The 57,671-nt window shown below is 41.1% G+C and carries 52 protein-coding genes and 1 pseudogene (1 of these 53 cut by a window edge); 30 read left to right on the top strand and 23 right to left on the bottom strand.

Annotated features, from left to right (window positions below):
* The 3 genes from B4G94_RS06610 to B4G94_RS06600 all read right to left on the bottom strand — a co-directional run.
* Positions 1–52 carry the start of a TonB-dependent receptor gene (locus B4G94_RS06610; protein WP_286857862.1) on the bottom strand. The gene continues 3,383 nt to the left of window position 1, outside the view, so 52 of the gene's 3,435 nt are visible here — the first part of the coding sequence; the start codon lies at positions 50–52; the stop codon falls past the left edge of the window.
* 100 nt (positions 53–152) lie between these two features.
* The gene (locus tag B4G94_RS06605) at positions 153–1,298 is read right to left on the bottom strand and encodes a FecR family protein (RefSeq protein ID WP_286857861.1); all 1,146 of its coding nucleotides are present in this window, start codon (positions 1,296–1,298) and stop codon (positions 153–155) included.
* 141 nt (positions 1,299–1,439) lie between these two features.
* Complete coding sequence (locus B4G94_RS06600; RefSeq protein WP_286857860.1) at positions 1,440–2,009, bottom strand: RNA polymerase sigma factor; 570 nt, start codon at positions 2,007–2,009, stop codon at positions 1,440–1,442.
* 320 nt (positions 2,010–2,329) lie between these two features.
* Between B4G94_RS06600 and B4G94_RS06595 the strand changes: the two genes are divergently transcribed.
* Positions 2,330–2,479 carry a hypothetical protein gene (locus B4G94_RS06595; protein ID WP_219929288.1) on the top strand — a complete coding sequence of 50 codons (150 nt, stop codon included), beginning with the start codon at positions 2,330–2,332 and terminating at the stop codon, positions 2,477–2,479.
* Between the two features lie 61 nt (positions 2,480–2,540).
* On the opposite strand, the gene B4G94_RS06590 is transcribed toward B4G94_RS06595, so the two are convergent.
* Genes B4G94_RS06590 through B4G94_RS06570 form a run of 5 tightly spaced genes read right to left on the bottom strand, consistent with a single transcriptional unit; the run spans position 2,541 to position 5,786 of the window.
* On the bottom strand, positions 2,541–3,827 hold the full coding sequence (locus tag B4G94_RS06590; RefSeq protein WP_286857857.1) for a retropepsin-like aspartic protease: 1,287 nt from the start codon (positions 3,825–3,827) through the stop codon (positions 2,541–2,543).
* A 12-nt stretch (positions 3,828–3,839) separates the two neighbouring features.
* A complete protein-coding gene (locus B4G94_RS06585; RefSeq protein WP_108632112.1) occupies positions 3,840–4,253 on the bottom strand; it encodes a hypothetical protein in 414 nt (137 codons plus the stop codon).
* Complete coding sequence (locus B4G94_RS06580; protein ID WP_108632111.1) at positions 4,250–4,690, bottom strand: hypothetical protein; 441 nt, start codon at positions 4,688–4,690, stop codon at positions 4,250–4,252. Before B4G94_RS06580 ends, B4G94_RS06585 begins: the two co-directional genes overlap by 4 nt.
* 20 nt (positions 4,691–4,710) lie before the next feature.
* A complete protein-coding gene (locus B4G94_RS06575) occupies positions 4,711–5,187 on the bottom strand; it encodes a hypothetical protein (RefSeq protein WP_286857855.1) in 477 nt (158 codons plus the stop codon).
* Positions 5,184–5,786: an RNA polymerase sigma factor gene (locus B4G94_RS06570; RefSeq protein WP_219929287.1), complete on the bottom strand. Its 603-nt coding sequence runs from the start codon at positions 5,784–5,786 to the stop codon at positions 5,184–5,186. The genes B4G94_RS06575 and B4G94_RS06570 overlap by 4 nt, the downstream gene beginning before the upstream one ends.
* Before the next feature lie 241 nt (positions 5,787–6,027).
* On the opposite strand from B4G94_RS06570, the gene B4G94_RS06565 reads away from it, so the two are divergent.
* The 3 genes from B4G94_RS06565 (at position 6,028) to B4G94_RS06555 (ending at position 8,067) form a co-directional block, all read left to right on the top strand.
* Positions 6,028–6,945: a DUF4421 family protein gene (locus B4G94_RS06565; RefSeq protein ID WP_286857853.1), complete on the top strand. Its 918-nt coding sequence runs from the start codon at positions 6,028–6,030 to the stop codon at positions 6,943–6,945.
* Between the two features lie 76 nt (positions 6,946–7,021).
* Positions 7,022–7,585 (top strand): Crp/Fnr family transcriptional regulator, encoded by a 564-nt coding sequence (locus B4G94_RS06560; protein ID WP_286857851.1) that lies wholly within the window; start codon positions 7,022–7,024, stop codon positions 7,583–7,585.
* A 92-nt stretch (positions 7,586–7,677) separates the two neighbouring features.
* On the top strand, positions 7,678–8,067 hold the full coding sequence (locus B4G94_RS06555; protein WP_165306391.1) for a RidA family protein: 390 nt from the start codon (positions 7,678–7,680) through the stop codon (positions 8,065–8,067).
* A 56-nt stretch (positions 8,068–8,123) separates the two neighbouring features.
* Here the strand turns inward: B4G94_RS06555 and B4G94_RS06550 are convergent, their stop codons facing one another.
* Complete coding sequence (locus B4G94_RS06550) at positions 8,124–9,179, bottom strand: SDR family oxidoreductase (RefSeq protein WP_286857850.1); 1,056 nt, start codon at positions 9,177–9,179, stop codon at positions 8,124–8,126.
* An 82-nt stretch (positions 9,180–9,261) separates the two neighbouring features.
* On the opposite strand from B4G94_RS06550, the gene B4G94_RS06545 reads away from it, so the two are divergent.
* Positions 9,262–10,059: an AraC family transcriptional regulator gene (locus tag B4G94_RS06545; protein ID WP_286857848.1), complete on the top strand. Its 798-nt coding sequence runs from the start codon at positions 9,262–9,264 to the stop codon at positions 10,057–10,059.
* A gap of 61 nt (positions 10,060–10,120) precedes the next feature.
* Here the strand turns inward: B4G94_RS06545 and B4G94_RS06540 are convergent, their stop codons facing one another.
* Positions 10,121–11,740: a hypothetical protein gene (locus B4G94_RS06540; protein ID WP_286857846.1), complete on the bottom strand. Its 1,620-nt coding sequence runs from the start codon at positions 11,738–11,740 to the stop codon at positions 10,121–10,123.
* A 535-nt stretch (positions 11,741–12,275) separates the two neighbouring features.
* On the opposite strand from B4G94_RS06540, the gene B4G94_RS06535 reads away from it, so the two are divergent.
* From B4G94_RS06535 to B4G94_RS06525, 3 genes are all read left to right on the top strand, one after another.
* The gene (locus B4G94_RS06535; RefSeq protein WP_206531920.1) at positions 12,276–12,683 is read left to right on the top strand and encodes a cytidine deaminase family protein; all 408 of its coding nucleotides are present in this window, start codon (positions 12,276–12,278) and stop codon (positions 12,681–12,683) included.
* Positions 12,684–12,732: 49 nt separating this feature from the next.
* A complete protein-coding gene (gene catA / locus B4G94_RS06530; RefSeq protein ID WP_286857845.1) occupies positions 12,733–13,404 on the top strand; it encodes a type A chloramphenicol O-acetyltransferase in 672 nt (223 codons plus the stop codon).
* A gap of 249 nt (positions 13,405–13,653) precedes the next feature.
* On the top strand, positions 13,654–14,217 hold the full coding sequence (locus B4G94_RS06525; protein WP_165306397.1) for a DUF6624 domain-containing protein: 564 nt from the start codon (positions 13,654–13,656) through the stop codon (positions 14,215–14,217).
* Here the strand turns inward: B4G94_RS06525 and B4G94_RS06520 are convergent.
* Positions 14,181–14,714, bottom strand: a complete 534-nt coding sequence (locus B4G94_RS06520; RefSeq protein WP_286857844.1) for a GNAT family N-acetyltransferase — start codon at positions 14,712–14,714, stop codon at positions 14,181–14,183. The genes B4G94_RS06525 and B4G94_RS06520 overlap by 37 nt on opposite strands.
* Positions 14,715–14,838: 124 nt before the next feature.
* On the opposite strand from B4G94_RS06520, the gene B4G94_RS06515 reads away from it, so the two are divergent.
* From B4G94_RS06515 to B4G94_RS06495, 5 genes are all read left to right on the top strand, one after another.
* Complete coding sequence (locus B4G94_RS06515) at positions 14,839–15,426, top strand: TetR/AcrR family transcriptional regulator (protein ID WP_349681860.1); 588 nt, start codon at positions 14,839–14,841, stop codon at positions 15,424–15,426.
* Positions 15,427–15,563: 137 nt separating this feature from the next.
* The gene (locus tag B4G94_RS06510) at positions 15,564–15,857 is read left to right on the top strand and encodes a hypothetical protein (RefSeq protein WP_108632098.1); all 294 of its coding nucleotides are present in this window, start codon (positions 15,564–15,566) and stop codon (positions 15,855–15,857) included.
* A gap of 26 nt (positions 15,858–15,883) precedes the next feature.
* The gene (locus B4G94_RS06505; RefSeq protein WP_286857843.1) at positions 15,884–16,114 is read left to right on the top strand and encodes a hypothetical protein; all 231 of its coding nucleotides are present in this window, start codon (positions 15,884–15,886) and stop codon (positions 16,112–16,114) included.
* Positions 16,115–16,394: 280 nt separating this feature from the next.
* Positions 16,395–17,450, top strand: a complete 1,056-nt coding sequence (locus B4G94_RS06500) for an NAD(P)-dependent alcohol dehydrogenase (protein WP_286857842.1) — start codon at positions 16,395–16,397, stop codon at positions 17,448–17,450.
* 156 nt (positions 17,451–17,606) lie between these two features.
* Positions 17,607–18,911: a cryptochrome/photolyase family protein gene (locus B4G94_RS06495; protein WP_286857841.1), complete on the top strand. Its 1,305-nt coding sequence runs from the start codon at positions 17,607–17,609 to the stop codon at positions 18,909–18,911.
* A 67-nt stretch (positions 18,912–18,978) separates the two neighbouring features.
* Here the strand turns inward: B4G94_RS06495 and B4G94_RS06490 are convergent, their stop codons facing one another.
* On the bottom strand, positions 18,979–19,758 hold the full coding sequence (locus B4G94_RS06490; RefSeq protein WP_219929284.1) for an alpha/beta fold hydrolase: 780 nt from the start codon (positions 19,756–19,758) through the stop codon (positions 18,979–18,981).
* A gap of 174 nt (positions 19,759–19,932) precedes the next feature.
* Here B4G94_RS06490 and B4G94_RS06485 point away from each other — a divergent pair, with 174 nt between their 5' ends.
* Positions 19,933–20,487 carry a cysteine hydrolase family protein gene (locus B4G94_RS06485; protein ID WP_286857838.1) on the top strand — a complete coding sequence of 185 codons (555 nt, stop codon included), beginning with the start codon at positions 19,933–19,935 and terminating at the stop codon, positions 20,485–20,487.
* A gap of 96 nt (positions 20,488–20,583) precedes the next feature.
* Here the strand turns inward: B4G94_RS06485 and B4G94_RS06480 are convergent, their stop codons facing one another.
* A complete protein-coding gene (locus B4G94_RS06480) occupies positions 20,584–21,435 on the bottom strand; it encodes a helix-turn-helix domain-containing protein (protein ID WP_108632093.1) in 852 nt (283 codons plus the stop codon).
* 663 nt (positions 21,436–22,098) lie between these two features.
* Here B4G94_RS06480 and B4G94_RS06475 point away from each other — a divergent pair.
* The 6 genes from B4G94_RS06475 (at position 22,099) to B4G94_RS06450 (ending at position 29,437) form a co-directional block, all read left to right on the top strand.
* Complete coding sequence (locus B4G94_RS06475) at positions 22,099–22,914, top strand: helix-turn-helix transcriptional regulator (protein WP_286857837.1); 816 nt, start codon at positions 22,099–22,101, stop codon at positions 22,912–22,914.
* Positions 22,915–23,108: 194 nt separating this feature from the next.
* A complete protein-coding gene (locus tag B4G94_RS06470; RefSeq protein ID WP_108632091.1) occupies positions 23,109–24,254 on the top strand; it encodes an efflux RND transporter periplasmic adaptor subunit in 1,146 nt (381 codons plus the stop codon).
* 12 nt (positions 24,255–24,266) lie between these two features.
* Complete coding sequence (locus B4G94_RS06465) at positions 24,267–27,413, top strand: efflux RND transporter permease subunit (protein WP_286857836.1); 3,147 nt, start codon at positions 24,267–24,269, stop codon at positions 27,411–27,413.
* A gap of 16 nt (positions 27,414–27,429) precedes the next feature.
* On the top strand, positions 27,430–28,860 hold the full coding sequence (locus B4G94_RS06460) for a TolC family protein (protein WP_286857835.1): 1,431 nt from the start codon (positions 27,430–27,432) through the stop codon (positions 28,858–28,860).
* A gap of 26 nt (positions 28,861–28,886) precedes the next feature.
* A complete protein-coding gene (locus B4G94_RS06455; RefSeq protein WP_108632088.1) occupies positions 28,887–29,156 on the top strand; it encodes a hypothetical protein in 270 nt (89 codons plus the stop codon).
* 26 nt (positions 29,157–29,182) lie between these two features.
* Complete coding sequence (locus B4G94_RS06450; protein ID WP_146190955.1) at positions 29,183–29,437, top strand: hypothetical protein; 255 nt, start codon at positions 29,183–29,185, stop codon at positions 29,435–29,437.
* Between the two features lie 64 nt (positions 29,438–29,501).
* Here B4G94_RS06450 and map read toward each other — a convergent pair whose 3' ends face one another.
* On the bottom strand, positions 29,502–30,266 hold the full coding sequence (map, locus tag B4G94_RS06445) for a type I methionyl aminopeptidase (protein ID WP_286857834.1): 765 nt from the start codon (positions 30,264–30,266) through the stop codon (positions 29,502–29,504).
* A 250-nt stretch (positions 30,267–30,516) separates the two neighbouring features.
* Here map and B4G94_RS06440 point away from each other — a divergent pair, with 250 nt between their 5' ends.
* On the top strand, positions 30,517–30,756 hold the full coding sequence (locus B4G94_RS06440; protein WP_104382394.1) for a hypothetical protein: 240 nt from the start codon (positions 30,517–30,519) through the stop codon (positions 30,754–30,756).
* A gap of 29 nt (positions 30,757–30,785) precedes the next feature.
* On the opposite strand, the gene B4G94_RS06435 is transcribed toward B4G94_RS06440, so the two are convergent.
* Positions 30,786–31,499 (bottom strand): LytR/AlgR family response regulator transcription factor, encoded by a 714-nt coding sequence (locus tag B4G94_RS06435; RefSeq protein WP_286857833.1) that lies wholly within the window; start codon positions 31,497–31,499, stop codon positions 30,786–30,788.
* Complete coding sequence (locus B4G94_RS06430; protein WP_108632084.1) at positions 31,496–32,557, bottom strand: sensor histidine kinase; 1,062 nt, start codon at positions 32,555–32,557, stop codon at positions 31,496–31,498. The genes B4G94_RS06435 and B4G94_RS06430 overlap by 4 nt, the downstream gene beginning before the upstream one ends.
* 306 nt (positions 32,558–32,863) lie before the next feature.
* Here B4G94_RS06430 and B4G94_RS06425 point away from each other — a divergent pair, with 306 nt between their 5' ends.
* On the top strand, positions 32,864–33,841 hold the full coding sequence (locus B4G94_RS06425; RefSeq protein WP_286857832.1) for a DUF6268 family outer membrane beta-barrel protein: 978 nt from the start codon (positions 32,864–32,866) through the stop codon (positions 33,839–33,841).
* A gap of 250 nt (positions 33,842–34,091) precedes the next feature.
* The gene (locus B4G94_RS06420) at positions 34,092–34,727 is read left to right on the top strand and encodes a nitroreductase family protein (RefSeq protein ID WP_286857830.1); all 636 of its coding nucleotides are present in this window, start codon (positions 34,092–34,094) and stop codon (positions 34,725–34,727) included.
* 120 nt (positions 34,728–34,847) lie between these two features.
* Here the strand turns inward: B4G94_RS06420 and B4G94_RS06415 are convergent, their stop codons facing one another.
* The 3 genes from B4G94_RS06415 to B4G94_RS06405 form a co-directional block, all read right to left on the bottom strand.
* Positions 34,848–37,259, bottom strand: a complete 2,412-nt coding sequence (locus B4G94_RS06415) for a TonB-dependent receptor (RefSeq protein ID WP_286857828.1) — start codon at positions 37,257–37,259, stop codon at positions 34,848–34,850.
* A gap of 205 nt (positions 37,260–37,464) precedes the next feature.
* Complete coding sequence (locus B4G94_RS06410) at positions 37,465–38,466, bottom strand: metallophosphoesterase family protein (RefSeq protein ID WP_286857827.1); 1,002 nt, start codon at positions 38,464–38,466, stop codon at positions 37,465–37,467.
* A 24-nt stretch (positions 38,467–38,490) separates the two neighbouring features.
* Entirely contained in the window at positions 38,491–40,728 is a 2,238-nt protein-coding gene (locus B4G94_RS06405; protein ID WP_286857825.1) for a glycosyl hydrolase family 95 catalytic domain-containing protein, read from the bottom strand.
* Between the two features lie 526 nt (positions 40,729–41,254).
* Between B4G94_RS06405 and B4G94_RS06400 the strand changes: the two are divergent.
* The 4 genes and pseudogenes from B4G94_RS06400 to B4G94_RS06385 all read left to right on the top strand — a co-directional run bounded on the left by B4G94_RS06400 (position 41,255) and on the right by B4G94_RS06385 (position 47,941).
* A pseudogene (locus B4G94_RS06400) lies at positions 41,255–44,009 on the top strand (DUF1553 domain-containing protein).
* 114 nt (positions 44,010–44,123) lie between these two features.
* Positions 44,124–45,623 carry a DUF1501 domain-containing protein gene (locus B4G94_RS06395; RefSeq protein ID WP_286857824.1) on the top strand — a complete coding sequence of 500 codons (1,500 nt, stop codon included), beginning with the start codon at positions 44,124–44,126 and terminating at the stop codon, positions 45,621–45,623.
* 3 nt (positions 45,624–45,626) lie between these two features.
* Positions 45,627–46,508, top strand: coding sequence for a sugar phosphate isomerase/epimerase family protein (locus tag B4G94_RS06390; RefSeq protein WP_165306420.1), 882 nt, complete (start codon positions 45,627–45,629; stop codon positions 46,506–46,508).
* Positions 46,505–47,941, top strand: a complete 1,437-nt coding sequence (locus B4G94_RS06385; protein WP_286857823.1) for a c-type cytochrome domain-containing protein — start codon at positions 46,505–46,507, stop codon at positions 47,939–47,941. The genes B4G94_RS06390 and B4G94_RS06385 overlap by 4 nt, the downstream gene beginning before the upstream one ends.
* Positions 47,942–48,150: 209 nt before the next feature.
* Here the strand turns inward: B4G94_RS06385 and B4G94_RS06380 are convergent, their stop codons facing one another.
* The 3 genes from B4G94_RS06380 to B4G94_RS06370 all read right to left on the bottom strand — a co-directional run bounded on the left by B4G94_RS06380 (position 48,151) and on the right by B4G94_RS06370 (position 52,629).
* The gene (locus B4G94_RS06380) at positions 48,151–49,446 is read right to left on the bottom strand and encodes an amylo-alpha-1,6-glucosidase (protein WP_286857821.1); all 1,296 of its coding nucleotides are present in this window, start codon (positions 49,444–49,446) and stop codon (positions 48,151–48,153) included.
* Between the two features lie 34 nt (positions 49,447–49,480).
* Positions 49,481–51,229 (bottom strand): class I mannose-6-phosphate isomerase, encoded by a 1,749-nt coding sequence (locus tag B4G94_RS06375; RefSeq protein ID WP_286857820.1) that lies wholly within the window; start codon positions 51,227–51,229, stop codon positions 49,481–49,483.
* 62 nt (positions 51,230–51,291) lie between these two features.
* Positions 51,292–52,629 carry a sugar porter family MFS transporter gene (locus B4G94_RS06370; RefSeq protein WP_108632073.1) on the bottom strand — a complete coding sequence of 446 codons (1,338 nt, stop codon included), beginning with the start codon at positions 52,627–52,629 and terminating at the stop codon, positions 51,292–51,294.
* Positions 52,630–52,731: 102 nt separating this feature from the next.
* On the opposite strand from B4G94_RS06370, the gene B4G94_RS06365 reads away from it, so the two are divergent.
* Complete coding sequence (locus B4G94_RS06365) at positions 52,732–53,466, top strand: GntR family transcriptional regulator (protein ID WP_108632072.1); 735 nt, start codon at positions 52,732–52,734, stop codon at positions 53,464–53,466.
* A gap of 60 nt (positions 53,467–53,526) precedes the next feature.
* Here B4G94_RS06365 and B4G94_RS06360 read toward each other — a convergent pair whose 3' ends face one another.
* Entirely contained in the window at positions 53,527–54,849 is a 1,323-nt protein-coding gene (locus B4G94_RS06360; RefSeq protein WP_286857817.1) for a hypothetical protein, read from the bottom strand.
* A 324-nt stretch (positions 54,850–55,173) separates the two neighbouring features.
* On the opposite strand from B4G94_RS06360, the gene B4G94_RS06355 reads away from it, so the two are divergent.
* On the top strand, positions 55,174–55,548 hold the full coding sequence (locus tag B4G94_RS06355; protein ID WP_286857815.1) for a hypothetical protein: 375 nt from the start codon (positions 55,174–55,176) through the stop codon (positions 55,546–55,548).
* Positions 55,484–57,517, top strand: coding sequence for a GH92 family glycosyl hydrolase (locus tag B4G94_RS06350; protein WP_286857814.1), 2,034 nt, complete (start codon positions 55,484–55,486; stop codon positions 57,515–57,517). Before B4G94_RS06355 ends, B4G94_RS06350 begins: the two co-directional genes overlap by 65 nt.
* Positions 57,518–57,671 lie beyond the last annotated feature (154 nt).

Below are 57,671 nucleotides of genomic sequence, written 5' to 3'. Positions count from 1 at the left end.
ATAGGGTCTTAATTAAGAACATATGCTGTTCTTTTCCCAGTATTATTTTCATAATTTTGTTTAGAATTAAAAGGTTAATTAATTTTTGACAGAAAATTTTTAAACTCTATTCGTAGCCAGGATGTGACAGCATCCTGGCTTAAGTTTTCGATTTATCTTTTTGTGACGTAGATCCTCCTTTCCACAATTTTAAATTTGATTGATTTTGTTAGTTCGAGAAGTGATAAGATCTCTTCAATATTTTCTCTTCGGGAGACTTTCATTTTGAGGTTTACATCATCCCAGTCATTTCCCTGAAATATGACTTCGGCGTCATACCATTGCGCAACATCCGCCATAATGGTTTTGATATTTTCATCTTTGTAAATAAAATAGTTGTTCTTCCAGGCGATTTCGGATTCCGCGTCAAATTGATCTATTTGAACACCTGAGGTAGATATCTTTGCACGTTCACCGGGTTTGAGCATGGTCTGGCCTGTTTTTGAAGTCAAACGTACTGATCCCTGTAACAGAGCGACTTTTGCAACATGGAGGTTATCCCTATCGGATACATTAAATTTGGTCCCCAGTACCCGGATTCCAAATCCATTACCCGCTACAATGAAAGGTTTGTGTTTTGATTCAGCAACTTCGAAGTAAGCTTCTCCCTTGACCTGAACGAGACGACGGTCAGCAGCAAAATGCTCGGGGAAAATTAGGCTACTCTCGGCGTTGAGCCATACTTTGGTACCATCTTCTAAATTGATCTGATATTTACCGCCTTTTGGGGTTGCTAAGGTGACAAGTTGAGCTTCCATGTCTTTTTTTCCGGTCTTTGCCTGATAACTAATAATGCCTTCTTGATCAATTTTGAACAACAGCTTTCCGAAAGGAACAGTGTCTCCAACCTGCTGTTGCTGCAGATCCAGGCTGCTGCCGTCTGAATTTTTCAAAGAAGCTTTTTCGGTCCCCGGATTCAGGTATGCCTGTTGATTGGTGGCTTGTAAGTCGGCATTCCGACCCTTAAAAAAATAATATCCGGCAATGCTGGAAACAGCCAATAACAAAGAGGCGGCATATGGGAGGTAACGAAGGAAAATACTTGTTTTTTTTGTATTGCCCGCTTCTGCTTGAATAAGTTGTTCTACGTTGAGCTTAATCTGTGTTTCTATATTTTCTGCAGGGCCGAATTTATCTTCGTCCCAAGTAGCATCATGATAAGCATCCAAGAGCCTGTCGTCTACTTCACGCAGTTCATCTTCGGAGGATTGCTTGCGCAAAATTTTCTTGATTAAGTCTATAATTTCAGGTTTTTTCATGAAATCTATAATTGATTCGTTCTTATAGAGTTCATTTTTTCAATTAGCCCCCAAAAGGAATTGCATTTTTTTTAAAAGAAAATATAAAAGAGCCTTTTATTAGACTGTTGCGGTTGTAATATATTGTATTTCAGCTTCTTGTTAGAAAAAGAAAATTTGAAAAAAGATATGCATATTCTGCATCCCTTGTTTTAATCGTTTCAGTGCAATAGAAATTTGGTTTTCTACTGTTTTTACGGAAATATTCAGCTTCTCAGCAATCTCCTTATGGCTGAGTTGCTCCATCCTGCTGAGGTAAAAGATCTCCTTACATTTGTCAGGAAGCTGGTTGATCATTTGATCCAGATAATCCAGCAGTTCGCTGTACTCCAATTTTAACAACGGATTGAATGAGTCAACATAGTTCTCATCTAAATCTTTAAGTTCGACATAATCCATCTTTTTTTTGACATTTCGGAATACTTCATAACGAATACAGCCAAATAGATAGGTTTTGATGGAATATTTGAGATTTATTTTCTCCCTGTTTCGCCAGATATTGATAAATACGTTTTGGACAAGTTCCTGACATACTTCGGGATCCTGCATCGTGACAGATGCCGTTTTGAACAGTGGTTGCCAAAAGCGATGCATCAGGTGTTGTAACGCCCGTTCCTCACCTTGACAAACTGATTCAAAAATTTGCTGATCCGAACAGGCGGAGAAATTCATAGTTTAATTCTGTTTACAATAGGTATCCCACAAAAACCTTATCAAAGTAAGTATAAAATAACAATAAAACAAAATCTATTCCACTGATGCCAAAATCCGTAACTGGAGTCGATATGTCGGGACAAATTAGTATAAGGACCATACTTCACATCTTGTCAAATTTATTAAGAAAGAATGAGTAGTCCGCTTTATAAAAAGAGACTGAAAAATGAATCATGTAATGGAAATACAATGCGTTCTTAGATCAAATAATTTTCTGATTTGCTAAAGGAAATGATTGTTTTCAACGGAGGTAATTATGACGAACCTTCTATTGTCGAATGGAAATTTCAGGCAATAAAGGAGGAACATTTGTATCGGTAACTAATGAAATCGAACATGATACGCCCCAAAAGCTGATTGTCGGCGTAAGGGACAGTACCGAGGGATTTACACTCGTTTTAGCAAATCTAAAAGCATTTGGAATTTAATATTTTGCTTAACTTGGTCGGAGACCGGTTTCCAGAAATGTAGACCGGCTGAAAATAATATTTATAGGGTAGACTTTTTTCGAAGATATGATTTTTTGAAGCGGTACCCGATAAAGATCAGCATTCCGATGATGAAAATTGCAATAAACACCAATGCCAGCTTAAACTCATTGTATGTACTGTAGTTATCATTTTGGAGTTTATTCGCTTTCAGATACAGTTTACCGTTACGGTTATCTAGGATGAAATTAAATTGATTCAGTATTTTATTACCCAATAAGCTTTGTTTGGGATTCGGATAGTTAGGATTATTGGCGTTTGTTACAATGTTTTTAAAAACCTGATTTCCGATGTGGAGCTCCTGAATGACAATGATCTTTTTTCTTCCAAAAGAAAATAGCGAGTGATATTTGTTCCAAAGACGATAACGATTTGTAAAATCATCCCCAATGAGCATACTGCCATCCCTACCGGTATCAAATAGAAAATGGAAGGGATAATCCCGTTCTCCAACTTTAATAATGACTTCAAATCTAGGTCGATATTGAACATAGTCAACATCGTGAATCTGATACCCTTGTAGATCTTTGTTTAACTGATCAGTTAGGATCATGAGTTTTTTTTCATAATCAACTTCAACAATTTTGTCACGGAACAGTGAATTTCCGATGATCATATCTTCACCATCCGCTAGATTTCGAATTTGTACCAATGGAACGTTATCCCAGCGTAATCCAGCAATTTCTAAACTATTCATCCTGGCACTGGGTTCGTTGTTTGTTCCATCCGTGTTCTGGACACTGATGTGACCATCAAATTTGACCGCTGCTTTTGCTGGCGATTTTTCGCTCAGGCAGCTCATACCTGCCCCTAGATCAAACATGATCGTCAAATCTTTATAACCATTCAGACTTCCTTTAAAGTAAATACGACTATTTTTCATAAAAAAGGGAATGGTATCCACCGATTGTTTGGCCGGTTTAGATTGTGCTGCTGGATTTAAAAGTTGCTCATAATTAGCCGATATTCGGGTGAGAATACGATCCTGTTCATTCAATAATATAATGAAATCATAAGTTTTACCATAAACCGTAGTAAAAGAAATGGAATCTTTATCCGTAATAAATGTTATTTTACGTTTTGCTCTTGGCACTTGTGTGTAGTAAATATCAGGTGCCGTTGTCGGGGTTAATTTCCAAACGTCTTTAGCGAATAACTTTCCGTCACGTATGCTAACCATAGATTTGCTAGCCCGAATCACCGGCAAATTTTGTTGGTCTTGGGCTTTGGTGGCCATAAACGCGGCAAAGATCAACGTAAAAGTGAGAAGCTGTGTTGCTAATTTCATTTGTTTTATTTTTTAATTACGTTGCTCGCTTCCTTTCGTGATAAAATCTGTGATCAACTTGTAATCATTTTTCATTAAGGCATATGCAGTCCAGTCAGACTGATTGCGACTTGCGATGACTGTTAGGTTTGTCTCATCCATATAGAGCTTGTAACAGGGGCCGTTTAGGGATGACAATAGTGCTGTGTCTCCCGACAGAACTAGAGATTTACCATTTTTTTGACTCCAGTTTTTAATGTATTGGCCAATTGATGTAGACTTTGCTTTTGGAAAGGTTGCCGTTAAGGTGCAGAGCGGACCGATCTCATTGTAAACAACAGTTGTTTTGGAACGAGTATAAGCGAATTGATCGAATAGTTTTTTTCCGGAAGCGAATAACCCGATACATAGAATAGCTATTGCCATAAGCGTGTAATTTGTTTTCATGACTTGTTGGTATGTTTATGTATAAAATAATAGATAAGTAAACCGAATGCTAAGCTTATACTTAAGATAATGACAGAATGCAAGCCAAATGGCTGGGTATAATAACATAGCGTGAGTCCGGCAGAACCGGCAAATAATATACAGCACCAATTTAGTGCGCGCTCCGCAAGATTGTTTTCTTTGGGGAGGATTTCAGTAATTATCGCTAAAGGGGCATTGCGCTGAATAAGGGTCCTTCGCAAGCGATCGTTTAAGAACAGTTTGATGAGACTGAGCAAAAAAGATGAAGCAATCCAAATGGATAGCAAAACAGCAATCGCATTGAGCGAAAAAAAGATAACTTCTTTATCTTCCATCACTGAAGTGCTTTGTTGTAAAGCCATGGTCGGAACGGTGATGACTGTGAGCAGCAATGTTATGTTCAAAATGCGTTTCATACAATTGATTTTATAGTATATCAGATCCAGAGATCCGATTTAGGTTGCAAAATAATCTGTTTTTTTATGATCATGTTCAATTTTTGTCGATACCGTATTAGGTATAGTATGCTCTGCATACAAATAAAAGAAAGCGGCAAGATGGCAAATAAATAACGCATTATGGTGGGAAGCTGAATAAATAGGACTACAAATTGTTTACCATAGATAACAGCGCTGACCGTAACCAATATACCGCCCAGGGTAGCCGCCACCAGGGCTGCCCAGTGAATCGGAATCTTTTGGGGGATCAGCATGTTGACAATATCATCCGGTAAATCCGGATCAAAGGTGGTTATGGGTAATTCTTGGATAGCCAAGTTGATTGACTGATAATTTTCAAATTTAATTCTACATATTGCACAGGTGGAAATATGATCCATTTCCAAACTTGCTGTGCCGTCAGTGGAATCAGCAAGAGTCTGCAGCTGTTCTTCTGTTAAATGTGCGATGTTCATAATTCCTCCCTTTTTTGTGATTTTAATAGAATGTCTTTTAATTGCTTGCGTGCACGAAACAAATAAGACTTTATGGTACCCTCCGGTAATTGTGTGATTTCTGAAATCTCCTGTAAACTAAGTTCCTGTTGGTAATGTAATCCGATCAGTGTTTGATATAATGCCGGGAGCTGTTTCACCGCTTGTGCTATCGTTTCTGTGAGCTCACGTGCATACAGTCCTTCTTCCGTCGCATTGGCGGATGCATGTGCTATTTTATAATCAACATAGGATAGGTCACTTTCTTCGAAAAAGCTCGCTAACAACAGTGGACGCTTTTTCCGTAGATAATGCAAACAGGTATTATAGGTAATTTGTCCGATCCAGGTGGATAATTTGCTCTGAAAGCGAAAATGTCCCAGATTATTGTACACCTTGATATAGACATCCTGTATGATATCCCGTCGGTCAGCGGCGACTGGGATCATTTTATAAACGAAATGAGCAACAAGTTTCTCGTGATCGACGATGAGCTTTTTGAAAGCATGCGGATCCCGTTTCAGGATCTTAGAGATTAGTTCCCGGTCAGCCTCAGGTTGTATCGTTGTTGTTGTGCTCACGGATAATTAAGACCCATAAATTATTTTTAGGTTGCATTAAATTTAAAAATAAGTATTTAAAATTGTTTATCTGATTGATTTTTAGTTTGTTTTGTTTTTGTCTTTTTGCCGAATTTCTTTGCGGAGAAGAAGATTGTAATAAAGCCTCGCATGGAAAGTTATCGTTTTTATCCTATAAGCTGTATATTCACCACATAGATTTATACTGCTTATTTTATTGAAAACTTTATGTCCGTTTTTAATGCTTAAGAACATTGTGCTATTTATTACGATGTGTTTATTATCGTTCTGTTCAAAAGGACAGGAAATTGACACGACATTTATTTATACCTATCCCAATGCTTCCTGGTTAACGAGTTATCTATCAACAAGCGCGGTCAACATGACCACCGAGGACAAGACTTTCGAACCGAATTATCCGATGAAAGTGGGCGTGGGGCTGGGGATCAGAAACACTATGATTAATTTTTTAGTAGGCACAAAGATCGTTTCATTAAAAAATAAAACATACGGTAAAACCAGTTCGACAGACTTCCAGATCCATCGGTATGGACGAAAGTTTGTGACGGACATCTATTTTCAACGTTATAAAGGTTTCTTTGCCATGGATGGAAGGGACATCAATCTTTTTCCGGAAATGAAAATCAATCAGATGGGACTCGAACAGACCTACCTGTTTAATCACACACAATTTTCATTGAAGGCAGCTTTTGAGCGAAGCGAACGACAGCTTCAGAGCGCTGGCAGCTTTCTGCTAGGAACCAACCTATATTGGCATCGACTGCGGAACTTTGAAGGGGCTGAAGGAAATCTTGTACAGAATCTCGATAATCTACAGATCGGTGCACAGGGAGGATATGTATATTCTTGGGTTTTAGATCAGCATTGGTTGATTACGGCATATACAACAATTGGTTTTAACATCGGAAATGACCTCGAAAATTTTAAGAAGTTTCATTTTAAAATTTACCCAACTGTATTGGCAAGAACAGTGGCCAGCTACACCAAGGATGATTGGTCTTTCAGCTACGGGATGATGATCAATAACAAAATGAACTTTTTTGAAACAAAAAAAGACTATACCGTAACCAATATCACTCTGCAGCTGTCAGTAACCAAACAAATTAACTTTTCTTTTAGCAAACTTGGATCAGGTTGAGCGGAATAGCAGTTTGTCCAAGAAACCGGCAAAATGATGTAAGAAAATTGTATTTTTAGCAACCAAATTTTATACAATGATGAATCAATTAAGAGATCACATAGAACGTATTGTACCTCTTGACGATACTGAATTTGAAACGATTTCTTCTTTTTTTAGCTATAAAAAATACAAAAAACATCAATTTTTGATTCAGGAAGGAGAGCTGGTACCATGCAACTTTTTTGTACTCAAAGGACTTTTAAAACTCGTTTATTCTGACGATACCGGAAAGGAACATATTGTCGGTTTTGCACAGGAAGAATGGTGGGAGACTGACTTTGCCGCTTTTTATACGGAATCGAGGGCCACGATGTCACTTGAATGTGTTGAAGATACGGAGGTACTTTGTCTCCGTTTGACTGACTATAGGAAACTATGCGCTGCAATGCCCCAATTAGAACATTTTTTTCTAGAGAAGGCTTATCAAGGCTTTATCGCTGCGCAGCAACGCATTATTTCAACAATGACAGTAGGGATTAAAGAACGCTATGAACAACTCCTGAAAAAATACCCCACGCTGGTACAGCGTGTTCCGAAATCATTACTTGCAGCCTATTTGGGCGTTTCTCGGGAGGCTCTAAGCCGGCTGCCGCGGTGATGTGACTTCTGTCACGCAAAAATTGTGCGTTTTATCAAGGGTATTTACATCTGCCATTTCACAATTTTGTTGTACATCAAAATGTTGTGAAAATGAATAAAAGATCGATTAACCCATGGACGTGGCAACGGCAACGGAGTTACGTGCAGGCTGTTGAAGTAAAAAATGTAGCGGGGACCTTGTATTGTTCGGGACAGGCGGCAATAGCTGATGACGGAATTTCCAGTGATAAAGACATGGAGTCCCAACTGAGACAGGCTATTGCCAATCTAGAAAACGTTATTCAGACGGCTGGCTATTTGTGTAGCGGAATTGTGCGCTTAAACCTATATACCACTTCCATGCGAGAACTTTGGCCACATTTCCCGATACTTCAGGAATGGATTGCCAAACACCAAATTGAACAGGCATTAACAGCGCTGGAAGTTGTAGGATTATTTGAGACGCTGAAGGTCGAATTGGAAGCTACAGTGGTCAAATAACAAGTTGATTTTTCTCTTCATGGCGATCATCAAAATCACCATGAAGAGAAATGCTATTAAGGGATAATTTGTTTATTCCGCATTTCGTCGAATAGACGAAAAAACATCTGCTCGGTATCAACGAACTCATGAAATCCCATTCTTCGTGCTTTACTGCCATCCGCAAAAAAGTCATAATCCCAAGAGAAAACAAAATCGCCAAAAGCCCAGGCAGATACTTCTGTATAAGTATAATTCAATCTATGTTGGGTCCTTATATCTTCCCATATATCCGCTTTGTCGGACATCATCGTCTGTAGAGGTATGGGTAAGGGGGCGTCGACTTCCATCTTGAAATATTTCGCAATCTTGGGCCAGAGATCTTTCCAACGGAATAAGTCACCATTATTAATATTGAAGGCCTGATTGGCTGCAAGCGGTTCCGTAGCCGCCCATACAGTCGCCTTTGCCAATAAGTTGGCATCGGTCATCTCCAACAGTTTGCCATAGGCACCGGGTTTCCCCGGAAAACGAAGTGGAATATTTAATTTTTTGGAAATAGTAGCATATACAGCTATCAACAGTGCAAGGTTCATCGGGTTGCCGGGCGCTGTTCCACCCACAACCGATGGCCGGATCGCGGACCAGGTCCACTGTTTGCCAATCTGTTGCTGTTGCAGGTACTGTAGCTGGCTGGTATTAAATTCAGGAGGCATATGACCAGCATCCGATTCTTTGGCTGGCGTTTTAAATGGGCCAAGATGCGCACCATATACTTTATAACCCTGCATAAGACTCACATGTTGTAGGGATTTGGCTACTGGTTCAATAGCCGTTATGACATTGACCAACATCCTCAAATTAGGTTCGACCAATGCAGCCCAACTTTCCCGGTCCTGATAAGCTGCGTAAAAAATGTGGGTTACGGTTGTTAATGAGTTTAGTTTGTTGACAGCGTCCTCTAAATCCAATAAATCTACTGCAATATAACGCACGTGGCCGTGATCGGTTCCGCCGCGACGGGATAATGCAATGATGTCCCAATTTCCAAGGCTGCTAAGATAGTCAATGAGGTTTGTGCTGATGACACCATTTGCCCCGACGATTAATGCCGTGTTGTTTGTTGTTTCCATATGGATTTCTTTTTTAACAAAATTAGTGTTGATTAGATTGGGCGGGATGTAAAAATCGGCTATAATTTTGTACATTTCTTAAATGAAACGCTATCGACAATTTGAGCCTGTTCTGGTGTCAGAATTTAAAGCCGCTGAATGGACACATCCTGAACATAATCATAATCACTACGAATTTATTTTTATTGTGCGTGGAAGGGGTGTACATGTGATCAATGGTCATACTGTCCCTTACCAAAGCGGGGCTGTTTTCTTTATTGGGCCAGAAGAGTACCACTATTTTGAGATTGAAGAAGAGACGCATTTTATTTATTTAAAATTTACAGATGCATATAGCCATCGGTATGCTGCCGATTCGGGTGTGTTAACCCGACAATTGGAGTATTTGGTAAAAAGCAGGGAGACCCATCAGCATGGATTTCCGCTACTTGCTGCTGATCTCTTGACTGTTCACCTACTGTTTCAGGTCGTTGCTTCATTAAAACACGATGCCTTTGCCAATCAAGACTTGATCTGGTATCAGTTGCTTGGCATAACTACGATTCTGGTGAGAAATATGCCCGAATTACAGACAGATGGAAGTAGAAGCCGCGACCTACAGGCGATGTTTTGCTATATCCATAAAAATATCTATACGCCCAATTTATTGAAGTCGCAGGTTATGGCCCCTCATTTTAATATTTCGCCTGATTATTTAGGTACCTATTTCAAACGTCAGGTTGGGATGACCATAAGGGCATATATTCTGCGTTACCGGAATACGCTTATTCGACAACGTATCGCAGCAGGACGGATGATTTTAAAGGAAATTGCAGATGAGTTTGGACTGACAGACGTAAGTCACCTCAGCAAAATCTTACAGAAAGATCATGGAGCTTAAAAAGAGAGCCCCCTTAAAACTTCATGTTTAAGGGGGCTCTCTTTTATTTATACCTAGATTATTAATTACATGGTATTTTCTTTTTTCCGGCTCCAATACCTTTGATTACGGTTCTGCCATCAACAAGTTGAGTGACTTTTACCGCATTGCTTTGTACGCCGTTCCAAGGGAATGTATTGAAAGCATTGCCATTGGTTAAGACAAGTGGATACAACTCACCACCGGAAGTTTTACTTCCAAACATCGTAACCTCACCAGTTCTACTAATTACAAGCTTAATTAATGGTTTTGATGCCGTGCCTTTCATGTCATAGATGTTACCAATTCTTTTATTGGTTTGTACATCCGTACCCTCGTATTTGCTTCCATCAGCAAATTGAATATTTTGTTTTGAAGAAGCACCCGCATTCTGAAATTGGATTTCCTGTTTGGCCAATCTGATACCGTTTACTTCCATATTGAAAGCATTGTCAAGCTCAGTGATATCGAAGACAAAACCATAGTTCGCTACCGGTGCTGTAAAAATACGTTCGATTGTGCTACCATTGGCATAGAATGTTTCATCTTTCATGATTCCTTTTTTACCGCGAAAAGTTGTTTCAGGATAGCTCCAATTTAAACCGTCACTTGTTACATCTTGTGTACAGGTTTTGAAATTAAGTTTGAGGTCATATTTTTGTCCCGGATTGATTTTTACATTTGGAATGCTGACGTTTGATTTTGTTTCACCGTCAATTGTCAACGTTCCTAATTTAAGTGTTCCATTGCTCGTTGCCGGATGGATCAATAAAGAAGGAGTACTAACGACTGTACGGAGACCATTTCCTAAACTTGGAAACTGTGCAGGCACACCAGCATCATTCAAGGCATTGTATGAAAGCGCTTCATCCGATAATTTGAAGTTTGCCGTAGAATAGCTTGGTTTGAACACTGCATTTTCAAGTTTTGTAATCGCACCGGTCATATTTGGATCCATTGTCAAAGTCGTGATGATCTGACTGAAGCGATGTTTTAAAACAACATTTAAGTTGTTTACACCAGTGTTCAATTTTAAAGAACCTGAGTAAACCATTAAATCGCCACTGATATTGTCGAGACTTGCCGCAGACAATGTGCTTTGGTTGTTGATATTGGGAACAGTGCTAGTGCTGTTGATTGAATACGCGATGAAGGTATAGGTTTTGCCAGCATCCAGCGCAATTCCCGCTGCTGTTGATTCACTACCATAGCTATAGGTTTTTTCTGTTACATAGCTGCCTTGGTTGTCATATACCACAACTTTGTATTTGATATCTTTGTCCAATGGTTTCTCGCTTACCTGAGCAGCGGTGGTTTTTGGACTTGATGCGGCAACTAATCCCTTTTTTACAGCTGCTGCAGAACTGTTTGTCAGGACAACATCGATGGAACATCCGTTACCGAAAGGGACGGTCATTTCCTGAACATCCGATGTGCTGCCAGAAGCTAACGATCCTTTAGCGGAGCCCTGCTTTTGACCTACAGGGTTACTGCCATCTTCACCAAAGGCTTCAACGCCTTGTAGATTGATTTTAACCACTGTTTCTCCAGTTAATGCTGCAGTTTCACCACTTTTTTGACAAGAGTAAAGGCCTGAGCCCGTCAGTACAATGCAGGTTAGCATTAAAATGTTTTTCAGATTAAGGTAAGGCATTAAATTCATGTAATTAAATATTTATGTAAGGGAATTCTTTGTTTTAATGTATTTTTATATGATACAAAGCGTTTAGTTGCATCCTTATTCGGAAATATTTAAATAAAAGCTGTGTATTTTTAGTGTGTCAGTAATATGATATCTGTTGTGGTAAATGTTTTTCGACGCAAAATTAAATGGATTTTTTGTTTAAGAAGTGTTGTTTGATTGGTGTATTTTTTTCTTGTAGAGAAACACCTACATTGCTAAAATTCCTGTAAGGACTTACATTATTGCAGAATTGGTTTTACGCCCCAATATGGGTTTGAGATTTAATTTATCATTTGGATAAATTGAATTGTGCTGCTGTGGTAAAAAGGGAAAACAATGTTTTGTACCTGATTGAATTTTTTGCAACAAACGAAGTTGATTTGTATATGGTAGTGTATACTGATCATGATTTTTCTTTTACAGAGGTTGTTTTAGGCTTTATACCAAAACATAGCGAAGGTCTTGAGTGGCGAATATGGAAAGATGAAGTGAACGTATGAAACATACATAGGACATGAGTAAAGATATGACGAATAAATTGAAACAGGCAGCAATCGGGTTGGCCGGTACAAATAGACTAAATGACTTTGTTGAATATGCCGGTGTCGCCGCAGCGATAGAAACGGTATCAGGCAATATTTATACCGGAATCAGTATCGATACAGCCTGCTCAATGGGCTTTTGTGCTGAACATAGTGCTGTTGCGGAAATGTTGAAACATAAGGAGTTTCGGGTCAGGGCATTTGTTGCGGTAGATGCCGCGGGAAATGCCGTTCCCCCTTGCGGGCGTTGCCGGGAATTGATCAGTCAGCTTGCCAAAGACAACCTCGAAGCAATCGTCGAAGTAAAAAATGGAGTGTTCAAATCCTTAAAAGAATTGTTACCTTTTGACTGGAAAGAAAATCTGGATAGAAATTGGTGATTTTAGGATACAGTCAATAGATTCAGACAAGATGATCAATATAAAAATAATGGAGAAGATAAAATCAGCATATAAGAAGATTAATTTAGCGGACTGGAAGCGGAAGGAGCACTTTGCGGTATATCGCAGCCAGATGAAATGCGGCTTTAGCCTGACAACAAAAATCAATATCGCCAAAGTACTTCCTTTTATTAAGGAAAATGGCTATAAATTTTATCCTGTCATGATATACCTCATCGCACGCGCTGTAAATAAGCATGATGCGTTTAAGATGGCAATGAAGGAGGGTGAGCTCATTGTATGGGATTATGTAGATCCGATATATACCGTATTGCATTCGGAAACGGAGACTTTTTCTGCACTGACTGCCATATACGATAAAGATTTTACGAGGTTTATGGCTAATTATAATGATGTAGGAGAAAGACACGAAGATAATCTGCATTTTTTTCCGGAGCAGCCACCGGAAAATCATTTTAATATTTCAGCGATTCCTTGGATTAATTTTGATAGTTTTAATCTGCATATTGCTGACTTTACAGATTATTTTGCGCCTTCTTTTACCATTGGAAAGTATAAAAAACAAGCTGATGAAATCTTGATGCCTATTGCGATCCAGGTGCATCATGCCGTCTGTGATGGGATTCATGTCGCACAATTGATCGCAACATTGGAAAAGTACTGTGAAAACATTGAAACAATCATTAAATCTCAAGTATAAAAAACGAATCGTGGTCATCGATAAAATCCTTTGTACTATTCGACTTGATTAATTCCAGTTCAATAACATTGATGCAAAAGCGGAGGAATTGAAATTATTTCTGGAGAAGCAAAGCTTGGTAAATGGGATGATCCAGCTTGAAATGACAAAAGTGTTATAAATCCAATATCCTATACGACTGTTGGTCAATTCTTCTTCTTGACCAACAGTCGTATAAAGATGTTCGTTTATAAGCGATAAACTGTACTTATGGTAGACGAGAAGCTTGCGAAGGAATTGATTCAATTAGCAAATGGCGATAGACTTTTGAGGGAAGAATTAGCCAAAGAAGGTGCACTTGGAAAGGGCTATCATCCGAAAATGGAAGCTGTCCATCGTGCTAACGCGAAACGATTACGTGAAATAATTGACAAGATAGGATATCCCGGTATTTCAAAAGTTGGCGAAGAGGCTAGCGAAGCTGCTTGGTTGATTGTACAGCATGCGGTATCAGAGCCTGTGTTCATGCAAACCTGTTATCAATTGATGAACATGAATAAAGAGGATATTAACTTGGCACACATAGCCTATTTATACGATAGAATACAGTATTTCAAGGGCGAGCCACAGCGTTTTGGAACACAGTTAACTGCGGATGGCGGAATCTATCCTGTGGAAAATAAGGAAGATCTGAACACGTTGCGCCTGCGAATGAATCTGCCCCGGCTCACCAATAGGAAACTCGATACGATCTATCATGTAGAGGAGCTTGCAATTTTAAATCAGCGGGATCCCGACTATACAATCTGGCGAAAGAAAGTAGGCTGGATATAATTCTTTTTAAGTAATGCAAAAATTTCGCCATCCACAAAGCGTCCTTTCTCAAAGAAATAGTCATGCAGGATTCCTTCTGAAACAAGGTTCATTTTTTCAAGCAACTTACGGGAAGCCAAGTTGTCAGGGTCGATAAATGCCTCTATTCGGTTGAGCTTATATTCCTCAAATCCGTAAGAAATAATGGTAGAAATTGCTTCTGTCATAATCCCCTGTTGCCAGAAGTCAGGATGAAGTTCATAGCCGATTTCTGCACGAAAGTGTTCGGAGGAGAAGTTATGGAAACCACAAGAGCCAATCAGCTGATCCGGATTGCCCTTCAGACAGATTGCCCAACGAATTGCTTTCTTTTGTTGAAAATTTTCCTTCCAATTTTTTACGAGCTCATAGGCCTCGTCCATGTGCTGAAAAGTTGGTAGATCAAAATATAGCGTTACCTCATCTTTTGAAAAATAAGAGAATAAAGCCTGAGCATCCGAATGTTGAATCTCACGCAAATAAAGACGTTTAGTCGATAAAATTGGGAATATATCCGATATCATGGACGTAAAAATAATAAAATATGTTTAATTGAAGAATGATGATGTGAATTTTCGACATTTTTTGTATGTTTGTCGAGCGATGACAATGCAACAGGAAAATATTAGGGAAGAAATTATCCTTTCGTCAATGAAAGTATTTGAAACATATGGTTTTACACGAGTTTCAATGCAGGATATTTCTAAAGCTTGTGGTAAAGGTCGTAGTACATTGTATTACTATTTTACGAGCAAAATGGATGTTTTTGATGCGATAGCCGAATGTTTATGTGAACAGGTATTCACAAAAGCAAAGGAAAGCTATAGTCGCGAAGCTTCTTTGGAGGAGAATTTGGTTGGCTTTTTGAGAGCGAAACTGCACCAGATTAATCTGATTACGAAACGTTTTCACCTTGCTTTCGAGGATATGAAATCAGATCCGGCTTTGATGGTGTCCAAGACACGTTATATGTTGGATGATGAAATTAAATTGATTCGTGATATGATCGGGATCGCTATTACCAAAGGGGAGATTCAGTTTTTAGAAGAAAAAGATATCCTCTTCCTCTCGGAAATGCTAGTAACGACTTCCCGTTGTTTTGAACAGGAAGTGTTGCTATTTGACCGGTTTCCTGATTTCGAAGCGCGGCTTGGTTGGTTAATCAGCATTTGTGTAAAAGGGCTAAGGTAGCTGTTTGATATCCAGGCATTAAAAATTGATGAGCATTTGCTCTTTTTTTAGCGTAGAGTTTCGACAAAAATACAAAATATGTCTATTTTGTAGTTGACTCAAAAAATAAGAATGCCTAATAAAAAATATGGTATAACATGATTTTAAATGCAAAAATAGGAAAGGTGACCAGAAAATTAACGGCACAAAAATACCTGCTCGTATTAGTAGAAACGGATGAAAAGATTCAGCCCGAGTCTACTGGTTTATTGGATGCAGCGTTTGATTGCTATGTATTGATACACCGTGAAATCGAACGTTTGGATGAATTGGCGCTTGCATTGGAAGGTATAAATAAAGAAGTGCGACTGGCGCGCAATTTTAATGAGCTGAAAGATAAAGGAATTGTGATCGGTGACTTGAATCAGCTCGCAGTTAAGATATTGAAATAAACTGTTTTATTGAAACAAATCTAAATATGTACAAAATTGTTTACTCCCTATCCCGCAAATTGAAATGGAAGGCCAGCGAGATCTATCAATTCTTATATCAGCGTTTTCCGGAGATCAAAAATATCGATTTATTGCTGGATGATCAGCAATTTTTACTTGTTGTCAAGATTAATAGCCGTTTAGAATTTTCAATTCTAAATATTTGCCAGCAACAAGGCCTTAAGATGCAGTTTGTCCAGGTAGAGGATGTCGATTAAAGATTTGTGAAAATCCAGTTCAGCGCATTGTTATAATGCATAAATTTACATGTCATATTTTTTGATTCAGGCTAGGAAACACTATAAATATAAGGTGTTCACTTCCAAGATCGAGGAAAGCATCGAAAATGGAATATATTGTGTTTTAAACCAAACTTTTTTTAGTACTAAGGGTTATTCTTAACTTATACGGGAGATAATTGGTCTTCCGGATTAGTTAACTAGGGTAGATTTTTATAACAGGTATAAATAATAATTAATTATAGATCATTATATTAATATGGGTACATTTTTAATAAAAGCTTTCGGAACTGAAGCGCCGACAACAGATTTAAAACAGCTGGAAATTCAGCGCCGTGAAGTAACAGCGGGAGATGTGGAGATTGATATTCTCTATTGTGGTGTTTGCCATTCCGATTTACATACTGCACGTAACGAATGGGGCGGGACAGTTTATCCAAATGTTCCCGGTCATGAGATCGTCGGACGGATCACTAAAGTGGGATCTGGCGTGACTAAATTTAAAATTGGCGATCTTGCCGGTGTTGGATGTATGGTGGACAGTTGCCGTGAATGTGAGAGTTGCAAAGAAGGATTGGAGCAATATTGTGAGAATGGAAATATCCAAACATACAATGGTCATGATAAACATCTGAACAAACAGACTTTTGGCGGATACTCAGAGCGGGTTGTAGTGGATCAGGATTTTGTTTTACGGATTCCTGAAAATTTGGACCTGGCAGCAACAGCGCCTTTGCTTTGCGCCGGTATTACAACTTATTCACCTTTACGGCATTGGAAAGTTGGTCCCGGACAGAAGGTAGGTATTGTGGGCATTGGCGGTTTGGGGCACATGGGAGTGAAAATTGCTAAAGCGATGGGGGCACATGTCGTAGTGATAACAACCTCTGAACGTAAAGTGGAAGACGCCAAACGTTTAGGTGCTGACGAAGTCATTCTGTCAACAGATCAGGAACAGATGAAAAAGAATGCCGGCACTTTACATTTTATTTTGGATTGTGTCTCTGCACAACACGATATCAACGCTTACCTGAGCCTATTGAAACGCGATGGATCACTCACGCTTGTGGGAGCTCCGGAACATCCGCTTCCTGTAGCCCCATTTAGCTTGATTCCTGCCCGCAAAAGTTTCTCAGGATCAATGATCGGTGGAATTGCCGAAACGCAAGAAATGCTGGATTTCTGTGGAAAGCATAACATCACTTCGGATATAGAACTCATACGGATGCAGGACATTAACCAAGCCTATGATAGGTTGCTTAAGAGTGATGTAAAATATCGATTTGTGATCGATATGGAAAGCTTAAAGAACTAGGGTGCAAACCGGACAGTGTTAAATTAAAGCAGCTCTAGGTTAATGCTAGGTTTAACACTGTCCAATTAATTTGTTTATCGTTTTGTGAATTTTTTGGTATCATGATATTGAATTAATTAGACGTGTAGCTATTTTGATGGCCTTGTCTCTATTTTTATGGAAGAAAGTAAAGTCGTAGTTTTTTGGTTCCGCAGGGATCTTCGTCTGGAAGACAATGCCGGATTATCCCGGGCATTGGCAACAGGACTCCCTGTGTTGCCGATTTTTATATTTGATGAAGATATTTTACAGCAATTGGAGGATAAATCGGATCGACGTGTAGACTATATCCATCAGGCACTGGAAGCGATAAACCAACAATTAAAGGATTTTGGAGCCACATTGAATACTTTCTATGGGAGTCCTTTCGCAATTTTTAAAACACTACATGAGAAATACAGAATTCATGAAATCTATTGCAATAGAGATTATGAACCTAAAGCAATCAAACGGGATCGCACAATATTTGAATTTTTTAAAGCAGCTGGTATTCCGTTTAAAGCAGTAAAAGATCAAGTTATTTTCGATAAAAATGAGTTGTTGAAAAACGATGGTAGCCCTTATACCATTTATACCCCGTATGCGAAAAAGTGGCGGGAAAAATTAACGACAAAAGATCTTCAACCGCTGGATCATAAAGGAGGACTTTTTGTACAGCAGGCTTATACGCCAATAATTTCGCTGGAAAAAATTGGATTTAAAAAGACAGATTTGACTTTCCATCCGCCACAATTGCGTGCACATATTATTAATAATTACGATAAATACCGAGATTACCCTGCCTTAGCGGGGACAACGAATCTTGGTATAGCGCTACGTTTTGGTACGATCAGTATTCGTCAGTGTGTGACCTTTGCCGGGCAACATAATGCGGTATGGCTGTCAGAGCTCATCTGGCGTGAATTTTTTATGCAAATCTTGTATCATTTTCCAAATGTTGTCAGCGAATCATTTAAAAAGAAATATGATGGTATTCAGTGGCGCAATAATGAAGAGGAATTTGAACGTTGGTGTAAGGGCCAAACGGGCTATCCTTTGGTCGATGCTGGAATGCGGCAATTAAATAGTACGGGTTATATGCATAATCGTGTACGCATGGTAGCGGCTAGTTTTTTATGTAAACATTTATTAATTGATTGGCGATGGGGCGAAGCTTATTTTGCACAAAAGCTCAATGATTATGATCTGTCTGCGAATAACGGCAATTGGCAATGGGCAGCGGGTTGTGGTTGTGATGCGGCACCGTATTTCAGGGTATTTAACCCAATCATTCAGGCTGAAAAATTTGATAAAAAGCAAGAATATAGTAGACAATGGATCCCTGAACTTGGGAGCGAAGCTTATCCCGAACCGATGATAGCACACTCTTTTGCTCGAGAACGTGCGCTAAAGACCTATGCGGCAGCATTGGATAAACGATGACTTAGGATAATCCAATCCCAACTTAACGATCGGTTCAGCTGGGATCGGGCTCCTTAGGACTAGATTTTTATTGCTCCAAAAAATCGGCAACAAATTTGTCGAATGCCTGTGGGTTTTCCGCCTGAACCCAGTGTCCGGCGTTTGGTATCGTTTCAAAGCTGACATTTGGAAATTGCTCTTTGATTTTGACTTTATCTTCAGGAAGAATGTAGCGCGATTTTTCGCCCGCCAGAAATAGCGTAGGACCGGTGTAAATACCAGCTTTTACACTTATTGTGATAAAATCCGCATATTTTTGCTGTAGAACATCTAGATTGAAGCGCCAACCCAGTTTGCGGTCTTCTTTAATATAAACGTTTTTTAACAGAAATTGAACCACTCCCGGATCATCAAGATAAGTTTCAAGTTTTGTCTGTACATCTTTCCTGTTGTCCATACTATTGATATCAACAGCACAGAGCGCATTGAAGATATCTTCGTGATGTGGTGGATAAGCTTTGGGGGCAATATCCGCAATAATCAACTTTTCAACCTGTTCGGGATGGTCAATGGCAAATTGCATGGCAACCTTTCCACCCAGAGAATGGCCCAATAAGAGAATTTTCTTCGACCCGATCGAAGCAATATAGTCGGCTAGATCCTCGACCATATCCTCAATGGACATGCCATCGCTGTGGAAACTTCGACCGTGATTGCGCAGGTCAAGCAAATGTATCTGTCTTTTTTCGCCAAAGCTACGGCCAAAAGATCCCCAGTTGTCTGCCATACCAAAAAGGCCATGCAGAACAACAAGTGGTGTTCCACCATTTTCTGCTCCGTATATTTTGCTGTGTAGTAATTCTTTCACGATATTTCTTTCTTTTAATCGAATTAATGTTGCCTCCAAAAGGCTATTCCTGGGGCTAAGATAACTAAAACATCTTTCCTTATCAAAATGGTAGTGTCGAGGATATATTTGGTAGTGGCCTCTGTTGTTGACCCGCTAATTTTGTCGTAACGAAAACATAATACTATATAAAAGATGAATACTACAGCGTTAATTGTGATAGACATTCAAAATGAATATTTTGAAAATGGCGGAATGGAACTTGTAAACCCTATCGCCGCAAGTGTAAATGCCGGAAAAATAATTAATCATTTTAGAGAAAGAGATGCACCGATTATCCATATTCAGCATATCTCTCCCGATCCTGCAAAAATGCCATTTTTTATAGCAGATACAGTTGCTGCTGATATCCACTCCAGCGTTAAACCGCTAGTGGGAGAGAAAGTGATCCAAAAACACTTTCCAAATAGTTTTAGGGAAACTGAACTCTTAGATTATCTGAAAAACAATCAAATTACTGAACTCGTTATTGTAGGTATGATGACGCACATGTGTATTGATGCCACAACGCGGGCAGCGGTTGATTTTGGTTTTGCATGTACAGTAATAGGGGATGCCTGTGCAACACGCGACCTGGAAATTAATGATGTTACGGTGAAAGCTGAGGATGTACAGCATGCCTTTCTCGCAGCATTAGAATTCTTCTATGCGCAGATTCAGACGACAGAAACATACCTGGCGCACAATTAAATGATCTCAGCTGACAGTTTATAGCAATGTTGCTTACTGTCAGCTTTTTTATAATTCGTAGAGATTATCGGCTCGGGACAACCGGTCATAAATCTTTTACCGAAGTTCCTTGATAAATGCACTGATGGTTTTGCCTGTCTGAGCCTTAAAAAAACGCATCAGGTGATTAGGCTCAGAAAAATTCAGATCAAAGGCAATTTCACTGATTGACTTGCCTGAATGTATCAGCAACTCCTGCACTTCAAATAATAATCGTTGTTTGAGTAATTGTGTCGCCGTGGTATTGAATTGTGCCTTAACAGCATGATTCAATGTGATCCGGCTAACGCCCATCAGTGCGGTATAGTCTTTAATCCGCTGTTTCTGTTGAATATGCTGTTCGAGTAACATCCTGAACTGATACGCAAAATTATTCTCAGGCTTTTGTATAGAAAGTCCATTCAATCGGGCATATTTTCGATTCAAGGTCTGGAGTAAATAATAAAGCAAAGAGCGTATAATATGTGCACTGTCTGCTTGTGTTTGAACAAGCTCTGATTTTATTTCCGCCAGCAGCGTATAGAATTTAGATAGATGTACATCATCAGCTGCTATTTTTACAGTATGGTGTGACTGATAGAAATACAGTAGGCGATACGTAAAAAGCTTATCTGCGAAAAATTCATTGAGAAAATCTTCCTGAAAAATCAATGTGGTAAATTCCAGATGCGTAGGATCCAGTTCGAAGGTATGTTTCTGAAAGGCGGAAATAAAAATAATGTTGTTGTCCGTTAATTCGATGACTTCCTGATTCAATCGCAAACGTCCCTTAGCCTTTTTGAAAAACAAAATTTCAAAAAAGTCTTTATGATAGGTCTCGCGATGTGTATAGTCCGTCTCCTGTTGATTTAGTACGTTTAATAGAAATTCAACACCGCATTCGCCCTTATGGAATTTTATTGTTTTCAATAGCAGTAAACTTTAAACATCAAAAGTACTAATCTTAAAGCTAAATTAAATAACGATTTATATGCACAATCTTACACCAATATAATTGAGCGAATGAACTTTATATAATTCATTTAACAGTGGGGATAAAAATACTTTTTGAAATAATTTCAGAATTTAGGTGAAAAGTGACGATAGTCACTTTTTTATTGAAAGAATTCATCGACCTTTATTATCGTAATCAAATACAAACTTAAATATAGATGTTCATCCCACTTGAATCGTTAGAACGTCCGCATCACACATTTTTTAAGCAAACTATTGCGTACTTATTGGAATAATCTAGTTAGTCCTACAAAAATATATTATTTGGGGGTTTTCTCGTCACGAGAGGCCCCTTATATTTTTTAAAGGATTCGGCGGCGGTATTTGTGCTTTTGTTCATGATCCATCCTTCCAGCTCTGATATCGTCGAATATATTTTATTTCTTTTTTGTCAAATTCCAAATCAAGACCATGATATGATTTTTTACACTGTTTAATCGGCTATTTTTGATTGCTTCAATAGAAGTTATTTTAAGGCCAACTCAACATAATGAAAAAAAAAGAGTACGTCATTTCTCTTAAAATGGAGGATTTGACGCGTGAGCTGCTGTTTCCGCAACGCAGCAAGGAATATANNTTATGGTGCTAGAGTCTACAAGTGACAATATGCATATTCAGCGCAATTGCCATTATCGTGCTTCTTTTTTTGGAGTATTGTTGGCTGAGGAGGGTATTTCCTATTATCGGGTGGGAGACTATGAATATGAGCTTCAAAAAGGCGACATTCTTTTTTGTGTCCCACAGGAGGTTTTCAAAGTCATTTACTTTTCCGCGGATGTCAGGCAAAAGCAAATTTTCTTTTCCATAGATATGCTATCGGATGCCGGCTTTAATTATCGGTCAAATGATATGTTAAAGAATTTCTCCAACAACCCCTCCTATATCATTCGTGGCGAGCAACACCTCTACAGAAGATTGGCATTTTATATTAAGGAACTTGCTTATCTCAATGATTTTAAGAATACGGTCTATTATAGTAATGAGATGATCTGGCATTATTTTTCTTTATTGATGTACGATATTGAGAACTATTCCAAAAACTTTCGGCAACAGGCAAGTTTTTCTTCCCGGGAAGAAGAGATTACGAGTGCTTTTTTTGCACTTGTCCGGGAATATTATGTCGAACATCACGACGTTCAGTTTTACGCGGATCGTTTATTTGTCAGTCGAAAGTATCTCACGAAAGTTGTCAAGAAAGCCATGTCGCGCACCCCAAAAGAAATTATTAACCAGGTACTCCTTATCGAGGCAAAAATTCTCTTAAAAAACTCGACAAATAACATCAGTCAGGTGGCCTGTTTACTTAATTTTTCAGATCAAACGGTTTTCAGCAAATTTTTCAAAAAACATACCGAAAGAAATCCCAGTGACTACAAAATGGACGACCTTTTTTAAGTAATTCTTGCTGTTCCAATAGCAATCCGAACAAAGGTGCTTTTACTGCGTACGATAGTAAAAGCACCTTTGTTTTTAGGGCCTGAGCTATCCTGTTTGGCGTCTTTTAAACAAATTTTGGCGTCTTTGCGCCGAATTTAGACTTCGGTTTTTTTGGACTTTTGCTACACATATAATTAAAAGCAAAATCCATTATGAAGCAAAACGTCGTTAAAAAACGCACCACGAACTTGTTTATTGCGCTGGTATTATTATCCAGCTGTACGGGTAAACGGCAGGGGGACGGATATCAGCAGGGACCTGCGGAGGTACTTTTTGATACTGTGACAACGGGCGATGCAACGATTCGAAATGAATATGCTAGTGCCATTGAAGGCCTTTCCAATATAGAAATACGGCCCCAGGTGAACGGTTATCTCCAGAAAATATTCGTAGATGAAGGGGACTATGTTCGCGCCGGACAGACGCTATTCAAAATTGAAGATCGGATCTTCCGCGAACAGTTGACCAATGCAAAGGCTGCATTGGCTGTTGCTGAATCAAATCTACTGACTGCTAAAATTGAATTAGATCGAAAAACGGAGCTGACCAAAAGCCGTATTGTTTCGGATATTCAGATGCAAGAGGCTCAGGCGAGCTATGCCGCCGCAAATGCGTCTGTGGCACAGGCCAGATCAGCGATAGCTTCGGCACAGATCAATCTGGATTTTTCGGTGATCAAATCGCCTGTGAATGGCTATATCGGTCGCTTCAACTATCGTTTGGGGAGTTTGCTGTCTACGACAAATCAGGAAGCCATTACAGTCGTTTCGGATAATCATCAGGTATATGCCTATTTTAGCTTGAGCGAACGTGATTTCGTGCGATTTCAACGTGAGCATACCGGAAGTACTGTGGCCGAGAAACTGCAAAATGCGGCGCCCGTTGCACTATTATTATCGGACGGACAAGAGTATGCTACAAAAGGGCGAATAGATGCCGTTGAAGGTCAGTTCAATAAGAATACGGGTTCGATTACCTTCCGTGCCAAATTTGATAATCCCAATGCTGCGCTGCGCAGTGGTAACACCGGAAAAATTGTGATGGTTCAACAATTGAAGGAAATGCCATTATTACCTATCGCGTCGACAGTGACCTACCAAGATAAGGTCTTTGCCTATACCGTCGATAAGGAAAATAAAGTCGTACAGATACCCGTGGCTATTTCAGGAAAATCTGAAGATAATTTTATCATTCGCGAAGGATTAAAACAGGGCGACCGTTATATCGCACAAGGATTCGAACGTCTGCAGCCCGGAATGCCGGTTACAGCACAAAAGCAAACTCAAAACAAAAAATAAAGCAGCAATTTCATGTTAAAAAAAATAATTAAACGACCGGTATTGGCCACCGTGATTTCTGTTTTATTGGTCATTCTCGGTGTTGTCGGTATGCTCAGCCTGCCCATTACCAAATTTCCCGATATTGCCCCACCTACTGTTATGGTGACCGCTGTGTATCCCGGTGCAAATGCCGAAACAATCGCACGTTCCGTCGCCCCACCCATTGAAAACGCTATTAATGGGGTTGAAAATATGGATTACATTTCATCAACGGCAAGCAATGACGGTACATTAAATATTACGGTAATCTTCAAATTAGGTACCGATCCGGATCAGGCTGCTATCAATGTTCAGAACCGTGTCGCGCAGGTGACCAACCAGCTGCCGGCAGAAGTGATCCAAAGTGGAATCACCACCTTAAAACGTCAAAATAGCATGATTGCGATGGTCACGCTGACAAGTAAAGATGGTACCATGGATGATCTCTTTCTCGAAAACTACAGCAAAATAAATGTAGTACCCGAGCTTAAGCGTATCAAAGGAGTAGGCGACGCAATGGTATATGGAAATAAGGACTACGCCATGCGCGTATGGTTAGATCCAAATAAACTGAATAGCTACAACCTGACACCAAGTGATGTGTCGCGCGCCATCCAGTCCCAAAATCTGGAAGCAGCTCCAGGTAGGTTTGGTGAGCAGAGCACAGAGGTGAAAGAGTACGTGATGCGCTATAAGGGGAAATTCACCGAACCTCGGCAATATGAAGATATTGTTATTCGGGCGCAGAACGATGGTTCGGTATTGCGTCTGAAAGATGTTGCCAAAGTTGAATTTGCAGCTTATAGCTATACCGTGGCATCCAACTATAACAAGAAACCTGCCGTCACCATGGCAATTTTCCAGATGAGCGGATCAAATGCCAATGAGGTACAAATTGCATTACAAAAGCGCATGGAAGAACTGCAGAAATCTTTTCCGGGAACGATGGAGTACAAAATACCATATGCAACCAAAGAATCACTGGATCAGTCGATTGACCAGGTCATTAAAACCTTGATCGAAGCCTTTATTTTGGTATTTATTGTGGTATTTATATTCTTACAAGATTTTCGTTCGACTTTGATTCCGGCCATCGCCGTTCCGGTTTCCATTGTAGGGACATTTTTCTTTATGAAAATATTTGGGTTTTCAATTAATATACTGACGCTTTTCGCCTTGGTACTCGCAATCGGAATTGTTGTCGATGATGCCATTGTTGTTGTCGAAGCCGTACATGCCAAAATGGAACGGCGAAAACTAAATGCCAAAGCCGCTACGATGTCTGCCATGGGGGAAATTTCGGGTGCTATTGTTTCGATTACGCTGGTGATGTCCGCAGTATTTGTCCCAGTAGCATTTATGGACGGTTCCACAGGTTTGTTTTATCAGCAATTCGCGTTGACATTGGCGATCGCAATTGTCATTTCAGCCGTAAATGCCCTGACACTGAGTCCGGCCTTATGTGCAATCTTATTGAAAACCCATGTGGATCATTCGCATGAAAATCATAAGGTTACATTCAAACAACGTTTTTTTGCCGGATTTAATGCGGGTTTTGATAAACTTACTTTTCGTTATGGAAAAGCAATTCTAACGATGATCAAACGCAAGTGGATCGCATTTTTACTTTTGGCTGTGTTTGGTGGCTTGTTTGCCTGGTACTCCATGAATACTCCAAAAGGTTTTATCCCGGATGAAGATCAGTCGTTTATCATTGTGACGGCCAACCTGGCTGCCGGAACGTCTAAAGACCGGACCACCGTGCTGATGTCCGATACCGAAAACAAGTTGATGGCGCATCCCGCAGTTCGTGAGGTAATCTCCGTGAATGGCTTAAGTCTATTTACCGGAGCAATGTCTTCCGCTGCCGGTACTTTCTTTATTCGCCTGAAAGCTGAAAAAGAACGTGGCGAAGTGCAGAATCTCGGAGCGATTATGGGCGAGCTGCAGGGGATGCTTGCGCAGGATAAACGAGCGAACTTTCTTGTATTAAACACACCTACGGTAGACGGATTTGGTAATTCGAGTGGTATGGAGCTGGTTTTACAGGACAGAACAAATGCGGAATTGCAAAAACTTGGCAACATATCCTATGGCATGATGGGCGCATTGATGCAAAGACCGGAGATTGCCATGGCCTTTACTACTTTTGATGTTTCCTACCCACAATACGAAGTTGCTGTGGACGAAGCGAAAGCCGCACAGCTCGGTGTGGCTGTTAGTGATGTACTTGGCGTTATGCAAGGATATTACGGCAGCATACAGGCTTCGGACTTTAATCGCTTCGGTAAATATTATCGTGTACTGGTACAGGCAACTCCGGAATCCCGGACAGATGAAAAATCATTGCAGGGGGTGTTTGTGAAAAATAACCGGCAGGACATGATCCCGATCAGTACGCTGGTGAGGATCCAACCCGTTACCGGCCCAGAGGTGGTGGAGCGTTTTAACTTATTCAATGCATCAAACCTTACGGTAATGCCGGCTCCGGGATATAGTACGGGGCAGGCGATGTCAGCTATCCAGGAGGTAGCCAAGCAGCTGCTCCCACCAGGTTATACCTTCGATTACAAAGGCATGAGCCGCGAAGAAAACATGGCGACATCACAGACTACAATAATTTTTGTGCTCTGTATTGTATTTGTTTATTTCTTGTTATCTGCACAATATGAAAGCTACATATTACCTTTTTCCGTACTGCTCTCCATTCCTGTGGGATTATCAGGCGTGTTTATCGGAATTGGTATGGCCGGAATTGCAAATAATATCTATGTACAGATTGCTATGGTGATGCTCATTGGGCTACTGGCAAAGAATGGAATTCTGATTGTCGAGTTTTCAAGCCAGCGCCGAAAAGCCGGAAAGAGCTTGATTGCGGCAGCGGTAGAAGGTGCAAAAGCGCGGCTAAGACCTATCTTAATGACGTCATTGGCTTTTATTACGGGAATTGTGCCGCTCGTTTTTGTTGTAGGACCTTCAGCAATGGGTAATCATTCCATTGGCTATGCTGCCATTTTTGGCATGCTGGTGGGGACAGTATTAGGGATATTCCTAACCCCTGTACTCTTTGTGGTATTTCAGTACTTCCACGAAAGATTGAATGGCCGTGAGCTGGATGAAAGTGAATGGGAGTACTAATTAAGGATGATATAATATGAAACAGATAAAAAGAAATTGCCAGTACGGTATGGTGCTGCTAGCGACTATCGCAGTGCTGCATGCCTGCCGCGTACCACAATACGCTGGGAACGAGATGAAACCGGTCGATCGTTATCGAAATCAGGAGGAGGTGCAAGAACGCGATAGTAGTATCGCAAAGATCTCTTATCGCGATTTTTTTAAAGACGAAATGCTCATTTCTCTTTTGGACAGTGCTTTGAAAAAAAATAATGATCTGAATGTTGCCCTGAAGCAGATTGAATTTGCTTCGGAAGGGTATAAGCAAGCCAAGTGGCTGAATGTGCCTTTGCTAAATGCAAATCTTGCCAATGTGGGGATTAACCGCCCTTCTGACAACAGCATGAACGGTATGATGGCCAGTCAGTTTATGGGACAAAAATATACCATGGATTATACATCATCCATTCAGCTATCCTGGGAAGCCGATATCTGGGGGAAATTGAAAGGACAAAAGCAGGAGGCCTTAGTGGATTTTCTTAAAACACAGGAGGCAGCGCGCGCGATTAAGACACGTTTGGTGGCTGAGGTCGTTCAAGGGTATTACAACCTATTGCTGCTGGATCGACAGTTGGAGATAACAAAACGTAATCTGGGATTTGCGGATAGCACGTTATTCATTCTCAATAAACAGGTTGAATTGGGGCTGACAAACATACTTTCCGTACAACAGCAAGAGGTGGCGCGGGATCAGGTAGCTAAACAGATTCCAGCAATTGAAGCCCGAATTCACGTACAGGAAAATGCATTGAGCATTTTAGTGGGTGAGGTGCCGGGGCCAGTAAAAAGAACTACCCGATTGGATCAGGTTCAGTCGCCGACCAATCTCTCGCTGGGGGTTCCTGCAAATCTGTTAAGCTACCGGCCGGATCTGCGCAGCAGCGAATTGGATGTCCGACGTAGCCTGGCCTCCATACACATCGCCCGGGCAAGTATGTATCCAAATTTAAATATCACTGCTCAGGGCGGATTAAATGCATTTAAAGCCAATAACTGGTTTAATTTGCCTGGCTCACTGTTTGCCGCAGCAACTGGAACTATCGTACAACCGATTCTGAATGGAAGACAGTTAAAAACACGTTTAGAACAATCAAAAATTACGAAGGATCAAATGGAACTGAATTTCAAACAGACGATGTTAAAAGCAGTCGGTGAAGTGTCCGATGCGCTGATTCAGCTTGAGAAATCAAACGAACAACTGGAGACTTCCAATCTGCAGGTAGAACGCTCCGCACAGCTCGTGCAGAACGCCTTGCTGCTTTATAAATTTAATGAAGCAACATATTTGGAAGTAATTGTGGCACAGACCAATCGCTTGCAGGCCGAACTGGATCAGGCTACGGTGAAATCACAGAAAATTAATGCCATAACATCCCTTTACCGTGCTTTGGGAGGCGGCTGGCTCTAATAGCAGCATCTTAATATACGAACGAAATGAAAACAATAAACATGCTGATTCTGATCAATCCAAGTCAAAATCGCCGCGAAACTGAAAAGATGGCCTACGCATGTAGTGCTGATCGGTTTATACTTGTTGATGCCGATCTGGATTTTGCGGACCAGCTAGCCTTAATCCTTGAAAAAAGAAGGCAAAAAGTGGCTATCATACCGCACTTGGAAGGGTTGGAACAGCTGTTTTCAACTGTGGAAGATTTTCCTTACAGCATCGCCGTGGAATACTATGGAGCAGGCATAGGTCGGTAATTTGAATTTAAATTATAAAAATAACGATGATGAGTTATATGCAACTTTTTGCGGTAGGTAGGGGAATTCTACTGCGACGGAAGGAACTTGAAACCTATATTTTTTTACTGGTTCCGACAGTGATATCCATTTCTTTTAATCTAGATGACAAGGTATTCACGATGATGGTGAAATCAACAAAAAAAGTAGATGAATTGATTATTCGTCTGATGGAGCAAAAAAAGTTGAAAATAAGTCTTTTGGACTTTGAAGAGGAGCCTGCCAAAAAAGGCGTTTTTTAGAAAAGTTATTCCGGAAAGATATTGATCTTAACGATCTTAGGAAATATCTTTCCGGATATAATGCCTAATTGAAAATACCATTCTCCGCCGTTAAAATCACTGGAGCGCCATCTGTAATCATAATGGTATGTTCATGTTGTGCCATGTAACCGCCTTTGTCACCAACCATCGTCCAGCCATCATTTAATTCAGTAGCGTAAGTGGAAGAGGTGGAAATAAAGGTTTCGATAGCAACAATTGAATTTTTCTTAAACCGTCTCTGGTCAAATCTATTCTTATAGTTGAGCAACTCATCTGGCTCTTCGTGTAGACTACGTCCGATGCCATGTCCACCTAGATTTTTGATCACTTTATAACCTCTCTTTTTTGCTTCTGTTTCCATTAGCTGGCCAATGTCCGCAATTTTAACACCGCCACGGATATTTTTTATGGTTTTTTGAAGTATTTCCTTTGAAGCGTCTACCAATTTCTGATGGTTATGAATATCCTGACCGATTACAAAAGAAGCCCCGTTATCAGCCCAAAAACCATCCAGCTCAGCCGATACATCAATATTAATAAGATCTCCTTCCTGTAATAAACGGTCCGCAGCAGGAACACCATGACAGAATTCGTTGTCTACACTGATACAAGTCCAGCCCGGGAAATTATAGGTCAACGCTGGCGCTGATTTGGCACCATATGCAGTTAATATCTTTGCGCCATATTCATCTAATTCTTTGGTTGACATGCCTACCTTGGCATAATCGCACATCGCTTTAAGCGTTTTGGCGACTGCCGCACTCGCTTTTTGCATTCCGGTCAATTCGTTCTCGTTGGTAATAGACATTGCGCTTTTTTTGTGTTTTTGCTTATTGAATTAAAGATAGACAAAGGTCTTAAAAAAAATTAGATAATCCCATAAAGAAAAGCAGGGCTAATGATTGCAAGAGGAATTACGGGAGTTTTGGTATAAGAAAGGCCTGCTTTCGTATAAAATCTCAACTGGCGATAGTTTTAAATGATAGATTTGTGATAAATCTCGGATGAATATAAACTGAGAAGCGATCGAATTTTGGGTGCAATTTTAAATTTATAACATGAAAGCGAAGCAGATATTGATTTTTAAAAGCTCTGTGAGAACAAAGGAGAAGAAGACCTTTCTGATGCAGCTGCTAAAGCTCCATCTACCGCAGATACAGTCGGCTACCTTGGATCTGGATGATGAAGACGCCATCTTTCGGGTAGAAACAGAGGACTGTTCCGTAGATCTATTGACAGCTTTGTTGCATAGACATGGTATAAAAGTTGATTTTTTGGACCGCTTTGTCCTTGCTTAGCTCTATTCAGATCGCTGTACAGATGAATTTTACAATAGCCCGCCTGTATACTGCTTAAAAAATAGCTCACGATAGATGTCGCCAATCGGGATTTCGAACTTGTCGATGTATATCGTATGGTTGTCAAAAGAATCAATAAAGGACAAATTGATCAAATAAGATTTGCTGACCCGAACAAATATATGGGCCGGTAGTTTTTGGTGAATGGTTTTTAGATTCATTGCTGTAATCAGTTTGTTGGTACGGGTATAGATGACCACATAATCTTTGAGTGCTTCAATAAATCGAATATCGCCAAATAAGATTTTATAGTATTTTCGATCCGATTTGATAAATACAGCATCTTCATTTGCATCTTCAAAGGTGTTTTGATTTTCTTTTAAATTGAGCAGATTTTTATAGCTAAACGCTTTATCAATTGCCTTGACCAGGCGATCTTTTTTTATTGGTTTAAGCAGGTAATCAAGTGCATCCAGCTCAAACCCCCGCAACGCATATTGGGCATAGGCTGTCGTCAGTATCACCAGGACATCTTTCGGTAAGGCCTGTGCAAAATCCAGTCCGTTGACGGTGGGCATCTCGATGTCCAGAAAAACAAGGTCAACAGATTCAGTTGCGAGATATTCCTTGGCAGCTAAGGCATTGGAAAACTCGCCGAGGATTTCTATAGATGAAATTTCTTCGACCAGATTTCGCATTTCTTCCCTTGCTAAGGGTTCATCATCTACAATGATACAATTCATAATGGAATTTTTAATTTTACCTGATACAACAGGTCCTTTTTTGATATGTTAAGTTCGTAATTATTGCCATATAGCAAATCAAGTCGTCTTTTGGCATTGACTAATCCCAATCCACCGTATTTAGGATTAGTAGTCGAAAAATTTGGATCACTCGAATTTTCACATTCAAAACAAAGTTGCCCATCGGTCTGTGTAAAGTGAATGGCAATAAAGGTATTTTCATTGTGTATATTGACACTATGTTTAATCGCATTCTCGATAAAAGCGGTAAAAAGATGTGGCGGCAGAAAAATACTTTGTTTTTCGAGTTCCGCGGCACAGGAAAGTGAGGTTTTCAAATTATCCCGGCGTATTTCCTCAAGTTTTAGAAAATTGAAAATAAAGTTTATTTCGGATTTTAAGAGTGTTTTATCTGCATCATTTTCATACAGTTGGTACCGCAGAAAATCGGATAGTTTGATAATAACCTCGGTGGCCATACTCGGGTTTTTCCGAATCAGAGCCTTCACATTATTGAGCATGTTAAACAAGAAATGTGGCTGAATCTGGTTCTTTAATGCATTTAACTCCGTTGTAAGCGCCAAGTTTTTTAAATCTGAAATGCGTTTATTGTCTTCGATCCAACGTTTAAAAAGTTTAAACGTAGTGGTGGTCAAAATGATGGGAACACAGATAAAAAGACCGCTCACAAAACTCATGGTATTGGTTCGTTGCCTTTCAATTGCCGGAATATGGATGCTAAAGATATAGATTGCGATCTGCATGACAACAAGCAGGCTCGCTGTCACCAGCAAAATGAGCAATACCGTGTAGATTTCATATTTTCCCCTGAAAAAAAACTGTGGTATCAATACGTACATATTGATATAGAACATTGCGACGAAAACCGTCCAAAGCGCCAGGGAGAAGTAGGTCTTATAATTTCCTAAAAATTGTGCATTTGTATTGGCATTGGCAAAAAGAATAAGCAAACCAATTAAGAACAGACCATGTCGTAAAAATCTGAATTTCTTTTCCGTTAGGTAGCGTAAAACAATACGGTTGTTGCAGTCTAGCATATTGATCTGGTTTATTGACCCTGATTTCGCAAATGTAACTTTTTTTGTTTCAAAATGATTTTGTTTTATATGAACACTGCTTTTTTTTATACCAAAGTGAAATCGGTAGGGAGAATGGATAAAAGCTGTTTTAAAGCTGCCCACCTTTCGTATAAAATATTGACCTTTTTGTATAAAAAATAAAATGAGCGTTTCCGATTGATCTATTCTTGTAACACGTCGGCTGCTCCGTTCTAATTTCCGAAAGAGCAGTTTTTCGGGTTTCCTTTAATTGAAAAAGAATAGATAAAAAAAACGAATATCCACATGAAAAAGAACCTGGTGTTGCTTGGGAGCTTTGCTCTTGTATGCAGCAGTTCCGCACAGACCAAAGATAGTATTCCGCAAAAAGTACAGGCCATTGTAGCCGACAAATTTCCTGCAGCGCGGGTGCTAAATCTAAGTTATGAATATAATGGCGGTTACAAATATTCATCCAATGTTAAAGGGGGCGTCATTACGCGAGGTAAGGTAGAGTCACTCCATCAGGCTGGCGGGAGCTTGAATGTCAATTTTTTAAACCGGCGTAGCTGGACGTTAGGTACTAGCCTTGGTTATCAGTATACTTCATTCAATGTACAAGAATCAGATTTAAGCACGCAGCCGCAAAAAATGCGTAAACAGGATTTCCATTACCATTATGAATCACTTAATTTTTCTTACTTCTCAAAATTATTTGGAAAAATGGTTATTTATTCCGCTAGTTTCATGACGGATGGAAGCGATAAGGGGATTGAACGGATGCGTGGGATATTGACAGGAACATGGGTATTAAAAGCAACTCGGGATGTACAAATGACAATCGGCTTACTTGGGTTTATTGATCCTGCGGCAATTATTCCTGTTGTTCCTACCTTCACCTATAAGCAGCAATATCGCGATGGGTGGATGATAGATGTGCTATTACCCAAGGGCGCCTACGTCCGAAAAACAATGTTGCGAAATGGTCGCCTTTCTCTGGGGGCAGATCTCAGCACGACGACATTCTACCTCAATGATTTTTGGGAATCAGACAAGGTCTATACCTTTAGTCAGATGGAGATCAACTCAGGATTGACCTACGAACATAATTTGGGAAGATCGTTTATTGCAACGCTCAAATCTGGTATGAAGAACATTCCGAGATCAAGGATATTTGAAAAAAGTGAACGGCAAAATAATTATGTATGGGAAGCTTCTGCGGACCCGTCGTTTTATGTCAATGTTGGACTTTCTTTTAATCCCTTTGCAAAAAAAAGACGTTAGGGCAGGGCTGATTATCGGCAAGGGAATTTGACGGGATTGTAAAAAGATTTACTCAGTTTCTTGGATTATTATGTTGTTTTAGTGTTTGAACATTCAAATATTTGCTATATTTATTTTATAAATAGAAATTAAAATAAGGTTAATTGTATGTATACTGCTTTCCGGATTTAATTTCTTTAATCAAATTTAGGTGATACTAAGCCTGTAACAAGGCATTTGAATAAATAATAGAGCAAAAAAAGAAAAGAAAATGGCATTATTAGAAACCCTTGAATGGCGTTATGCGACCAAAAAATACGATTCAACAAAGAAGGTTGATCAGAAAGACGTAGATAAAATTATCGAAGCAGCACGTATGGCACCGAGCTCCTCGGGATTGCAACCTTTCCGTGTCGTGTTGATTACAGATCAACAATTGAAAGAGCAAATTGTACCTGTAGCTTGGGGGCAACAAATTATTGCAGAAAGCTCTCATCTTTTGGTTTTTGCGGCATGGGATAAATACACAGATGAACGTATTGATGCGACGTTTGACCAGATGAATAACCATAGAGGTTTACCATTGGATACAACTGATGATTACAAAAATAAATTAAAAAGTATGTTTGCTGCGCTTACGGAGGAACAGCAGGCAGCGCATGCAGCGAAACAGGCTTATATTTCTTTTGGAATGGCCATCGCGCAAGCTGCGGAATTGAAAGTGGATGCTACACCAATGGAGGGATTTTCCAACGGGGAGCTGGATAAGTTATTGGGATTAGACAAATTGGGGCTAAAAAGTGTTGTTCTGCTACCCTTAGGTTACCGTTTGGGTGAAGAGGATTGGTTGCTGAAATTGAAAAAATTTAGATTGCCTAAAACTGAGTTTTTGATTGAACTACCTTAATAGCACGAATTTAAAGTGCTATAACAAGGGCAAGATTTAATTGTAATCTCTAACAATACACAAGAAAGGGGCTATNNATAGCCCCTTTCTTGTGTATTGATGCCTCGTTAACGGAGCAAATTAAAATTGATATGCGACACTACCTAGGATGTTTCTAGGCATTTGAGGATTTACGGTAGTCCAACCTTTGAAATAGGTTTGGTTGGTCAGGTTGTTTCCTTTTACCGCAAATTCAAAATGTTTATACCAGTAGGAGAGGCTTGCATTAAATAGTGTATATGATGGTAGTGAAAAAATACCTGTAGGTACACTGTTGGTAATCAGATTTTCACTGGCATAATTCAATCCCGCCCCGATACCGAGACCTTTGAGTGTTCCTTTTTGTAGAATATAGTTGGCCCATAGGTTCGAAAGATGTTTTGGCCCAGCTTCTGTTGGACGTAAATTATTCACATTTTCAGCAGCTTTTGTCGTTTTGCTATCATTAAAACTATAACTAAATATAACATTCAGGCCTTGGACCGGAGCAGCTGTTAAATCAAAATCTATTCCCCGGCTTAAACGTGTACCATCTTGAATGGTAATATTGTAGGACTCCCCATCAATAACTCTTGCTTCAGAGCGCAACATATTATCAACGGTAATGTCGTAGTAGCTTGCCGTTAGACCAAGTCTATCGTTGAGCAGATTAAATTTAACCCCGGCTTCCCACTGTGAGGCCTGCTGTGGTTTAAAGTCCCCGGATATACTCGGATGAGGTTGTACGACAGGAGCAACATTCTTGAATCCATTTTGATAATTGGCGAAAAATGAGACTTTATCTTTGATAAATTCATATACTAAACCTGCACGTGGAGAAAATGCGGTTTGATTGAAAGCTCCTGTCGTGGTGTCTTTGTCGAAATTATAAGTTCCCTGATTGTCAAAGTAATCCATACGTAAAGCAACATTCAGATGTAACTGTGGAGTGAGATCCAAAACATCGGAGACATAGGCGCCCAAGACCTGATTACGGCTTCTCGTATTTGTTTCGGCTCCTGTTGAAGCAGCTATTGCTGCATCGATATTAGCCGCATTGAATCTAGCATATCTTGGATCATCAAAGGAGGTATTGAGCTGATCAAATAAGATATAAGGCGAATTATGACTTTCTGCTTGTTGGAAAAGATAGTCGACGCCGGCGAGCAGCCTGTTTCGAAGTTCCCCGAGATGAAAGTCCCCGACAAAATTTTGCTGTGCATTGAAATTGCTGGCGGTGTAGTTCTGGTCAGCGACATAGCGATTGATCAATGTATCGTTATTCGCCTGGAGATACATGACATATTGAAAATAACCGTCTGATTTACGTCTATTGTAATTTACCGTTGTATGGGAGGTCCATTGTTCGTTGAAACGGTAGGTGACGTTGCCCCGTACATTCGTGGTAGGATTTTTAAAGGTCACGTCGTCATTCGTATACGATTTACCGAAATCAAACTGTAGTTCATCGGGCGTCCTCGCAAATAACTGGCGTGAACGATTGAGAAAAACCATTAACGGATTGGTTGCCTTGTTTTGAAAGAGTTCGAAATCCAATTGGATGTCAAGTTTTTCACTTGGCCGATAGAGAAATGAGGGGGCGATAAAAAATGATCTGTTGAAACCCGCGTCCTGATAGTTGCCGACATTTGTAAGTGCTGTATTCACACGGCCTAGAAGCTTTTTATCCGCGGTTAGTGGACCATATACGTCCGCTGTGAGACGATGCTGTGCATAACTGCCCAAAATATAATTGACACGACCACCGACAGTATCCAATGGCCTCTTGGTTATATTGTTGATTAGTCCGCCAAATCCAACTGCCGCTCCACCATAAAGTGAGCCCGAGGGCCCTTTGATTACCTCAATGGATTCAAGATTGGCTGGGTCTGGACTGGTGCTGGCGATGCCCACCACACCGTTAACCATTGCAGTCTGCGTGCTAAAACCTCGTAATGTGTAATAGGTGACACCATCACCTGGTCTTCCTGTTGAAGCCCATAATTTGTCAATACCCGAAACGTTCGCCATAGCATCGTCGTAATTGGTGTTAAGCTGGCTTTTTAATAACTCTTTAGTAACGACGGCGTATGATTGGGAATTTTCAAGGTTGTTGAGCGGCATTTTAGAGACGTAAATGCTTTGTTTACGGGTATATTTATTGGATCCATTTCCATTAATAACAATCTCTTGTAGGGTAGATTGGTTTTCGTTGAGGTAAATATCTGGAATCCGGTTTTTGTCTTCTACAATTTGGATTGTACGGGTCAAAGACTGTAAGCCCACCGCTGATATCTCCAGTCTTGCTTCACCCGGCTTTAAAGATTTAAATTGGTATGAGCCGTTGGTTCTCGTTAACACGGTGATGTCCTGTGGGTACAATTTTACCGTAATACCCGAAATAGGCTTTCCATCGGAGGAGAAAATTTTACCGTAAATTTCGGCTTTGTGCTGTCCTTGGGCAAGTAGGGTGCCCGGAATAATCAACAGGAGGTAGATGATAATTTTATTCATGTTGGCTTGTAGTCTTAATTAGATTAATTATAAACAATGCAAAGGTATTACTCCTGTGATATTTTTCAAAGTATTATTTATTTAATTTTTGCTCCCATATCAGTACGCAGATCGGCGACTTAGCTGTTTCCTAAAATGAATAATGGCCAAAGAGCGTGCGAAAAATCTCTTTGGCCATTATTGGCTCTTTGTAAGAATTAAAGTTTTATCGGTAGCGCAGATGTCTGCTATCAATCTTTGCACTAATCGGATATACATCTTTATAAATATCAATTCCCGTTTGTGCCAGTGGTATTCCGGCCATTGTTGTTTCAGACCCTTGGATACGGATATTCTTTTTATGATCTATACTGACTGTTGCCCAGATAGGATCCTGATAGACCAATGTTCGTTTTAAAATACCATGTTTTTTATAGAAATCCGCATCAAACGCTTTGCTTTCAAATGTATCACCCGCCCAGTAATAGGAGGCACTATTGATTTGCACATAATGAATGCCATTAATCTCGTTGTGATAATTGAGATGATGATGGCCAGTAAGAACAAGTAAAATTTTATTGAATCCAGCTTCAATATTCATCTGTTCCAATAGATACCTCACTGCCATGCCATTTTCAAGTCCGCCGTCTTCGTTGTCCAAGCCTTGATGACAAAAGATGATAACCCGCATTTTAGTATTTCGAATATCTTTTTTTAACCATTCCAGTTGTTGTTGACCGATACTGCGGGGATAACCTTCAATTTTTTTTGTCAGGCTTTTCTCGTTACCATCCAGGATGACAAAATGAAAGCCTTGTTTATCAAAGGAATAGTAAGGTGCGGGGCTATTCCAAAAATCGGTGACCTGTTGTTTTGTGAAGCCGCCGTCTGTATCGTGATTGCCGATTACAAAGTGCCTTTCCCCTGTAAAGCCATCCCAAATAGCCATTAATTCTTTATTCTTAGCCTTTGGAAAACAAAAGTCGGCCAAGGAAATAATAAAGTCGGGGTTTTCATTTTTCATTGCTTCGATAAAAAGTTTGGCCCGACGTAAACCATCGTGCATAAGATCGTGATGAAGATCTGCAATCACGCCAAATTTAATGCCCTCAGCTTTGAACACATGGTCTGTTGTCGACGCGATAGACGTACTGGCAAGACTCTTGTTGACTAATATGCTGCCTAAGCCTAAACTTCCCAGTTGGATAAATTTTTTTCGGTTGATCATACTTTTTTGGTAATACAGATTTAACTAAATGCTGCCTAGCTGAATCGTTTGGCCTTTTTTCAATTTAATATATTGGATATCATTGTTTTTTGATAACTGTTTTTTACTTGACAGATCCTGAAGATCTGTCTTTTCAAAAATCCGGAAGACACCATTCTGACTGGCAGTTACACGCAATGATGTTAGTTTTCCGCCGTTCTTCTCAGCACTGACAATAAACCCACCCGCAGTTCTCAGATTTTTAAAGGATACGTTTTTCCAATCCTCAGGCGTGGCCGGAAAAACTTCGATATAATCATTTTTGCTCTGAATTAATAATTCGTGAATACCCTGTGCGAACGCAAAATTACCCTCCAGCGTAAAAGGGCGATAGGTAAAATCAGAATACTGTCCCCCATTTTGGTCACCGTTTAAGTGAAAGGAATTTATGGAACAAAAATTATGGGCAAATTTCTGTAAGTTCACAACAGCCTGTTTACTTTGTTTTGCTCTTGCATGGAGACAAGCCATCCAGGAAAAGGAATAGCCCACCCAGGCCCTTGTGCCCAATTGCTCTAAATGGGAAAGCGATTTTTCGATCAACGATTTGTCCCGGGCGTTGTTGATGTCAAGTATTCCCAATGGGTAAATAGCCATATAGGGTGACATGTGTCTATGGGAATGTTTCATCGGTAGGTCGACTGCGACTTGCAGGCCGGTTTCATCCGTCGCAAAATTAGGCAATTCGGCACTGTATCTAGCCCATTCTTTAGCTGCTTCGGGTTTACCATTTGCGTTGCTGACCTCTGCGGCGATATCGAATAGGTAATGTGCCAGGCTGAGATCAAAATTTGTCCAGCGCTCAAACCAGGCCTCCCTGCTGTTGTCATTGTATTCCGGACTACTGCTTAGGGGGAGATAACGCTTCCCATCTTTGAGATAAGTTATATTTTTTAAGTAGGTTGCCGCTTCAGTGATATAGGGGTAAGCTTTCTCTTTTAAGAAATTGCGGTCCATTCCATATTTCCATTGCCAATAAAAATGTTGGGCTGTCCATGCACTGACTGTGGGAGATAAGGAGTATTGGATCCAGCCACCCATCGGGTAGCCATTCAATGTCAGCACACCCGGAATATTTAATCCGTCGACTGCAAAGTATTGCCGGGTATAGGCAAGATTCTTCGGCCTGATTTTCCATAACCAATCCGTATAACTTTGAGCCGCATCCATTCGGTTGGCGGTGTACGCTGGCCAATAGCTCAATTGCGTATTGAGATCGTTATGAAAATCCCCTTTCCAGGGTGGTAAGCCTCCGTTGTCGGCGGTCCAAACGGCTTGAAGTGTAATCGCTGGCGCACCTTGGCGTGCCGTAGCTCCTAATTTATAAAGTTCCAGGTAATATTGCCTTTCGAGGTCTTTTTCAGGAATGGAAATAGTCGATTTAGACCAATAGTTTGCCCACCAGGAGATATGGCTTCTTTTTGCGGTTTCATACTGTTTGATCGAAATGGGTTGTACTTTGGCTTTTTGATCGTTACTGATGGTCCAGTAGCCTATAAGCTTGTTCGGAGATATTTTTTTCCACTGCAATACAACCTCAAAAAAATGATGATCATAGGTTTCCTGATGCAGTACCTGAGCGTTTTCGGTTTTAACAATGTTCCCTTGTTTGTAACCCAGTCTGGTTAAGCTCTGGCCATCAACTACGCTTTTTTGCTCATCGGCCTGTGTGGTATTTTCGTATTGATGTGGGACAAGCTGCGGTGCAAGATCATCGATGTTTTTACCCGTAATTTCGAAGTACCCCATTGGTCTGGTGGCATGTACATAAGTAATAAGGGTTTTTCCATCGTCAAATTTCAATGTATGTACCGCACTTTGTAGATCCAGTACATTGGAAACGACGTTTCCGAATTTTGCTGCATCAAAGATCATCGCCGCTGCCGGAAGTTTGGTCGGATAAGGGGAGCGGTCATAGGGGGAATCCCCCCATTGTTGAGCTGCCTGATAGCTGTTGTTTTGTAGCTGTTGCTGTACCCATTTAAAATCACGTTTTTCTATCTCAAATGCTTTGCGTTCATCCCAAAGATCCGCCCGATCCAGAGATAAGCGGATGGTATTGTCTTTTTTCCAGATTAACGCACCCAACTGGCCATTGCCTAAGGGGATAGCCTCATCCCAGCGAGTTGCCAGATTCGTAAAATTAAGATTGTAACCGGTGGATGGCTGTCCAACAACCAGACCGGTCATGAGAAATAAAAGAATGAGATAGCAGTATTTCATAATTTATATGGATATGGTTTACAAATTTAGTGCTCAACAGCACAAATAGCTGACACTATTTAGGCTTTTTTAGAGCTTATTTTGCCTTTTTTGTTTCCGGCATGCCGTCTAGCAACTTTGCCGTCAAAAATGGCTGAATGCGGCAGTATTGCTAATTATTGGTTAGAAACGCGGATCAAATGGATCGAGTCAATAACGCATGTCATCCGAACTCCAGATTAAAAGTAGATAAAGTGATCGCTTCTTAAGTTTCCGTAACTAAAATGTTATCCATGGCTAATGAAGCCCAAATGGCGCTAACAGCGGCAAAAATAGAGAATGTATTGGGAGGAGGTAATATAGTTTATGTTTCTGTTAATCTAGTTTTAGTTTATCCCGTCGTTCTTCTTTAATTTTACTAACGTTAGCTATCAATGCCTGTTTCGGCTCGCTGATACGTATTCCACTAGCTCAAGCATTGGAATAGCTGCACAACAATTATAAAATAAACCTAATAACAGAATAATATTGAATAGACCTTATTGCTATGAATAGAAAATTAATGGTGTTAGCATTATTGGCCTTAATTATCGCCTGCTTTACAATATTTACATTTGGTAAAGAAGAAACAGTAGACTTTAGTGCAGATGTCAAACCGATATTAAATAAACATTGCATTGCCTGTCATGGTGGAGTGAAGAAAAACGGGGGGCTTAGTTTTCTTTTTGAAAATGAAGCTTTTGCCAAAGCTGAGTCTGGCAAACCGGCAATTATTCGGGGGGATGCGGAGCATAGCGAGTTTATGAAGAGATTGGTTTCTGATGATCCTGAATTGCGCATGCCTTATAATGCGCCAAAACTGAACGATGAGGAAATTGATATTTTAAAAAAGTGGATCGACCAAGGTGCAAAGTGGGGTAAGCATTGGGCTTATACTTTACCCGAAGATGTCGAAGTGCCGAAACCATTTTCCCTGGCAGGACTTTTTGGCATAAAACCGAAAGGGGTGAATAACAACATCGACTATTTTGTGCAGGCCAAATTAAAGAACAAGGAGCTCTCTTTTTCGGATGAAGCCGATAAGAGCACTTTGTTGAGAAGACTTTATTTGGACCTCATCGGCATACCACCGACCTTAGATGAAATCAGCGCATTTATCGAGGATGACAGCGATGATGCCTATTCCCGTAGAGTTGATAGCTTATTGGCTTCCTCTAAATACGGTGAAAAATGGGCTAGTTGGTGGCTGGACATGGCACGCTATGCCGATACCAAAGGATACGAAAAGGATGGGTCACGTAGTATCTGGTCCTATCGGGATTGGGTGATCAAAGCCCTGAACAAAGATATGCCATACGACGAATTTACCATTGAGCAGCTGGCAGGAGATCTTTTGCCTCAACCGACCAAAGATCAGCTTATCGCGACGGCTTTCCACCGGAATACCATGAATAACGATGAGGGCGGAACGGATAGTGAGGAGTTTAGGATGGCGGCTGTCCTGGACCGTTTAAATACCAGTTATCAGGTATGGTTAAGTACAACATTTGAGTGTGTGCAATGTCATAGTCACACCTATGATCCTTTTAAATTTGAGGAATATTATAAATCGCTGGCATTTTTCAACAACACGCGAGATGAAGATACACAAGGTGATCATCCAAAACTACGTTTTTATACGGCACAGGACGAAAAACGTGTCGATAGCATCAAGCATTGGTTGACAGCCAATGAGGATGGAAATGCGGTAAAATCTGCGGATCTGTTCTTACATACGCTCGAGCCTAAGATTCATGCCCATTATAGCGATCAGATTGTAAACGGTGCTTTGTATGATACAAAATGGCTTGGTGTACGCAGCAGTGGCTCAGCCCGTTTAAAAGCAATTACCCTGGATGGTAAAAGGCAGCTCTTCATGAATTTCTGGACAGATGCAGTTGGCGGAAAAATGGAAGTGCATCTCAATAAACCTAATGGGCCTCTGCTAGCCAATATAGATTTACCCAAAACCTCGGGCAGACAGGTTATTCAGGCAGCGATAGCGCCGACAAGCGGTGTACACGACCTTTTTCTGGTATTTAAGAATCCGGCAGTTGCAGCTGGTCAACCGATTTGTATGATTGAATGGTTTGCTTTTCGGGAGGACTTTCCGGTTGGAAAACCCTCCGAAAATCTCAACCTTCAGCGAACTTTTCTCCAGCTTGTCAATCTGCAGCCCGAAAGTGTGCCCATAATGATTGAAAATCCGAAAGAAATGCATCGGAAAACGAATGTATTCATCCGGGGTAACCGGCTGTCTCTGGGGGCAGAAGTACAGCCCATGGTGCCTGAATCGCTCAATGAATTTCCAAAAGGTGCTCCCCGAAATCGCATGGGATTTGCGCAGTGGATTGTCAGCAAAGAGAACCCATTAACTGCGCGGACCTTGGTTAACCGTGTTTGGGCACAGTTGTTTGGCCGCGGACTGGTAGAGCCATTGGGTGATATGGGGACACAGAGTATACCGCCAATTCACCGTGAATTATTGGATTATCTGGCCCTGGATTTTATGAACGGAAAAAAATGGAGCATGAAAAAATTGGTCCGTGAGATTGTCCTTTCAGGTACCTATAAGCAGGCTTCAACGCTAAATGGTGATAAAGTGGAAAAAGATCCGCAGAACTATTATTTGGCGAGAGGGCCGCGGTTTAGGCTTTCCGCGGAGCAGATTCGGGATCAGGCGCTAGCCGTCAGTGGCTTNNAGCAATAAAATGTATGGACCGAGTGTCATGCCCTATCAACCGGATGGGGTGTGGATGACCGTATACAGTGGTGAGTCCTGGGTCAAGAGCGAAGGGGAAGATCAGTATCGACGTGGCGTTTATACCTTTTTGAAACGCACGAGCCCTTATCCGTCCTTTGTTTCCTTCGATGCATCCAGCAGGGAGGTATGCCTGGTTGATCGCATACGGACAAATACGCCGTTGCAGGCTTTGGCCACCCTCAATGACCCCGTGTATCTGGAAGCGGCAAAGCATTTAGGAAATATCATGCTGCAGGAAGGAAAAGGAGATACAAAAAAGAGCATCAGTGCCGGTTATCGAAGGGCAATGCTCAAAGAAGCCGATTCCAGGAAGATCGCCGACCTTGAGGAACTCTACAAAAAAGCACTCTTGGAATTTAACAAAGCGCCAGCATCTGCAGCGAAATATCTGGGCAGCGATTTGGCAAAGGAAAATACAAAAACAATATCATCCAAAGCTGCTTATATGTTGGTTGCAAATGCATTATTGAACCTGGATGAATTTTTAACGAAATCCTAGGGGAGAGATTCAAAATACATGCTGGTAATAAAACCCCGAGGAGCTGAATCAACCGGGAATCGTGATAAACAATAGATATGGTAGAATTGGTGCCATGCAAAAAGAGCTACATGAATGAAAGATCTGAATAAATTAATAGAAGAAGCACAGCAATCTGAATTGAAGGCTGTGACAAGAAGACATTTTCTAAAAGATTGTGTTGCTGGTATTGGCGGCATTGCATTGGGAAGTCTTTTGGCAAGTTGCGGAGGATGGAACACATCCGGATCAAAAGGCAATTTGGATCTGAATGCTTTAAATCCGTTGATTCCCAAATCGCCCCATTTTCCCGGTAAAGCCAAAAGTGTAATCTATTTACACATGGCGGGAGCCCCTTCGCAGCTTGAATTGTTTGATTATAAACCTGCACTGCAGAAATTACATAATCAACCCTGCCCACAGTCCCTTTTGGCCGGAAAGAAATTTGCCTTTATCCGCGGGGTACCTAAAATGCTGGGACCACAGGCGGCTTTCAAACAATATGGTGAAAGTGGAGCTTGGGTATCCGATCATTTACCTCATTTTAGTCAGGTGGTTGATGACGTCAGTTTTTTGAAAGCTGTCCATACGGATCAGTTTAACCACGGACCGGCACAGCTGTTTATGCATACCGGAAGTGCCCGATTGGGGCGTCCAAGCATTGGTTCATGGGTGACTTATGGCCTAGGCTCAGAAAACAGCAATCTACCGGGATTTGTGGTATTGACTTCTGGGGGTAAAACGCCGGACGCCGGAAAGAGTGTCTGGGGAAGTGGTTTTCTACCATCGGTCTACCAGGGGGTGCAGTGCCGTTCAAAGGGAGACCCTGTATTGTATATTGCTGATCCTGAAGGAATGGACCGGGACATGAAGCGCCATCTTATCGACGCGATCAATAATGTCAACAAAACGGAGTATGACACATTTAAGGACCCTGAGACACTTTCACGGATTGCGCAGTATGAAATGGCTTATAAAATGCAGGTCGCCGTACCCGAAGTGATGAATATCAACAATGAACCTGCTTATATCCATGAATTATACGGTACCGAACCCGGAAAAGAATCTTTCGCCAATAACTGCCTGTTGGCCCGCAAGCTTGTGGAACAGGGGGTGCGTTTTGTGCAATTGTTTGACTGGGGCTGGGATAGTCATGGCACAAATGCGGCAGACTCCATAGATCTTGGATTTCGAAATAAATGCCGTGAAATTGATCGCCCGATGACGGCACTGATCCTAGATCTGAAACAACGGGGCTTATTAGAGGACACATTGGTCGTCTGGGGCGGGGAGTTTGGACGGACGCCAATGCAGGAGAATCGTGATAATAGTGATATGCCATTCCTTGGAAGAGATCATCATACGGACGCCTATACCATCTGGATGGCAGGTGGAGGCATACGTAACGGCATCAGCTACGGGCAAACGGACGATATTGGTTTTGCAGGTGTTGAAGGAAGGGCTTCCGTACATGATGTGCATGCCACCATGCTCCATCTTCTGGGATTTGACCACGAAAAATTTACCTATGAATTTCAGGGCCGACCATTCCGTTTGACGGATGTGGAAGGCGAACTTATACAAGCTATTATTTAACGAATGAAACGATTTCTAGTATTAATCCTTCTGATGGCCAATTTTTATACACTTCTGGCACAGCAACAAGAGAAATTACACATTAAGTACTATTGTACCAATTGGGGAAATACCGATTCCTGGGACCGCTTTTGTGAACGCGTGAAAAATGCGGGCTATGATGGGGTAGAAGCCTGGCTCCCCGGGGATCAGAAAGAACGAAAAGAAATGATTGATGCCCTGCAAAAATATGGTCTGCGTTTAGGGCTTCTTTCCGGTGGTTCCGGAGCTTCATTTGACCAGTACCGCGAAAGTTTTAAACGTAATCTGGAAGAAGCCGCAAGCATAAAGCCGGATTATATCAATTGCCATACAGGTAAAGAATATTACGCGTTTGAACAGAATAAGCAATTGATCGATATCGGTCAGGTGATTATGGAAAAATGGCGTATTCCGGTTTACCATGAGACACATCGTGGCCGATTTAGCTTTGCGGCACACCTGACCAAAGATTATTTAACAAAAATCCCCGCTTTAAGGCTTGCTTTGGATATTTCACACTGGTGCAATGTACATGAGTCTTTGCTCGCTGACCAAGCTGAAGCGGTTTCTTTGGCACTCGCCCGGACAGAACATATCCATGCCCGGATCGGACATCCTGAAGGGCCTCAGGTCAATGACCCTGCGGCACCGGAATGGAAAAGTACGGTCAGTCAACATCTGGCCTGGTGGGATCAGATTGTCGCCCAACATAAACAAAGCGGAGCAAAGGTATTGACCATTACCACGGAATTTGGTCCGGCAGGTTATTTGCCTACACTGCCTTTTACACAGCAGCCGGTGGCAGACCAATGGTCCGTAAATGTATATATGTTGAATTTACTCAAAGACAGGTATAAAGAATGATGGTTTTTCTTGAAGAATTGATGGCCTTTTTGGGACGGTTTCATCCCATCTTAGTGCATTTACCCATCGGAATTTTATTGATTGCATTTGTGATGGCATTTCTGGAACTATTCACAAAAGAAAATCCATACCTGTCGGCGATTAGATTGTGCTTGTTATTGGGCAGTATAGCTGCCATGTTTGCTGCTCTTTCGGGATTTCTGCTTTCACGCAATGGCGGTTATGAAATCGATGTACTCAATTACCATCAGTGGCTGGGGATTGCCGTCGCCGTATGTAGCCTACTGCTTTATTTCCTGTACCGCGAAAAAAGCGGAGCGCTACAATGGGCAAGAAAAATCCTACGGTTTCGTTTTTGGCTATTTTTGATCCTGGTTATATTATTGGGAGTCACAGGACACTACGGCGGTACCTTAACGCATGGCAAGGGTTATTTTCTTGAAGCCATGCCACAGGCGATGAAAAAGACTTTTGGTGTGGAGGAAAGCAACGACGAGCTTTTAATTGTTGAGAATGTACAAGAGGCTGCCGTCTATGACGGTATTATACAACCTATACTCAAACAACGCTGTCAGAGCTGCCATGGTGATCGGAAACAGGAGGGAGGTTTGGCCTTACAGACAAGGGAAAGTCTGTTAAAAGGAGGTGAAAATGGAAAGGTGCTGAAGGGTGGCAATTCGAAAGAAAGTGAATTGTATGCGCGACTGATATTGCCGGAAGGACACAAAAAAAGAATGCCACCAAAGGGGCGTACACCGATCAGCGTCGATCAGATCAAATTGATTGCATGGTGGATTGATCAAGGGGCGAGCTTCGATAAAAAAGTGAATCAACTTACACAGACGAAGGAAATTGCAGCAATATTGAAAAAACTTGAAACAGGAGAACAGGAGGCCTCACAGGTATTGTATGCGGATTTTCCAAAGGCACCCGATTTACCAAAGGATAAAGTTGATGCCTGGCAGGCAAAAGGAATCAAAATCATTCCTGTGGCTAAAGAAAATAATCTGGTGCTGGTCAATGCCATCAACTATCCACAGTTTAATGATAAGGATCTGCAGGAACTGTTGGCCATTAAAGAGAATATCGTTCACCTGAAACTTGGACATACCGCCATCACTGACCAGGCATTTTCTACAATAAAATCCATGCCTGTCATCTCACGTCTGCATCTCGAGAATACAAAAGTTTCCGACAATGGCCTTTCCCAATTGAAAGGACTGCAAAAATTGATCTACCTGAACCTGGTGGGAACAAAAGTAAGCGCAAAGGGTCTGTCGAATTTGAAGGATATTCCTAGCTTGAAAAATGTATATATCTACCAAACGGGCGACCGGGACAGTGTGGCCTTAAAAGCATTACAGGGTAAGGTGCGCATCGATACAGGTAATTATCGGTTACCATTTATCGCTACGGACACGGTAAGGTTCTAAGAGGATAAAAGGAGAGACCAAATCGTTTTTCCCATCGATTATAGTGCTGCTGAATAGATACTTAGTCTATGCTGTAGCATTACTTAGTCAATAATAAGGGTATTGGAAACCTGACTTGCCGATAGTGCAGCGATGCGATTGAATGGTGATAGGGTGTCCGATCTTTTCGGACACCCTATTTTTTATGTGTTGGGTAAAAATATTACGGGTTATTTTCCGGTATTTTCCAATAAGGTGATTGCATCGTAAAGTACGCCAGCCTCGCCTCTAAAGGTTCCCGAACCTTCAGGTTTATTGTCTTTCGTATACCATTCGTAGAAACCTTTATTTTTAATGACACGCGCCAACATGGGCTTGATCTGCTCATAAGCTTCCTGCTGGAAGCCATTTTTAGCCAGTTGTTGGATCATTCTCCCTCCAAACCAGGTCCAATCTCCGCCATTTTGATAACCATACGGATACATGCCTTTATTTTTGAAAAAACCTGCCGGATAAGTCGGATATACGGTTAATCCAATGGTGGCTGCTCCGGCATCTTTTACATTTTTGATCATCTTGTCCAGGGAAGTTTTGATCTGCTCTTTGCTAAGCAGGTTTGCCTCAATGGCAATGGCTGTTCCGCCGTGATAGTAGATTTGGTTTTCATCAAAATCTTTTGGAAATGGCGACCCGTTGATATAGATGTGAGGGATGAATTTTTGATTTTTATCGTCCCAAAGATGTTTCATGGTATTGCTGGCAATCGTGGTTCTGACCTTACCCCATTTTTCTTTTTTATCAGGGAAAAGATCCATGTAATTGTCCAAAGCAATTAAAAACATGGCATTATCATAAATATCCAGGGCAATATGAGAGTTTTTGTCCAAATGGACCCCCCAATCGTGTTCTGGCTGCACATCACCCCAATCGACCGTTGTGGCCCCCCACAATAGACCATAAGTGGCATTATAACGTTTGTCCATTAAAAATTGCAAGGCCTGTTCCATCCGGTCTTTCACTGTCGTCTCGCCTATTTTTTGTGCGAGAAAAGAGCTGTCCTTAGTGGCTACGATATATTTGTGAACTGCCTGGATCAAGGATGTTTCCTGATCGGTTTCAACCGTGTTTTTATGTGCGGCATATTCCGGAGCCAGTGGATTAGTGATCGTATAATAGTCGGAAACACCATTCTTTAAACTGGATTTTTTGACAAAACCGTCTGCGATATTACCATCAGCTTCCTGTAATTTAAAAAATAGTGCCAATTGATCTTTGATCTGCTCGTGGGGGTGCACTTGGCTTGCTAAGGTAATAAAGGTATTGTAATCCCTGATCCATACTTCACTATAGCCGTCACCTGCATTGAATCCTGCTTTGATAACCTTGCTTGCCATATCTTTGACGAGTTGGAAGCTACTATCCTGTGCCACATTTTGCTGTGTGCCGCTTCCTGTGGATTTGTTGCTACCACCGTTGCAGGATAATAGCAGCAAGGAAGTAGATAACGCGAAACATAAATTTCTCATGATGCTGTTTTTTTCTATCGTTGTGTACTTATTATTAACATTTATGGTCTTTAACAAAAGACTGTATTACTTTTGCCTGAGCAGTTCCCAGGTTGCGGAGCGAATAGGATTTCGCCGCTGCGGGAACGGCAAAAGTCTCGGCATAATGGAAGATTTTTTTCATGCCATTGGCAGTTGTCAGTTCTACCGCTTCCCCTTCAACGAGCATCATAATATGGCATTGCCCCTTTGTCTCAATCTTCACCTCGTCTGCAAATTCGTACCTGTAAACATCATAGAAATGATCTTCATGCGTTGGCAAATGCACTTTTGATGCTTGGGCATCGAGTGTATAAACCTCTGGTTGGGACAGGAGCGTATCTTTGACGACATCGCCCTTTCGGTTAAAATTAAGATTGGCGAAAGCCCTGTCGATATTTAATGGACGTGGCTTACCGTCTAAATCGGGGCGTACCCAGTCGTACATCTTAAACGTGTAGTTGTAGGGAGTGGCGCTGATCTCCAGTACAAGGTTATTCGTCCCGGAAGAATGCACCGTACCGTGGGGAATTAAATATAACTGATGCTTTTGCGATTCAAATTTTTGGACGTACCTGTCAATGGCGATCGGTTCGCCCGTACGGAAGCTCTGTTCAAGAACAACACGGAAGTTTTCCGCATCGATATCCTCCTGAAATCCCAGGTAGACCTGTGCATCTCCCTTTCTGTCCACAATGTAATAGGATTCGTCTTGAGTGAAATTTTCTCCAAATTCCGCTTTGGCATAACTTGGACTAGGATGGCACTGAATGGAAAGATTGCCGCCATCAAAAGTGTCCAGAAAGTTAAACCGGATTGGAAACTCAATGTCAAAACGTGGCTGCGCAGCACCCAGGACATTTGAACTTTCCTGAAACATCAGTTGATCAAAAGAAATTTCGAGCACTTGCCCGTTATTCTCAAGTAAAATGCCGTTTTCGGGAACAATCATTTCAAAAGACCACGCATAATTTTTAACCTGTTGATCAATACCCGTTAAATGTTCCAGCATCCATTGTCCGCCCCAGACTCCGGGTTCGAATGTTGGTCTTACCCGAAAGTAATTTTTAGACATTACATGCAAAGTCGCTTTTAGATCATTTCCTAAGATCCAAGGTAGATTTTCAGCGGATTGCTGATCGGCAAGAATCTCCACGCGTGCTAATATCGTCCGTTTATGTCGGTTTAGGAGTTCCCAATCGACAAAGTAATACCGTTTATAAAGCTCTTTTTGATCGGTTTGTTTTGCACAGGCCAGATTCCCGGCCAGTCCCGCACGCATCCGTTGAATAAGTATATTTTTGGGCAGGTCGATGTACATCACCTGACTTGATACCTCAAGGAGCGCTGCTCCGGGGCCATAAAAAATAAGATACTCACTGTCGGTGGCCTGTTTTAGCATTCCCTGCAGTGCAGCCAATTTGACTGTATCAAAGTATGCGATCAGTTCGAGTGGTGTTTTTTTTCCGAATAATGGATCATTACCGCCAAGATAAGGAGCTACTTTCTCCTCGATTGCTGCTTCAGGGAGCAATGCTGTTCCCATGGAAACAAATCGCACTGTTAATCCCCGCTTAACAAATTCCTGCTGGATATGCTTTATTGGTGTTTCCCAATTTACGCCAACAAACCCATCTATGCAGTTTATATGATTTTGGATCAGGTGATCGACCAACTCATCATAAGAGTTGGACAATTTGCCCTGAACTGGAAATGTAGGTAAGATGTCGTATTGAAAAGATGTCGTTTGAGTATTGGAATACATAAGATGTTATTTATTGCGTATGTAAAAAAAATGACTAAAATAATAGGGGATATTGAACGAAGTTATGCGTTGTTATTCTGCTTTTTCTTTGATTTTTCAATCCAATATTTTTCGATTTCTTCCAAAGGTTTGCCCTTGGTCTCCGGTAAATATCCCAGCACAACGATAAAAGCTATCGCACAGAAAAAAGCAAATAACCAAAAGGTATAACTTGCTCCCCAGGATGCGAGCAAAATAGGAGTCAGCTGACCGACGATCGCATCGGAAATCCACATCACCATAATACTTATTCCCATTGCTCTTGCCCGTATGGCATTTGGGAATATTTCCGCCGCGACCACAAATTTTAACGGACCGATAGAAAAAGCAAAGAAAAAAAGGAAGAGCAGGATGGAAACAATCAATGCAACATTGTTTGGTTGTTCCTGACTGAAGAGATATCCCGTTACAATCAGACTAATGGTGGCCCCCAATGTCCCTAAAATATATAAGGGTCTTCTTCCCCAATTATCTACTTTCCAGATGGCAAAGCAGGTAAATAATACGTTCGCCGCACCAAAAAATAATTGTGCATGATAAGAATTTGCTAAGGAAATACCTGATTCCAACAGTATGCTTGGGCCGTAATAGACGATGGCGTTGATGCCGCTCAGTTGAGAAAATAAGGGTAAAAATAGACCTAACAGAAATGCCCTGCGGTAGATGGGAGAAAACAGCTCCTTCATATTTCCTTTGGCCGGACTTGGCGAATCATATAGATCCGTTAAACCAAGTTTGGTACGGATTGCTGCGACCTCTTCGTTTCGCCCAATTTTGGCCAGCCAGCGGGGACTCTCAGGAATAAAATAAACCCCTAAACTAAGTAGGACGGCGGGTATCGCGCCAACTAGAAACATGCCACGCCAAAGCTCCGCCTGAGGCAACGAATCGAATTGAAGAATGAAATAGTTACTAATATAGGCAATCAGAATACCAAATGTAATCGCCAATTGATAACAGGTAACTGATCTGCCTCTGAATTTACTGGGGGATATTTCAGCAAGGTAAAGAGGAACTACGATAGAAGCTATACCAACACCTAGTCCGCCAATGCCCCGGCTCGCGATCAATATAGTATAATTAGGACTGAATCCGCAGCCAATTGCTGACAATAAAAAAAGCAACGATGCCACGATAAAGGCTTGTTTACGACCATATTTGTCCGTAAAAGAGCCCGTAAAGAATACACCAATAATGCATCCGATTAGTGCCGAACTAACAAAAATACCTTCCTGCACAGGAGATAATCCAAAAAATCCCTTCACAAGCGGTAAAGCACCGGCGATAACCGCCATGTCGAAGCCAAAAAGCAGTCCGCCCAGTGAAACAATGCATAAAATAAGGATAAAATTTTTAGACATAGCTGGTTTATTAGTTTTTTATGTATATACATACAAACATANNATATATCTATTTTTTTAATTATCCAAAAAATCTTACTTTAGCCTAAGCAATATCATGTAATGAATTTAAAAATAGATCACAAAAGTCCAGTCCCACTGCATATACAAGCAGAAAATCTACTGCGGGAGTTGATAAAACAACCGGAATATATTGAGGGGAAAATGTTGCCCAATGAAATAGAGCTAGCCAAACGTCTGGCTATTTCCCGTTCTACTTTGCGTCTGGCGATTAATAAGCTGGTTTATGAGGAGCTATTGATCCGGAAGAAAGGTATCGGTACAAAGGTTGCAAGCACCAAATTCAGTTCGAAATCCAAAAATTGGCTAAGTTTTTCACAAGAAATGAAAAATCGTGGTATCGAGGTCAAGAATTTTGAGCTTCATGTGAGCTGGGTAGTGCCCGATAAGGCCATTACAAAATTTTTTGCGGTCGATGAGGATCAAAAGCTATTAAAGCTGGAACGGTTACGTGGTAAAAAAGATGATCCGTTCGTCTATTTTACGTCTTATTTTCATCCTCGCATTGGGCTGACAGGTGACGAAGATTTTAAACGTCCGCTGTATGAAATATTGGAAGCCGATTACCATGTTGTGGCCGATCTTTCGCAGGAAGAAATAGACGCCGTTGCAGCCAATAAATTTATCGCAGACAAACTCGAAATCAATATCGGCGACCCGATCTTATCGCGCAAACGCTTTGTTTTCGATCAGTCCGGAAAGCCAATTGAATATAATCTGGGATTCTATCGCGCCGAAAGCTTTACCTATACCGTGGAAAGCCGAAGAGATTATTAATAGAACAATTGATCCAGTAATCATAAGCTACTGGATCAATTCATCCGTCGATTGCATTGACTACTTGGCTGTTTCTGAGGCCCATTGATGGAGTAGCGCGATTGCTTTGCTCAATACACCGGCTGAGCCTTTGAATTTGCCCGATCCGCTCGGCACATCATTCTTGCCGTACCATTCGTAAAAACCTTTGTTCTTCACCACACGATCAATCATTGGCCCTAACTCGTCATAAGCTTCCTGATAAAAGCCGTTGCGGACAAGTTGCTGGATCATTCTGCCGCCAAACCAGGTCCAGTCGCCCCCATTTTGATAGTGATAAGGTTCCGCCATCCAACCTTTGAAAAAACCGGCAGGGTAGGTCGGATAAAGTGTAAGGCCGATGCTCGGCATACCCGACAAACGGACATTTTCCAACATCTGTCTATTGACCGTTTTTATTTCGTTTCGTTTGAGCAGTCCAGCTTCGATCGCAATTGCCGTACCCCCATGATAATGGATTTGATTTTCATCAAAGCCTTTTGGCAGGGGAGAGTGCTGTGGATAGATATGTGGAATAAATTTCTGTTTCTTTTGGTCCCAGAGATAGCGTCTGCTATTTGTTTCAAGCTCCTTTTTAAATTTTTTCCAATCAGCGGCCTTTGCTCCATTGGGTTGGATGTCAATTAAGTTCTGTAAAGCAATGATGAGCATGGCATTGTCGTAGATATCAATGGCTTCATTGGAGAGTGCATTCCAGTCACAGCCAAAATCGTCATGCGGCTGCACATCACCCCAGTCGGCTGTCATGGCGCCCCAAAGGAGACCGTATGTTGTATTGAACCGTTCTCGCCTGAGGTAATCCAACATCAGCTGTATGCGCTCTTTGACCGAAAGTCCACCAATGGATTCGTCAAGAATGCCATAATCCTTGGTTTTCTGTATATACTTGCCCAGTAGCTGAATCAGCGAAGTCTCTTGGTCGGTCTCGACAGTGTTTTTAAAACCGACATGATCGGGTGCATTTTTAGAATAATAAGGCGTATCATCATGCCAGGTGAAATCTTTCTTGAGCACATAGCCGTCGACCATTTCACCATTGGGCTGTTGCATCTGGAAAAACAATAGGATAGCCCCGCGAACATCTGCTGCAGGTCTTTCTTCCAACGCCGTTTCAATAAACGTATTGAGGTCCCGGGCCCATATCTGCGAATAGCCACTTCCGGCATTAAATCCTTCTTTGATGACCTGCCTGGCCAGGCTATCCACATATTTTAATTTCGGATCGGCTAAAATGGTCTGCGCAAGCTTAAGTTGGTCTCCTTTCGATGGGATTTTTTGTTGCGCAGAGAGACCGCTGCTAAATAAGATAAACGTAAGACCGAAAAACGTTAGGTTTCTTCTCATGGAACTTTTTATTAATTGAAGTGTTATGCATTTCAGTAGTCCAATCGCGATGTTTCGTTAGGTTATTTCCAGCGCATTCAATTTGGATTGATCTCTATGACTTAAAACTTCTTGGTTATTATTTATTATGTATATACAAACAAAGGTAGAAAAATAACTGGTGCATTAGGCTTTTAAGGAGATATAATTCAATTCGTATTTAAATTATTACAATATTGCGCCATTTTGAACTGTCTCCGCCTACTTTTTTTATGATCTTTTTGTTTTCATGTTTATACATAGTTTTATTTTTTGTAAGTTTGTTTTTGAACCTAATTGACAACGATGGCAAAGCATTTTATATTTTATTTTTTCTGCATGTTATCCAGTGTGATATCTGCGTCAGGGCAACAGAAAACTGATCTAACTACCCTGGTAAAACCCAATATTGGATCTGTGCATAGCCGGTATTTTTTTTATACGCCGGCGGCAGTACCCTTTGGTATGGCCAAATTAGCACCAAGTACCAATGGAAGTTATGGCAATAAGTCCGGTTGGGAAGCCGTTGGCTATGACGATAGACACAGTTCTATCGAAGGCTTTGCTAATTTTCATGAGTTTCAGATCGGGGGAATTGTCTTTGCTCCATCAGTAGGTGAACTCAAAACCACGCCGGGGAAACTGGNNCCAGCCGCAAAGTGGCTATCGCTCATCATTTGACAAAAAAGATGAATTTGCCACATCAGGTTACTATCGGGTGAAACTGAAAGATTACGGAATCCTCGCCGAACTAACGGCGACAAAAAGGGTAGGTTTCCATCGTTATACCTTTCCAAAAACCGATGCGTCCAACCTGATATTTGATATTGGACATGTGATGGGCGAGAGCGGACCAGTGGTCGATGCTGAAGTAAATTACGATAATCAATGTGTATGGGGATACGTGGTGACAAACCCGGTATATGTCCAAAAATATCAACAAGGCGCTACTGTGAAGATGTATTTCTTTGCAGAAGTCAGCAAGCGGCCAAAATCTTATGGAACATTTAAGGACGACGCGATTTTTGAGGAGAAGAAAAACATACGGGGGCAAGGAGTGGGACTGTTTTTGCGATTCGATACAGGATCGGATGAATCTATCACCATCAAAACCGGTTTGTCCTATACCTCGGTAGATAACGCACGGTTAAATTTTGAGCAGGAGGCAAAAGGGCTGACATTTGATAAAGCGAAATCCGAAGCACTGAATACCTGGAACAATGAAATGGGAAGGATATTGGTGGAAGGTGGTAAAGAAGAGGACCGGGTTAAATTTTATACCGGATTATATCATGCCTTACTTGGACGGGGACTTGCCAGTGATATTAATGGGGCTTATCCAAAAAATGATGGCTCTGTAGGCCAGATTGCATTAAATGCGCAAGGGAAGCCGGTTCATCAGCACTATAATACAGATGCGATCTGGGGCGCATTTTGGAACCTGACACAACTCTGGTCCATCGCCTATCCTGATTATTACAACGATTGGATACAAAGTCAGCTGCTGGTGTACCGCGATGCGGGCTGGCTCGGTGACGGTATCGCCAATAGTAAGTATGTTTCCGGTGTGGGTACCAATTTTACGGGCTTGGCAATTGCTGCAGCATATAATGTCGGAATACGGAATTACGATACAAATTTTGCCTATGAAGCTGTTCGGAAAAATGAACTTGAATCACGCGGACGGATTCCGGGAGCAGGGAAGCTTGATGTGGGGGTGTTTGTTGAAAAAGGTTATTCACCTTATATCGAGGACAATACCGGTAGTCCTGAATTATTAACCCAAGGATCACCTTTTGGCGCTTCTCATACCTTGGAATATGCCTTTTCGGCAGCTGCTGCTGCGCAATACGCCAAGTCACTTGGTCGTGATGCAGATTATAAGAAGTTTCTAAAGCTTTCAGACGCATGGAAAGGATTATATGATCCTTCAACTAAATTTATACGGCCAAAGGACAGTAAGGGAGACTTTATTCCGAACTTTAATCCCTATCAACCCTGGCGTGGATTTCAGGAGGGAAATGCCTGGCAATATACTTTTTATGTACCGCACGTTCCCCAAGATCTTGTCAAACTGGTCGGAAAAGACTTATTCAACCAACGTTTGGACAGCATATTTACGGTATCCCAGCGGAATGTCTTTGGAGGTGGAACCCAAATTGATGCCTTTGCCGGTATTGAGAGTCTCTATAATCACGGAAATCAGCCCAACTTGCATATCTCCTGGTTGTTTTATTTTTCAGGGAGACCTGACCTAAGCCAAAAATGGGTGCGGGCGATTTCAAATGAATTTTATGGCACGGAGCCTGTTCACGGTTACGGCTACGGACAGGATGAAGATCAGGGACAATTGGGGGCTTGGTATGTTTTATCGGGGATTGGATTATTCGACGTAAGAAGTTTAACGACAGAAAATCCGGCATTTCAGATTGGGGCGCCTTTATTTGATAAAATTACCATACAGCTTCCCAAGGCATTACGAAAAAATAAATTCACGATTCAGGTTGAAAAAGAGGCCCCGGATAGTTACTATGTTGATCAGGTCCGCCTGAATAATAAAGCCTGGATCGGATGGCAGCTTCCCTTTGAACAACTGGTTAAAGGTGGTGTCATGACGCTGAACTTAAAAAGTAGTGCGCGTGGAAACTAAGTGGTAAAAGAAGAGTGCTGATGGGTAAATGGAAATCCTGCATCGGATAGCACATTTCAAAAAGCCTTTGGAACGTATATAAAATAAAAAATAGGGGTGTCCAAAATAATCGGACACCCCGTAGGTAGGTTGGTTTGTTGATTGCCTACGCGAT

This window comes from Sphingobacterium sp. UBA7625, from assembly GCF_002484085.1.
GTDB lineage: Bacteria > Bacteroidota > Bacteroidia > Sphingobacteriales > Sphingobacteriaceae > Sphingobacterium > Sphingobacterium athyrii.
Note: the sequence above shows the minus strand (reverse complement) of the source record. Positions and strands in the feature narration are given on the sequence as shown.

What these genes read in the sequence shown, in the direction of transcription:
- B4G94_RS06605 (WP_286857861.1), bottom strand. Translation starts at nt 1,298, where the DNA reads ATGAAAAAACCTGAAATTATAGACTTAATCAAGAAAATTTTGCGCAAG.
- B4G94_RS06600 (WP_286857860.1), bottom strand. Translation starts at nt 2,009, where the DNA reads ATGAATTTCTCCGCCTGTTCGGATCAGCAAATTTTTGAATCAGTTTGT.
- B4G94_RS06595 (WP_219929288.1), top strand. Translation starts at nt 2,330, where the DNA reads ATGGAAATTTCAGGCAATAAAGGAGGAACATTTGTATCGGTAACTAAT.
- B4G94_RS06590 (WP_286857857.1), bottom strand. Translation starts at nt 3,827, where the DNA reads ATGAAATTAGCAACACAGCTTCTCACTTTTACGTTGATCTTTGCCGCG.
- B4G94_RS06585 (WP_108632112.1), bottom strand. Translation starts at nt 4,253, where the DNA reads ATGAAAACAAATTACACGCTTATGGCAATAGCTATTCTATGTATCGGG.
- B4G94_RS06580 (WP_108632111.1), bottom strand. Translation starts at nt 4,690, where the DNA reads ATGAAACGCATTTTGAACATAACATTGCTGCTCACAGTCATCACCGTT.
- B4G94_RS06575 (WP_286857855.1), bottom strand. Translation starts at nt 5,187, where the DNA reads ATGAACATCGCACATTTAACAGAAGAACAGCTGCAGACTCTTGCTGAT.
- B4G94_RS06565 (WP_286857853.1), top strand. Translation starts at nt 6,028, where the DNA reads ATGCTTAAGAACATTGTGCTATTTATTACGATGTGTTTATTATCGTTC.
- B4G94_RS06560 (WP_286857851.1), top strand. Translation starts at nt 7,022, where the DNA reads ATGATGAATCAATTAAGAGATCACATAGAACGTATTGTACCTCTTGAC.
- B4G94_RS06555 (WP_165306391.1), top strand. Translation starts at nt 7,678, where the DNA reads ATGAATAAAAGATCGATTAACCCATGGACGTGGCAACGGCAACGGAGT.
- B4G94_RS06550 (WP_286857850.1), bottom strand. Translation starts at nt 9,179, where the DNA reads ATGGAAACAACAAACAACACGGCATTAATCGTCGGGGCAAATGGTGTC.
- B4G94_RS06545 (WP_286857848.1), top strand. Translation starts at nt 9,262, where the DNA reads ATGAAACGCTATCGACAATTTGAGCCTGTTCTGGTGTCAGAATTTAAA.
- B4G94_RS06540 (WP_286857846.1), bottom strand. Translation starts at nt 11,740, where the DNA reads ATGAATTTAATGCCTTACCTTAATCTGAAAAACATTTTAATGCTAACC.
- B4G94_RS06535 (WP_206531920.1), top strand. Translation starts at nt 12,276, where the DNA reads ATGAGTAAAGATATGACGAATAAATTGAAACAGGCAGCAATCGGGTTG.
- catA (WP_286857845.1), top strand. Translation starts at nt 12,733, where the DNA reads ATGGAGAAGATAAAATCAGCATATAAGAAGATTAATTTAGCGGACTGG.
- B4G94_RS06525 (WP_165306397.1), top strand. Translation starts at nt 13,654, where the DNA reads ATGGTAGACGAGAAGCTTGCGAAGGAATTGATTCAATTAGCAAATGGC.
- B4G94_RS06515 (WP_349681860.1), top strand. Translation starts at nt 14,839, where the DNA reads ATGACAATGCAACAGGAAAATATTAGGGAAGAAATTATCCTTTCGTCA.
- B4G94_RS06510 (WP_108632098.1), top strand. Translation starts at nt 15,564, where the DNA reads ATGATTTTAAATGCAAAAATAGGAAAGGTGACCAGAAAATTAACGGCA.
- B4G94_RS06505 (WP_286857843.1), top strand. Translation starts at nt 15,884, where the DNA reads ATGTACAAAATTGTTTACTCCCTATCCCGCAAATTGAAATGGAAGGCC.
- B4G94_RS06500 (WP_286857842.1), top strand. Translation starts at nt 16,395, where the DNA reads ATGGGTACATTTTTAATAAAAGCTTTCGGAACTGAAGCGCCGACAACA.
- B4G94_RS06495 (WP_286857841.1), top strand. Translation starts at nt 17,607, where the DNA reads ATGGAAGAAAGTAAAGTCGTAGTTTTTTGGTTCCGCAGGGATCTTCGT.
- B4G94_RS06485 (WP_286857838.1), top strand. Translation starts at nt 19,933, where the DNA reads ATGAATACTACAGCGTTAATTGTGATAGACATTCAAAATGAATATTTT.
- B4G94_RS06475 (WP_286857837.1), top strand. Translation starts at nt 22,099, where the DNA reads ATGGTGCTAGAGTCTACAAGTGACAATATGCATATTCAGCGCAATTGC.
- B4G94_RS06470 (WP_108632091.1), top strand. Translation starts at nt 23,109, where the DNA reads ATGAAGCAAAACGTCGTTAAAAAACGCACCACGAACTTGTTTATTGCG.
- B4G94_RS06465 (WP_286857836.1), top strand. Translation starts at nt 24,267, where the DNA reads ATGTTAAAAAAAATAATTAAACGACCGGTATTGGCCACCGTGATTTCT.
- B4G94_RS06460 (WP_286857835.1), top strand. Translation starts at nt 27,430, where the DNA reads ATGAAACAGATAAAAAGAAATTGCCAGTACGGTATGGTGCTGCTAGCG.
- B4G94_RS06455 (WP_108632088.1), top strand. Translation starts at nt 28,887, where the DNA reads ATGAAAACAATAAACATGCTGATTCTGATCAATCCAAGTCAAAATCGC.
- B4G94_RS06450 (WP_146190955.1), top strand. Translation starts at nt 29,183, where the DNA reads ATGATGAGTTATATGCAACTTTTTGCGGTAGGTAGGGGAATTCTACTG.
- map (WP_286857834.1), bottom strand. Translation starts at nt 30,266, where the DNA reads ATGTCTATTACCAACGAGAACGAATTGACCGGAATGCAAAAAGCGAGT.
- B4G94_RS06440 (WP_104382394.1), top strand. Translation starts at nt 30,517, where the DNA reads ATGAAAGCGAAGCAGATATTGATTTTTAAAAGCTCTGTGAGAACAAAG.
- B4G94_RS06435 (WP_286857833.1), bottom strand. Translation starts at nt 31,499, where the DNA reads ATGAATTGTATCATTGTAGATGATGAACCCTTAGCAAGGGAAGAAATG.
- B4G94_RS06430 (WP_108632084.1), bottom strand. Translation starts at nt 32,557, where the DNA reads ATGCTAGACTGCAACAACCGTATTGTTTTACGCTACCTAACGGAAAAG.
- B4G94_RS06425 (WP_286857832.1), top strand. Translation starts at nt 32,864, where the DNA reads ATGAAAAAGAACCTGGTGTTGCTTGGGAGCTTTGCTCTTGTATGCAGC.
- B4G94_RS06420 (WP_286857830.1), top strand. Translation starts at nt 34,092, where the DNA reads ATGGCATTATTAGAAACCCTTGAATGGCGTTATGCGACCAAAAAATAC.
- B4G94_RS06415 (WP_286857828.1), bottom strand. Translation starts at nt 37,259, where the DNA reads ATGAATAAAATTATCATCTACCTCCTGTTGATTATTCCGGGCACCCTA.
- B4G94_RS06410 (WP_286857827.1), bottom strand. Translation starts at nt 38,466, where the DNA reads ATGATCAACCGAAAAAAATTTATCCAACTGGGAAGTTTAGGCTTAGGC.
- B4G94_RS06405 (WP_286857825.1), bottom strand. Translation starts at nt 40,728, where the DNA reads ATGAAATACTGCTATCTCATTCTTTTATTTCTCATGACCGGTCTGGTT.
- B4G94_RS06395 (WP_286857824.1), top strand. Translation starts at nt 44,124, where the DNA reads ATGAAAGATCTGAATAAATTAATAGAAGAAGCACAGCAATCTGAATTG.
- B4G94_RS06390 (WP_165306420.1), top strand. Translation starts at nt 45,627, where the DNA reads ATGAAACGATTTCTAGTATTAATCCTTCTGATGGCCAATTTTTATACA.
- B4G94_RS06385 (WP_286857823.1), top strand. Translation starts at nt 46,505, where the DNA reads ATGATGGTTTTTCTTGAAGAATTGATGGCCTTTTTGGGACGGTTTCAT.
- B4G94_RS06380 (WP_286857821.1), bottom strand. Translation starts at nt 49,446, where the DNA reads ATGAGAAATTTATGTTTCGCGTTATCTACTTCCTTGCTGCTATTATCC.
- B4G94_RS06375 (WP_286857820.1), bottom strand. Translation starts at nt 51,229, where the DNA reads ATGTATTCCAATACTCAAACGACATCTTTTCAATACGACATCTTACCT.
- B4G94_RS06370 (WP_108632073.1), bottom strand. Translation starts at nt 52,629, where the DNA reads ATGTCTAAAAATTTTATCCTTATTTTATGCATTGTTTCACTGGGCGGA.
- B4G94_RS06365 (WP_108632072.1), top strand. Translation starts at nt 52,732, where the DNA reads ATGAATTTAAAAATAGATCACAAAAGTCCAGTCCCACTGCATATACAA.
- B4G94_RS06360 (WP_286857817.1), bottom strand. Translation starts at nt 54,849, where the DNA reads ATGAGAAGAAACCTAACGTTTTTCGGTCTTACGTTTATCTTATTTAGC.